The organism is Corynebacterium oculi (genome assembly GCF_001412105.1).
Taxonomy (GTDB): Bacteria; Actinomycetota; Actinomycetes; order Mycobacteriales; family Mycobacteriaceae; genus Corynebacterium; species Corynebacterium oculi.
In genome coordinates this window covers 1-56,398 of the sequence record NZ_LKST01000004.1, presented here as the reverse complement: position 1 = coordinate 56,398, position 56,398 = coordinate 1, and the positions used below count along the sequence as shown (strand labels likewise).

51 protein-coding genes, 5 tRNA genes and 1 pseudogene (1 of these 57 cut by a window edge) are annotated in these 56,398 nt (G+C 66.4%); 41 read left to right on the top strand and 16 right to left on the bottom strand.

Features of this window, described 5'->3' with window-relative positions:
* The 13 genes from Cocul_RS09985 to fepB form a co-directional block, all read left to right on the top strand.
* Positions 1-30: the final stretch of a S9 family peptidase gene (locus Cocul_RS09985; protein ID WP_055123148.1), read on the top strand. The gene continues 2,100 nt to the left of window position 1, outside the view; only the last 30 of its 2,130 coding nucleotides appear in the window; its start codon lies off the left edge, out of view; its stop codon occupies positions 28-30.
* Positions 31-183: 153 nt separating this feature from the next.
* Positions 184-1,656: a cation:dicarboxylate symporter family transporter gene (locus Cocul_RS09980; RefSeq protein ID WP_055123147.1), complete on the top strand. Its 1,473-nt coding sequence runs from the start codon at positions 184-186 to the stop codon at positions 1,654-1,656.
* Between the two features lie 42 nt (positions 1,657-1,698).
* Entirely contained in the window at positions 1,699-2,412 is a 714-nt protein-coding gene (locus Cocul_RS09975) for a DUF2334 domain-containing protein (RefSeq protein WP_055123146.1), read from the top strand.
* Between the two features lie 68 nt (positions 2,413-2,480).
* Positions 2,481-2,726, top strand: a complete 246-nt coding sequence (gene purS / locus Cocul_RS09970; protein WP_055123416.1) for a phosphoribosylformylglycinamidine synthase subunit PurS — start codon at positions 2,481-2,483, stop codon at positions 2,724-2,726.
* On the top strand, positions 2,723-3,394 hold the full coding sequence (purQ, locus tag Cocul_RS09965; protein WP_055123145.1) for a phosphoribosylformylglycinamidine synthase subunit PurQ: 672 nt from the start codon (positions 2,723-2,725) through the stop codon (positions 3,392-3,394). The genes purS and purQ overlap by 4 nt, the downstream gene beginning before the upstream one ends.
* 11 nt (positions 3,395-3,405) lie before the next feature.
* The gene (purL, locus tag Cocul_RS09960; RefSeq protein WP_055123144.1) at positions 3,406-5,715 is read left to right on the top strand and encodes a phosphoribosylformylglycinamidine synthase subunit PurL; all 2,310 of its coding nucleotides are present in this window, start codon (positions 3,406-3,408) and stop codon (positions 5,713-5,715) included.
* Between the two features lie 288 nt (positions 5,716-6,003).
* Entirely contained in the window at positions 6,004-6,543 is a 540-nt protein-coding gene (locus Cocul_RS09955; RefSeq protein ID WP_055123143.1) for a hypothetical protein, read from the top strand.
* A 53-nt stretch (positions 6,544-6,596) separates the two neighbouring features.
* Entirely contained in the window at positions 6,597-6,896 is a 300-nt protein-coding gene (locus tag Cocul_RS12390) for a hypothetical protein (RefSeq protein ID WP_150114454.1), read from the top strand.
* A gap of 126 nt (positions 6,897-7,022) precedes the next feature.
* Positions 7,023-8,198, top strand: coding sequence for a hypothetical protein (locus tag Cocul_RS12385; protein ID WP_150114453.1), 1,176 nt, complete (start codon positions 7,023-7,025; stop codon positions 8,196-8,198).
* Between the two features lie 259 nt (positions 8,199-8,457).
* The gene (locus Cocul_RS09945; RefSeq protein WP_245622216.1) at positions 8,458-9,492 is read left to right on the top strand and encodes a FecCD family ABC transporter permease; all 1,035 of its coding nucleotides are present in this window, start codon (positions 8,458-8,460) and stop codon (positions 9,490-9,492) included.
* Positions 9,489-10,565 (top strand): FecCD family ABC transporter permease, encoded by a 1,077-nt coding sequence (locus Cocul_RS09940; RefSeq protein WP_055123140.1) that lies wholly within the window; start codon positions 9,489-9,491, stop codon positions 10,563-10,565. The genes Cocul_RS09945 and Cocul_RS09940 overlap by 4 nt, the downstream gene beginning before the upstream one ends.
* Complete coding sequence (locus Cocul_RS09935) at positions 10,565-11,344, top strand: ABC transporter ATP-binding protein (RefSeq protein WP_055123139.1); 780 nt, start codon at positions 10,565-10,567, stop codon at positions 11,342-11,344. The genes Cocul_RS09940 and Cocul_RS09935 overlap by 1 nt, the downstream gene beginning before the upstream one ends.
* A 178-nt stretch (positions 11,345-11,522) precedes the next feature.
* Positions 11,523-12,566, top strand: coding sequence for a Fe2+-enterobactin ABC transporter substrate-binding protein (gene fepB / locus Cocul_RS09930; protein ID WP_055123138.1), 1,044 nt, complete (start codon positions 11,523-11,525; stop codon positions 12,564-12,566).
* An 89-nt stretch (positions 12,567-12,655) separates the two neighbouring features.
* On the opposite strand, the gene Cocul_RS09925 is transcribed toward fepB, so the two are convergent.
* Entirely contained in the window at positions 12,656-13,267 is a 612-nt protein-coding gene (locus Cocul_RS09925) for a GNAT family N-acetyltransferase (protein WP_055123137.1), read from the bottom strand.
* A gap of 81 nt (positions 13,268-13,348) precedes the next feature.
* Here Cocul_RS09925 and Cocul_RS09920 point away from each other — a divergent pair, with 81 nt between their 5' ends.
* From Cocul_RS09920 to Cocul_RS09905, 4 genes are read left to right on the top strand one after another with little or no spacing between them, the layout of a single operon-like run.
* Complete coding sequence (locus Cocul_RS09920) at positions 13,349-14,917, top strand: amino acid adenylation domain-containing protein (RefSeq protein ID WP_055123136.1); 1,569 nt, start codon at positions 13,349-13,351, stop codon at positions 14,915-14,917.
* A gap of 32 nt (positions 14,918-14,949) precedes the next feature.
* Positions 14,950-21,591, top strand: a complete 6,642-nt coding sequence (locus Cocul_RS09915; protein WP_055123135.1) for a condensation domain-containing protein — start codon at positions 14,950-14,952, stop codon at positions 21,589-21,591.
* On the top strand, positions 21,591-22,832 hold the full coding sequence (locus Cocul_RS09910; protein ID WP_055123134.1) for a SidA/IucD/PvdA family monooxygenase: 1,242 nt from the start codon (positions 21,591-21,593) through the stop codon (positions 22,830-22,832). Before Cocul_RS09915 ends, Cocul_RS09910 begins: the two co-directional genes overlap by 1 nt.
* A gap of 2 nt (positions 22,833-22,834) precedes the next feature.
* A complete protein-coding gene (locus Cocul_RS09905) occupies positions 22,835-24,517 on the top strand; it encodes an SIP domain-containing protein (RefSeq protein ID WP_055123133.1) in 1,683 nt (560 codons plus the stop codon).
* On the opposite strand, the gene Cocul_RS09900 is transcribed toward Cocul_RS09905, so the two are convergent.
* Positions 24,506-24,958 (bottom strand): Lrp/AsnC family transcriptional regulator, encoded by a 453-nt coding sequence (locus tag Cocul_RS09900; protein ID WP_055123132.1) that lies wholly within the window; start codon positions 24,956-24,958, stop codon positions 24,506-24,508. The two genes, Cocul_RS09905 and Cocul_RS09900, sit on opposite strands and share 12 nt — an antisense overlap.
* A 97-nt stretch (positions 24,959-25,055) precedes the next feature.
* Between Cocul_RS09900 and Cocul_RS09895 the strand changes: the two genes are divergently transcribed.
* Complete coding sequence (locus Cocul_RS09895) at positions 25,056-25,688, top strand: LysE family translocator (RefSeq protein ID WP_055123131.1); 633 nt, start codon at positions 25,056-25,058, stop codon at positions 25,686-25,688.
* A gap of 87 nt (positions 25,689-25,775) precedes the next feature.
* Positions 25,776-25,979, top strand: coding sequence for a hypothetical protein (locus Cocul_RS09890; RefSeq protein WP_055123130.1), 204 nt, complete (start codon positions 25,776-25,778; stop codon positions 25,977-25,979).
* Between the two features lie 398 nt (positions 25,980-26,377).
* Here Cocul_RS09890 and Cocul_RS09885 read toward each other — a convergent pair.
* From Cocul_RS09885 to Cocul_RS09870, 4 genes and pseudogenes are all read right to left on the bottom strand, one after another.
* Positions 26,378-27,089 (bottom strand): annotated as a pseudogene (locus Cocul_RS09885) (ABC transporter ATP-binding protein).
* A 96-nt stretch (positions 27,090-27,185) separates the two neighbouring features.
* On the bottom strand, positions 27,186-28,232 hold the full coding sequence (locus Cocul_RS09880) for a FecCD family ABC transporter permease (RefSeq protein ID WP_055123129.1): 1,047 nt from the start codon (positions 28,230-28,232) through the stop codon (positions 27,186-27,188).
* A gap of 10 nt (positions 28,233-28,242) precedes the next feature.
* The gene (locus Cocul_RS09875; protein WP_055123128.1) at positions 28,243-29,268 is read right to left on the bottom strand and encodes a FecCD family ABC transporter permease; all 1,026 of its coding nucleotides are present in this window, start codon (positions 29,266-29,268) and stop codon (positions 28,243-28,245) included.
* Positions 29,269-29,492: 224 nt separating this feature from the next.
* On the bottom strand, positions 29,493-30,488 hold the full coding sequence (locus tag Cocul_RS09870; RefSeq protein WP_055123415.1) for an acyl-CoA thioesterase: 996 nt from the start codon (positions 30,486-30,488) through the stop codon (positions 29,493-29,495).
* Positions 30,489-30,605: 117 nt separating this feature from the next.
* On the opposite strand from Cocul_RS09870, the gene Cocul_RS09865 reads away from it, so the two are divergent.
* Genes Cocul_RS09865 through purM form a run of 3 tightly spaced genes read left to right on the top strand, consistent with a single transcriptional unit; the run spans position 30,606 to position 33,647 of the window.
* A complete protein-coding gene (locus tag Cocul_RS09865; RefSeq protein ID WP_055123127.1) occupies positions 30,606-30,995 on the top strand; it encodes a sterol carrier family protein in 390 nt (129 codons plus the stop codon).
* Positions 30,996-31,006: 11 nt separating this feature from the next.
* Positions 31,007-32,533, top strand: coding sequence for an amidophosphoribosyltransferase (gene purF / locus Cocul_RS09860; protein WP_055123126.1), 1,527 nt, complete (start codon positions 31,007-31,009; stop codon positions 32,531-32,533).
* 43 nt (positions 32,534-32,576) lie between these two features.
* The gene (purM, locus tag Cocul_RS09855; protein WP_055123125.1) at positions 32,577-33,647 is read left to right on the top strand and encodes a phosphoribosylformylglycinamidine cyclo-ligase; all 1,071 of its coding nucleotides are present in this window, start codon (positions 32,577-32,579) and stop codon (positions 33,645-33,647) included.
* Positions 33,648-33,753: 106 nt separating this feature from the next.
* On the opposite strand, the gene Cocul_RS09850 is transcribed toward purM, so the two are convergent.
* Positions 33,754-33,963, bottom strand: a complete 210-nt coding sequence (locus tag Cocul_RS09850; protein WP_055123124.1) for a DUF3073 domain-containing protein — start codon at positions 33,961-33,963, stop codon at positions 33,754-33,756.
* Between the two features lie 161 nt (positions 33,964-34,124).
* Positions 34,125-35,192 (bottom strand): CAF17-like 4Fe-4S cluster assembly/insertion protein YgfZ, encoded by a 1,068-nt coding sequence (ygfZ, locus tag Cocul_RS09845; protein ID WP_245622214.1) that lies wholly within the window; start codon positions 35,190-35,192, stop codon positions 34,125-34,127.
* Between the two features lie 40 nt (positions 35,193-35,232).
* Here ygfZ and Cocul_RS09840 point away from each other — a divergent pair, with 40 nt between their 5' ends.
* Positions 35,233-36,144, top strand: a complete 912-nt coding sequence (locus Cocul_RS09840) for an aminodeoxychorismate lyase (protein WP_055123122.1) — start codon at positions 35,233-35,235, stop codon at positions 36,142-36,144.
* Here the strand turns inward: Cocul_RS09840 and Cocul_RS09835 are convergent.
* Positions 36,125-36,841: a heme-binding beta-barrel domain-containing protein gene (locus Cocul_RS09835; RefSeq protein WP_082422282.1), complete on the bottom strand. Its 717-nt coding sequence runs from the start codon at positions 36,839-36,841 to the stop codon at positions 36,125-36,127. The genes Cocul_RS09840 and Cocul_RS09835 overlap by 20 nt on opposite strands.
* 49 nt (positions 36,842-36,890) lie before the next feature.
* Between Cocul_RS09835 and Cocul_RS09830 the strand changes: the two genes are divergently transcribed.
* Both Cocul_RS09830 and Cocul_RS09825 read left to right on the top strand, forming a co-directional pair.
* Positions 36,891-37,925 (top strand): diacylglycerol/lipid kinase family protein, encoded by a 1,035-nt coding sequence (locus Cocul_RS09830; protein WP_055123413.1) that lies wholly within the window; start codon positions 36,891-36,893, stop codon positions 37,923-37,925.
* Between the two features lie 145 nt (positions 37,926-38,070).
* Positions 38,071-39,081 (top strand): carboxylesterase family protein, encoded by a 1,011-nt coding sequence (locus Cocul_RS09825; RefSeq protein ID WP_055123121.1) that lies wholly within the window; start codon positions 38,071-38,073, stop codon positions 39,079-39,081.
* 29 nt (positions 39,082-39,110) lie between these two features.
* Here the strand turns inward: Cocul_RS09825 and Cocul_RS09820 are convergent, their stop codons facing one another.
* The gene (locus Cocul_RS09820) at positions 39,111-39,911 is read right to left on the bottom strand and encodes an LmeA family phospholipid-binding protein (RefSeq protein WP_055123120.1); all 801 of its coding nucleotides are present in this window, start codon (positions 39,909-39,911) and stop codon (positions 39,111-39,113) included.
* A 32-nt stretch (positions 39,912-39,943) separates the two neighbouring features.
* On the opposite strand from Cocul_RS09820, the gene mshD reads away from it, so the two are divergent.
* From mshD to Cocul_RS09790, 6 genes are all read left to right on the top strand, one after another.
* The gene (gene mshD, locus Cocul_RS09815; protein WP_055123119.1) at positions 39,944-40,825 is read left to right on the top strand and encodes a mycothiol synthase; all 882 of its coding nucleotides are present in this window, start codon (positions 39,944-39,946) and stop codon (positions 40,823-40,825) included.
* Between the two features lie 150 nt (positions 40,826-40,975).
* A complete protein-coding gene (pstS, locus tag Cocul_RS09810) occupies positions 40,976-42,082 on the top strand; it encodes a phosphate ABC transporter substrate-binding protein PstS (RefSeq protein WP_245622212.1) in 1,107 nt (368 codons plus the stop codon).
* Positions 42,083-42,111: 29 nt separating this feature from the next.
* Entirely contained in the window at positions 42,112-43,110 is a 999-nt protein-coding gene (gene pstC, locus Cocul_RS09805) for a phosphate ABC transporter permease subunit PstC (protein WP_055123117.1), read from the top strand.
* Between the two features lie 15 nt (positions 43,111-43,125).
* Positions 43,126-44,031: a phosphate ABC transporter permease PstA gene (pstA, locus tag Cocul_RS09800; RefSeq protein WP_055123116.1), complete on the top strand. Its 906-nt coding sequence runs from the start codon at positions 43,126-43,128 to the stop codon at positions 44,029-44,031.
* An 18-nt stretch (positions 44,032-44,049) separates the two neighbouring features.
* Entirely contained in the window at positions 44,050-44,823 is a 774-nt protein-coding gene (gene pstB, locus Cocul_RS09795; protein WP_055123115.1) for a phosphate ABC transporter ATP-binding protein PstB, read from the top strand.
* 86 nt (positions 44,824-44,909) lie between these two features.
* A complete protein-coding gene (locus Cocul_RS09790) occupies positions 44,910-45,347 on the top strand; it encodes a hypothetical protein (RefSeq protein WP_055123114.1) in 438 nt (145 codons plus the stop codon).
* Here Cocul_RS09790 and phoU read toward each other — a convergent pair.
* Positions 45,329-46,003, bottom strand: coding sequence for a phosphate signaling complex protein PhoU (gene phoU, locus Cocul_RS09785; protein ID WP_055123113.1), 675 nt, complete (start codon positions 46,001-46,003; stop codon positions 45,329-45,331). The genes Cocul_RS09790 and phoU overlap by 19 nt on opposite strands.
* 23 nt (positions 46,004-46,026) lie before the next feature.
* Positions 46,027-47,172 (bottom strand): tRNA dihydrouridine synthase DusB, encoded by a 1,146-nt coding sequence (gene dusB / locus Cocul_RS09780; protein WP_055123412.1) that lies wholly within the window; start codon positions 47,170-47,172, stop codon positions 46,027-46,029.
* Positions 47,173-47,355: 183 nt separating this feature from the next.
* Between dusB and scpC the strand changes: the two genes are divergently transcribed.
* Together scpC and Cocul_RS09770 are read left to right on the top strand one after the other, a co-directional pair.
* Positions 47,356-48,861 carry a succinyl-CoA:acetate CoA-transferase ScpC gene (gene scpC / locus Cocul_RS09775; protein WP_055123112.1) on the top strand — a complete coding sequence of 502 codons (1,506 nt, stop codon included), beginning with the start codon at positions 47,356-47,358 and terminating at the stop codon, positions 48,859-48,861.
* A 106-nt stretch (positions 48,862-48,967) separates the two neighbouring features.
* Positions 48,968-49,040: transfer RNA gene (locus Cocul_RS09770), tRNA-Lys, on the top strand.
* 42 nt (positions 49,041-49,082) lie between these two features.
* Here the strand turns inward: Cocul_RS09770 and Cocul_RS09765 are convergent.
* Positions 49,083-49,553 (bottom strand): hypothetical protein, encoded by a 471-nt coding sequence (locus Cocul_RS09765; protein WP_150114451.1) that lies wholly within the window; start codon positions 49,551-49,553, stop codon positions 49,083-49,085.
* A 162-nt stretch (positions 49,554-49,715) separates the two neighbouring features.
* On the opposite strand from Cocul_RS09765, the gene Cocul_RS09755 reads away from it, so the two are divergent.
* Positions 49,716-50,951: a threonine/serine exporter family protein gene (locus tag Cocul_RS09755; RefSeq protein ID WP_055123411.1), complete on the top strand. Its 1,236-nt coding sequence runs from the start codon at positions 49,716-49,718 to the stop codon at positions 50,949-50,951.
* Here Cocul_RS09755 and Cocul_RS09750 read toward each other — a convergent pair.
* Complete coding sequence (locus Cocul_RS09750; protein WP_055123109.1) at positions 50,948-51,235, bottom strand: metal-sensitive transcriptional regulator; 288 nt, start codon at positions 51,233-51,235, stop codon at positions 50,948-50,950. The two genes, Cocul_RS09755 and Cocul_RS09750, sit on opposite strands and share 4 nt — an antisense overlap.
* Positions 51,236-51,310: 75 nt before the next feature.
* Here Cocul_RS09750 and Cocul_RS09745 point away from each other — a divergent pair.
* The 5 genes from Cocul_RS09745 to Cocul_RS09725 all read left to right on the top strand — a co-directional run bounded on the left by Cocul_RS09745 (position 51,311) and on the right by Cocul_RS09725 (position 52,165).
* Positions 51,311-51,383 (top strand) — tRNA-Glu (locus Cocul_RS09745).
* 30 nt (positions 51,384-51,413) lie between these two features.
* Positions 51,414-51,490, top strand: a tRNA-Asp gene (locus tag Cocul_RS09740).
* Between the two features lie 153 nt (positions 51,491-51,643).
* Positions 51,644-51,720 (top strand) — tRNA-Asp (locus tag Cocul_RS09735).
* A 24-nt stretch (positions 51,721-51,744) separates the two neighbouring features.
* Positions 51,745-51,817 (top strand) — tRNA-Phe (locus Cocul_RS09730).
* A 66-nt stretch (positions 51,818-51,883) separates the two neighbouring features.
* Positions 51,884-52,165, top strand: coding sequence for a GNAT family N-acetyltransferase (locus tag Cocul_RS09725; RefSeq protein ID WP_055123108.1), 282 nt, complete (start codon positions 51,884-51,886; stop codon positions 52,163-52,165).
* A 6-nt stretch (positions 52,166-52,171) separates the two neighbouring features.
* Here the strand turns inward: Cocul_RS09725 and epsC are convergent, their stop codons facing one another.
* The gene (gene epsC, locus Cocul_RS09720; protein WP_055123107.1) at positions 52,172-52,741 is read right to left on the bottom strand and encodes a serine O-acetyltransferase EpsC; all 570 of its coding nucleotides are present in this window, start codon (positions 52,739-52,741) and stop codon (positions 52,172-52,174) included.
* Between the two features lie 88 nt (positions 52,742-52,829).
* Positions 52,830-53,765: a cysteine synthase A gene (cysK, locus tag Cocul_RS09715; RefSeq protein WP_055123106.1), complete on the bottom strand. Its 936-nt coding sequence runs from the start codon at positions 53,763-53,765 to the stop codon at positions 52,830-52,832.
* A 329-nt stretch (positions 53,766-54,094) separates the two neighbouring features.
* On the opposite strand from cysK, the gene ramA reads away from it, so the two are divergent.
* Together ramA and murA are read left to right on the top strand one after the other, a co-directional pair.
* On the top strand, positions 54,095-54,937 hold the full coding sequence (gene ramA, locus Cocul_RS09710; RefSeq protein ID WP_055123105.1) for an acetate metabolism transcriptional regulator RamA: 843 nt from the start codon (positions 54,095-54,097) through the stop codon (positions 54,935-54,937).
* A 66-nt stretch (positions 54,938-55,003) separates the two neighbouring features.
* The gene (gene murA / locus Cocul_RS09705; RefSeq protein ID WP_055123104.1) at positions 55,004-56,260 is read left to right on the top strand and encodes a UDP-N-acetylglucosamine 1-carboxyvinyltransferase; all 1,257 of its coding nucleotides are present in this window, start codon (positions 55,004-55,006) and stop codon (positions 56,258-56,260) included.
* The last annotated feature ends 138 nt before the right edge of the window (positions 56,261-56,398 follow it).

Genomic DNA, 56,398 nt, shown 5'->3' with positions numbered 1-56,398 from the left:
GTGAATAAGGCCACGGGGCGGGAGTCATAGCGGCGCATAACTGCAAGGAGACGGGGCACTCACCCGAAAGTGGGGGTGATACCCGCTACCCCCATTCCCGGTGAGTGAATTGGGGCATGGGTGGGGTGGGGGCGATAATGCGGGTGACGTGTTCTACCCCCGGATGCTGAATCGAGAAAGCTGATGTCTCCTAGCTCCACCGGCGCGTACGATGCCGCGCCGAAGATTGCCGAGCCCAAAAAGCCGCGCAAGGATCGCACCCACTGGCTCTACATCGCCGTGATTATCGCCATCGTGGCGGGCATCGCTTTGGGCTTGGTGGCCCCAGAGGTGGCCGTGAACTTCAAGGTGCTGGGCACCATGTTCGTGGATCTCATCAAGATGATCGTGCCCCCGGTGATCTTCTGCACCATCGTGCTGGGCATCGGCTCGGTGCGCGCGGCGGCCTCGGTGGGCCGCGCCGGAGGCATGGCCCTGGCGTACTTCCTCACCATGTCCACCTTCGCGCTCTTCATCGGCCTGGTGGTGGGCAATATCTTGGAGCCGGGCGACGGCCTCCACGTGCAAGAGCATGAGGTGAGCGACACGGTACAAAAGGCCCTCGACACGAACGAGGAGGCTGGCGGGGCGATGCACTTTATCCAGAGCATCATCCCGGATTCCTTCTTCTCCGCGTTCACGGGTTCCTATAACTCCCCCGGGCATACCGTCTCCATCTTGCAGGTGCTTTTCATCGCCCTGCTGGTGGGCTTCGCGGTGCAGTCCTTGGGGCGCAAGGGCGAGCCGATCCTGAGCTTCGTGGCCAGTTTGCAAACGCTGGTGTTCCGCATCCTGAGTTGGATTCTGTGGCTGGCTCCCATCGCGGCCTTCGGCGCGATCGCCGCCGTGGTGGGCGGCACGGGCTTTAGCGCGGTGATCCAGCTGGGTTACCTCATCCTGGCCTTCTACATCACCTGCTTCCTCTTCGTGTTCGTGGTGCTGGGCCTGGTGCTCAAGGTCTTTACCGGCATCTCTATCTTCCAGTTGGTCAAGTACCTGGGCCGGGAGTTCCTGCTGATCTTTGCCACCTCCTCCTCTGAGTCCGCGCTGCCCAACCTCATGCGCAAGATGGAGCACGTGGGCGTGGATAAGTCCACGGTGGGCATCGTGGTGCCCACCGGATACTCCTTCAACCTGGACGGCACGGCGATCTACCTCACCATGGCGGCCATCTTTATCTCGGACGCGATGGACATGCCCATGAGCATCGGAGAGCAGGTGGGGCTGCTGCTCTTCATGATTATCGCGGCCAAGGGCGCGGCCGGGGTGTCCGGCGCGGGCATCGCCACCCTGGCGGCGGGCCTGCAATCGTATAAGCCGGCGCTGTTGGGCGGCGTGGATCTGATCCTGGGCATTGACAAGTTCATGTCCGAGGCCCGCGCCCTGACCAACTTTGCCGGTAACTCCGTGGCCACCCTGCTGGTGGGCACCTGGACGGGCACCCTGGATAAGGATCGCGCCCAGCGCGTGCTGGTGGGGGAGCTGCCGTACGTGCCCTCGGAGGACGATGACGAGCACGGCGATTTCCGCCGCGACCCCTCCGTGACCAACCCCGCCCAGGATCGCGTGCAGCCCACCCCGCAGGTCAACCTGGACGATTACCCCCAGCACAAGTAATCCGCCGCGCGCCCGGCGCGGCGCTGTGCGATAATCGCGGGCATGAGCGCGCAACTCCTGGTGTCTATCTCCAGTATCTTCGAGGAAACCAGGCGGGCGGCGCAATCCGTGGTGGAGGAACTCGACGGGCAGGGGGTGCCCGTTTCCCTCCTCATCGCGCCGCATATCGACGGCACCTGGCGGCTTTCCCGCGACGCCGCCACCCTGGCCTGGGTGAACGAACGCATCGAGGGCGGCACGGAGTGGATCCTCAACGGCTTTGACCAGGCGGTGCAGGGGCGCCGCGCGGAGTTCGCGCAGTTGGAGGAGCACGAGGCGCGGCTGCGGCTGCGCGGGGCCACCCGTCAGCTGGAAAAACTGGGCCTGACCACCCCGATCTTCGCCCCGCCGCGCTGGCGGCTATCCCCCGGCACGCTCGCGGTGCTGCCGGAGTTCGGCTTTCACACCGTGGGCTCCACCAAGGGGGTGTACGTGGGGGGCGCGGGGGCGGCGTCGATAAGCGCGGAGCAGCAGTGGGAGTTTGTGCGTTCACGCAACCTCTCGGTGGGCGAGGGCTTTGGCGCGCCGGGCTGGTGGCGGCGCAACGTGATCGCGGCGGCGCGCCGGGGAGCGGAGCGCGGCAAGGTGGTGCGGCTTTCGGCCTCTGCCCGTAATCTGTGTGAGCCCAAGGTGGCGCGGGACTTCGTTGGCGCGGTGCGCGCGGCCCTGGATCAGGGGGCGGTGCCGGTGACCTACGGCCGGGTACGCGGGAAGTAGGAAAGCCCGCCGCGCACAGGTACTCTGTGGGCGTAATTGAAGAACGTGCGAGATATAGGGGAATGACCGTGGCCCGTGTAGTAGTTCATGTGATGCCCAAGGCGGAGATCCTTGACCCCCAGGGGCAGGCCGTGGTGCGTGCGCTGGGGCGCCTGGGCGTATCCGGCGTGAGCGATGTGCGCCAGGGAAAGCGCTTTGAGATCGAGGCGGATGACACCGTGACCCGCGAGGACATTCAGCGGATGGCTGAGGTGCTGCTGGCCAACACCGTGATCGAGGACTTCGAGATCGTCGATGTGGAGGAGGCCAAGTGACGGCACGCATCGGGGTGATTACTTTCCCCGGCACGCTTGACGACGTCGATGCCGCCCGCGCCGTGCGCTACGCCGGGGCCGAGGCTGTCAGCCTGTGGCACGCAGACGAGGATCTGCGCGGCGTGGACGCCGTGGTGGTTCCCGGTGGCTTCTCCTATGGCGATTACCTGCGCAGCGGGGCCATCTCCGCGCTGGCTCCGGTGATGCGCGCGGTGATCGAGGCCGCGCGCGGCGGCATGCCGGTGCTGGGTATTTGCAATGGCTTCCAGATCCTCAACGAGGCCCGCCTGCTGCCCGGCGCGCTCACCCGGAACCAGGGCCTGCATTTCCACTGCACGGATACCTACCTGGCGGTGGAGAACACCGATACCGCGTGGACGAGCACTCTGGAGCAGGGGCAGAAGATCTTCATTCCCGCCAAGCACGGCGAGGGCCGCTTCCAGGCGGACGCCCGCACCATCGAGGAGTTGGAGGGCGAGGGCCGCGTGGTGTTCCGCTACACGGACAATTACAACGGTTCCCTCAACGCCATCGCCGGGATCACCGATCCCACCGGGCGGATCGTGGGGCTGATGCCGCACCCCGAGCACGCCATTGACCCGCTCACCGGCCCGTCCACGGACGGGTTGGAGTTGTTCCTATCCGCCGTCGGCTCGATTGCCGCGTGAAGGGAGAAGCCATGACCGCTCTGAACGTTCTCAACGACACCGTGGCCAAGGCCACGGCCGAGCCGGATACCGCGCAGCCCTACGCCGAGCTGGGCCTCAAGGATGACGAGTACGCACGGATCAAGGAGATCCTGGGCCGCCGCCCCACGGACGCGGAACTGACCATGTACTCCGTGATGTGGTCCGAGCACTGCTCCTACAAGTCCTCCAAGGTGCACCTGCGCTACTTTGGCGAGACCACCACGGAGGAGATGAACTCCAAGATCCTGGCCGGCATCGGGGAGAACGCCGGCGTGGTGGACGTGGGCGACGGCAACGCCGTGACCTTCCGCGTGGAGTCCCACAACCACCCCTCCTACGTGGAGCCGCACCAGGGCGCCGCCACCGGCGTGGGCGGCATCGTGCGCGACATCATGGCCATGGGCGCGCGCCCCATCGCGGTGATGGATCAGCTGCGCTTTGGGCCTGCCGACGCCCCGGATACCCAGCGCGTGCTGTCCGGCGTGGTGGAGGGAATCTCGCACTACGGCAACTCGCTCGGTTTGCCCAACATCGGCGGCGAGACCGTCTTTGACCCCACCTACGCGGGTAATCCCCTGGTCAACGCCCTGTGCGTGGGCACCCTCAAGGTGGAGGATCTGAAGCTGGCCTTTGCCTCCGGCAAGGGCAACAAGGTCATGCTCTTTGGCTCCCGCACGGGCCTGGACGGCATCGGCGGCGTGTCCGTCCTGGCCTCCGATACCTTCGAGGACGGCGCGGAGCGCAAACTCCCGGCTGTGCAAGTGGGCGATCCCTTCGCGGAGAAGGTGCTCATCGAGTGCTGCCTGGATCTCTACCGCGCCGGCGTGGTGGTGGGCATTCAGGATCTGGGTGGCGCGGGCCTGGCCTGCGCCACCTCGGAGCTGGCGGCCTCCGGCGACGGCGGCATGAGGGTGAACCTGGACGCCGTGCCGCTGCGGGCCAAGAACATGACCGCCGCGGAGATCCTGGCCTCCGAGTCCCAGGAGCGCATGTGCGCGGTGGTGGCCCCGGAGAACGTGGAGCGCTTCCGTGAGATCTGCGCGCACTGGGACGTCACCTGCGCGGAGATCGGCGAGGTCACCGAGGGTGATCACCTGGTGATCAGCCACGGCGGGGAGATCGTGGTGGACGCCCCGGCGGCCACCATCGCGGACGAGGCCCCCGTGTATGAGCGCCCCTTTGCCCGCCCGCAGTGGCAGGATGCGGTGCAGGAGGAGGCCGCCGTGCCCGCCCCGAGCGACGTGGCCGCCACGCTGCGCCAGATGGTGTCCTCCCCGGCGCTGTGCTCCCGGGCGTACATCACCAACCAGTACGACCGCTACGTGCGGGGCAACACCGTCAAAGCGCAGAACTCCGACGCCGGCGTGCTGCGCATCGACGAGGAAACGGGCCGAGGCGTGGCCGTCTCCGCCGACGCCTCCGGGCGGTACACCTACCTCGACCCGAACACCGGCGCGCGCCTGGCCCTGGCCGAGGCGTACCGCAACGTGGCCGTCACGGGCGCCCGCCCGGTGGCGGTGACCAACTGCCTCAACTTCGGCTCCCCGGAAAACCCGGACGTGATGTGGCAGTTCCGCGAGGCCGTGCACGGCCTGGCCGATGGCTCCAAGGAACTGGGTATCCCGGTTTCCGGCGGCAACGTCTCCTTCTATAACCAGACCGGCGAGACCCCGATCCTGCCCACCCCGGTGGTGGGCGTGCTCGGCGTGATCGAGGACGTGCATCACGCCATCGGGCACGACCTTGGCACCGTGCCCGAGGACGAGGTGCTCTACGTGCTGGGCGCCACCGAGGCGGAGTTCGGGGGCTCCATCTACCAGCAGGTGACCACCGGCGAACTCAAGGGCATGCCCCCGCGCGTGGATCTGGCCAACGAGGAACGCCTGGCGGACTTCTTTGTGAGCAACACCCTGCTCACCGCCGCGCACGACGTCTCCGAGGGCGGCCTGGCGCAGTCCCTGGTGGAGATGGCGCTGCGTTCCGGGCGTGGCCTGGATCTGGATCTCTCCGGGGTGCACGCGGATCTGCACGTGGCGCTGTTCTCCGAGTCCGCCTCCCGCGCCGTGGTGGCCACCACGGGCGATCGCGCGGATTCCCTGGAGCGCCGCGCGGCCGAGGCTGGGGTGCCGTGCCTGCGTATCGGTGGCACCGCCGAGGGGCGCACGCTGCGCATCGGCGGCGTCGATAGTGCAGATAGCGCGGCCTTGGAGGTCTCCCTCGATGAGTTGCGCGAGGCCTGGGAGGCCACCTTGCCGGAGCTCTTCGGGCACGCCGTGGGGGCGAACTCCGTGGTGGAGTAGGGGAGGATCGGAAACCAAGATAGCTTGGTACGTTCTTTCATACTTTAGTGAGTGCTCATACTAGGCATGGGCACTCACTTCTTTTGTGGTGGGGCCATAGAAAAAGTCGGTATGGCTTGACACTTAGGGGGGGTAGTCTCCTTGATAAGGCCAGCGTAGAGCTAACTGGAATGGTTCGTATAAGTATCTGATCTTCAGCTACTCGAGGTGGAGTAACGATCAGAAATCGTGGTGTGAGTAGATCTTGCACTACTTGCTGAGTCTTTGGATTTAACTGGAAGGAAAGTTATGGATGCTTCTCAAGTTGCCAGCGAGAGTGACATCATTCTAGCTCCGGGGGAGAAAGGACTGTACGCTCGGAAATTCCGCCCGACTCTGACACTTTTCTGGCTCCGGACGACCATGGTTGTCACTAATAAAAGAATACTGATCCGGTATCCCAATACCGTATTTGGGATAATTCCGCTGGGCTTTGAGGAAATGGCAATGCCGGTGGGTTCTGTTGCTGGTGTTACTACCTCGCAAAAGGTTAAGTTCGGACAGCTTTTATTCTCTGGATTGCTGGCTTTGGTGTTCGTTCTTGTTGGATTTGGGCAGATCGCGGGCAACGTGGGACTCGGGTTCATCTTGATACTCCTTGGAGGATTTTTCACTGCAAGTGCGCTAAATGCTATATCCTCTTCTTTTGCAGTAACGAATAGCGGTGGCGGGAGGAATGAGTGCACGGTGTCCATCCTTGACAAGGATAAGTTGACTCAGTTTAAGAACAAGGTGAATGAAATTATATACTCTGCGTCTTCTGGCGGAACGAGCTGGGCTGAGGTTTGAGGCTAATTTTTATAGCCCTGGTTGAGTTAGGTCTATTGCCTTAAGGTGGAAATATGTTCATTTTTCCTTTATTCAAAAAACGGAAATTGGCTACGGCTCTACTAGTTCCGGTAGTGCTTGTTGAATCATGCTCTTCAGATTCAGGGGATCAGATACGAGAAGTTTCATCGGATTTCTCCGGTAAGGAACCAATCGCTTATGTGGGTGCCGTTTTGGACATGGACTCTTCAGTATTAGATGAGCGCTTGACTGAAGAGGGGATCCAAATTCCGCTGAAAGAATACTCTAACGATTACGATGAGAATAATGGAATTGCAAGTGGTGTATACGATCATTGCAATTCTTCATCGTGACATCGCATAGTCAACCCTTCAGATGGAAATAACTATACCGTATCGTATGATCCAGCGGAAAATAGTCTAAAAGACTATGAGTCTCAATGTGCAGTCCAGAACATTGATGGAGAGCTTAAGCTCTCAGTGGTAGATGTTGTTGAAAAGAAGCCTAATGGTATTGAGAAAGGGGGGAACCGCGTTTTTCTTCGGAAGATCGATGCTGCTAACGATGAGGTGGAAAGTTCTATCTACTTTGATTTTCCAAAATCTAAATATGGGGATGGTGGTATAGTCTCTGTTGAGCCAGTAGCCTTTTCTGAAGAAGATATATTCTTTTTGCGGGAAGACTATTATAATGGTCGTGGAGGGGTTACTGTTGATGATACTCGATTCTATGATGTTCCCAGAGTTGGATCTGGCGAGAGTGTTGGTAACTATGGTGAAGATAGGCCTCAGCGTTCTATTCAGATGAAAAAAGTTTCACACCTGGGAGAATCTGGCGATAGTGCCGTTGAATATATTGGCGATGAACTTATCACTAATGTTGATTTCATTTCCGAGGGAAGTGAAATTGTTGCGCGGAAATATAGTGTATCTGAGTATGGTCATGCATTCAATTACGGTGGGGATCTTTATATCCCGAAGGTTGATTCCAGTTTTATTGATGTGAGGGATGATGAATCTAGTAAAGAATTCGGTGATCTTGCTGAATCTGAAGCGCATCTCATCAAGCTAGACGCCTTTGAGAATGTAAAATTTGGGGAAAGCGACTCGTTTTCTTCTAGCAGTCCCAACGCTAAGCTTCGATCTTATGGTGCTAGTAAGGATGGTAAATATTTTAGCAGTGGAGTTAGGTCGGGTGTGGGCGGAGCCCTTTTTGCTCCGACAGGCAAGGGTATGGTAGTTTTCGATCCCTTGAAGTACTCATTTGGAAAACTCGTGTCTGGAGACTCGTTTTCTCCCGATCGTGCAAAAATTCCGGAAAAAATTTGTACAGCATCTGATGGTGACCCGGTTAAATCGTGGTGCATGCGGGGGGTTGGAAAAGTGGCTCTTTCTAGGATGCAAGATAATCTATTAACAATAACCAACAGTTACGACGGGGAATACAGTGCTGATGATATTTTTGTGTATGACATAGACAGTGGAGAAGAAGTCTATAGCGTTGGTGAAGATGTTCTTAGTGGGCAAGGTATTGTTTGGGCTAGCGCTGCAGGGAAGTCGCTGTTCTTGTTGAGTGATGATGGTGCTGCGGAGATAGATCTTGAGAATGGGGGGGCAGAAAGAAGAGGAGCCAAAGGCCATTCCGGTCAAATTTGATTCCGGGTATTATATTTGGGCCAGCCCTCTTGAAGGGTATAACTGGAGAACCGAGGTACGATCCGGTAAAGACAGTGATAACCTGGTGAGCATTGCCAGGGTTATGCGTAAATCCTTTTGGCCGAATCTAGCGTATGGTGTTTCCCCGTTCAGACTCTATGGAATCTCTGAGCAGTCGTAGGAAACCTGGTTCAACTACGGCGGGGCTTAGGTTATACTCTCCTGAGTCCTTTTGTTCCTGCGTTATCTAGGAGCCGCCGTGGGTTCTCCTCGCACACGCGCCGTGGCCGTAGGGGTCGCGGTGCCGGTGCTCATCGCCGCACTGATCCTCTTGAGTCTGCTCACGGGCGCGCGTGCCCTGGGCTTTTCCGAGGTGTGGGAAGCCATCCCGGGGGGGTTGCGTTACGCCTCAAGCAAACAGCCGGGGGCTGATGACGTGGAGTTGGTGCTGGGTATCCAGCGCATTCCGCGTACCCTCCTGGCCCTGTTTGCGGGCCTGGCCCTGGGCGCGGCCGGAGCCCTTTTGCAGGGCTTTACCCGCAACCCGCTGGCCGATCCCGGCATCTTGGGCGTGGGAGCGGGCGCGGCGGCGGCCGTCGCGGTGGGCGTGAGCCTGGGCTGGCTCGATAGCGCCACGGGGTACGTGTGGCCCTCGATGCTGGGGGCGGTGGCGGTGACCGCCGTGCTCTTCTTGCTTGCTTCCTCCGGTCCCACGGCGGGCAGCCCGCTGGCCTTTGTGCTGGCGGGCACGGCGCTTTCCGCGCTGCTCATGGCGGTGGTCAACGCCCTGGTGATTACCAATGATCGGGTGCTAGACGTGCTGCGTACCTGGGCCACGGGCTCGGTGGCGGGGCGAGATTTTTCCACGGTCACGGTGGTGGCCCCTCTGGCGGCGGTGGCGCTCGTGGCCGCGATTGCCCTGGGGCCGGTGTTGAACCTGCTGAGCCTGGGGGAGGAGAGCGCTCATGCCTTGGGCGTTTCGGTGCGGCGCGCTCAGGCGGGGGGCGTGGTGGTGATCGCGGCGCTCACGGCCGCCGCGGTGGCCGCCGCCGGGCCGGTGGCCTTCATCGGCCTGGCCGCCCCACACATGGTGCGCAGCGTCACGGGGCCGGATTATCGCCTGGTGATTCCGCTCTCCGCCCTGGTGGGCGGGGTGTTGGCCCTGGGGGCGGATATTTTGGGCCGCGTGGTGGTGGCCCCCGGTGAGCTGCCGATGGGCATCGTGCTGGCGTTGTTTGGTGTGCCGGTGTTCGTGTGGCTGGTGCGGCGCGGCCGGATTGGGGGTGCGCTATGAAAAAGCAGGGAAGAGTATTCCGCCTGGGGCCGGTCTCCTGGCGGGTCAATCCGCGCCTGCTGGCGTGCATGCTGATCGCCGTGGTGCTCATGGCGGCGGGGGTGTGTTGGGCGGTGACCCAGGGGGAGTACCGGATGACGCTGGGCGAGGTGGTCTCGGTGTTTGCCGGGGGCGGCACCAAGATTCAGCAGACGGTGGTCTTTGACATGCGCCTGGGGCGTGCGGTGGTGGCCTGCGTGGTGGGCGCTGCCCTGGCGTACTCGGGAGCGCTCACGCAGTCGGTGGCGCGCAACCCTCTGGCCAGCCCGGATATTTTGGGTATTACCCAGGGGGCGTCGCTCGCGGCGGTGGTGGTCATCGTCTTTGCCGGGGCGGGCCAGGGCGGCGTGATCGAGGCCGGGGCCACCACGGTGCTGGGCACGGTGGGGCTGCCGGGGGCGGCGATCATCGGCGGCCTTCTTTCCGCAATCCTGATCTGGTTGCTGGCGGGGCCCGCGCGCAGTTCGATGTTGCAGGTGGTGCTCATCGGCGTGGGCGCGTCGATCTTCCTGTCCTCGTGTACCACGTGGTTGTTGGCGTACGCGGAGTTGGATCGGGCGGCCTCGGCGCGCATGTGGCTCACCGGCTCGCTTAACGGCAGGGATTGGAATCACGCCTGGGCGCCGCTGGCGGTGTTGCTCCTGGCCGTGGCGCTGGGCGGGTGGCTGGCCTTCCAGCTTTCCGCCTTGGTGTTGGGGGAGACCACCGCGCACGTGTTGGGGCACCGGGTGCAGGTGGCCCAGTTGGTGCAGTTGCTCACCGCCGTGGTGCTGGCGGCCGTGGGGGTCTCGGCAGCGGGCCCGGTGGGGTTCATCGCCTTTGTGTCCCCGCATCTGGCTCGCGCCCTGGCGCGCACGCCCACGCCGCCGCTGATCTTTTCGGCGCTGCTGGGCGGTACCCTGCTGTTGGGCGCGGACCTGCTGGCCAGGGTGGTGCTGCCCTGGGAGCTGCCGGTGGGTGTGGTGACGGCGTTCATCGGTGCGCCGTTCCTGCTGTACATGATCTTCCGTACTCGTCGAGAGGAAACCATCTGATGGGCCAGCCACTTTTTTCCGCGCGGGGCTTGCGCACCGGCTACGCGGAGCGCCAGGTGATTAAGGATCTGGACGTGGACATCGCGGAGGGGGAGGTCACCTGCCTGATCGGCCCCAATGGCTGCGGGAAGTCCACGCTGTTGAAGTCCATGTGCGGGTTGCTGGCTCACGGCGGTTCCCTGACCTTCCAGGGCAGGGAGATCGCGCAGTGGCCGAGGAAGGAGCGGGCGCGGGAGTTATCGCTCCTTCCGCAAACCCCGGTGGCCCCGCCGGGGTTGACGGTGGGCCAGCTCATTGCGCGCGGGCGGCACCCGTATCAGTCCTGGATGGCGCAGTGGTCGTGCCAGGATGATGCGGTGGTCACGCAGGCGATCGAGACCACGGGGTTGACGGATCTCACGGATCGGCCGCTTTCGGCGCTTTCTGGGGGGCAGCGCCAGCGGGTGTGGATCGCCATGACGATCGCGCAGGACACGCCCACCACGCTGTTGGACGAGCCCACCACGTACCTGGATCTGTCCACGTCCGTGGAGGTGCTGCGCCTGGTGCGGGATCTGCGCGATAAGAGCGGGCGCACGGCGGTGATGGTGTTGCACGATCTCAACCTGGCCGCGCGCTATTCGGATCGCCTGGTGTTGTTGTCTCGATCGGGGACGCTGGCGGCCGCCGGTGCGCCGGAGCAGGTGCTCACGGAGGGGAATCTGGCGGAGGTCTTTGGCCTGGACGCCGTGGTGGTGGAGGACCCGGTGAGCGGGGGGCCGCTGGTGGTGCCCCGCTAGGAGGTTTAGTGAGAAAGGTCATAGTTTCTGCGATTTTCTGTGAACCTAATATGATTTATTTCAGGTTTGGGTAGAGTAACCTTATGCTGGAAGACAGCATGGGCCATAAGGTTGACACCGCCTGGCGCCCGGCTGTTTTACCCTAATTGGTATCTCCATACTCTTTTGAGGAGAATCTATGACTTTCTCTGTGACCCGCCGCGTCGCGGCGGCCGCCGCTGCCCTCGCGCTGTCGGTAAGCCTCGTGGCTTGCTCCAATTCCAGCGAGGATTCGGATAACTCCGCCGCGAAGGGCTCGGAGAGCAGCTCTTCCGATTCCTCCTTCCCGCGCACCATCGAGACGCAGGATAAGGACAAGCACCCCACCGAGATCACCATCGAGGAGCAGCCGCAGCGCATCGTCTCCGCCTCCGTGAGCCTCACCGGCGCGCTGTTGGCCCTCGATGCCCCCGTGGTGGGCTCCGGCGGCGGCAACCCCAAGGCACCGATGTTTGCCGATGAGACCGGCTTCGGCCTCTCCTGGGACAAGCTGGCCCAGGAGAAGAACGTGGAGTCCCTGTTCACCATCGGCTCCGCCAGCGCCGAGGCGATCCTGGCGCAGAACCCGGACCTCGTGGTGATGTCCAACGTGGGCGCCGATACCGGCGCGGAGATCTACGATCAGCTCAAGGACGTGGTTCCCGTGCAGGTGATCGACTACTCCGGCCAGTCCTGGGAGGAGACCACCCGCGAGGTGGCCAAGGCCACGGGTCTGGAGGATAAGGCCGATGAGGTCATCTCCAAGTACGAGGACTCCGTGAAGGAGGCCAAGGACAAGATCAAGATCGAGGGGCCGGTGAACGTCATCGCCCTGGCCCCGGAGGGCGCGGTGAACTTCTTCACCGAGGAGTCCGCGCAGGGACGCATCTTCACCGACCTCGGCATCGAGCTGGCGGTGCCAGGCGATGACCTGGTGGGCGATTCCGCCCAGGGCTCGGCGCGCTCGGACGTCAAGGCCGTGAGCGCGGAGAACGTGCCGCTGGCCCTGGACGGCAAGACCGTGTTCGTGCTCAACATCGATCCGGGTACCCCGGCCGATGAGCAGGTGCGCACCAACGAGCAGCTGGCGGAGGCCACCGCCGTGGCCGAGGATCGCGTCTACGGCCTGGATGGTGAGTTCTTCCGCATCGACGCCATCGCCGCGCAGGATCTGGTCAAGCACCTGCAAGAGAACTTCTCCTAAGGGGAGAAACCGCGCCTAGCGCGAGGCAGGAAGCAAAGCGATAAGGAGGTGGCCCTGGGGAATCCCGGGGCCACCTCCTTGTGCGTTTGCTATGCTTGTACCTCGAAGATTCGCACCCGCCGATCGGGCCGGTGCTGGAATTCGCCCAGGTCTTTCCACCCGGACTTGCGCAGCATGGAGTGCACGCGGGCGTTGCGGTGATCTGGTTCCGCGATCACGCGCGTGGCCTGGGGGTTTGCGCGTAGCAGGGCGGTGGGGAGTTCGTTGAAGAAGGGGCGGAAGAAGCCGCGCCCGGTGAGTTCTTCCACCCCCACGGCGAAGTGCAGGCCCAGGTCGGTGGGGGCGCACTCGAAGCAGTAGCTGATGTCATCGCGGGCGGGGTAATAGACCTCCAGGTAGCCCACCTCGGTGGGGGTGTGATCGATCACGGAGAGGATCACCGGCAGGGAGTAGGTGCCGGAAAGGCGCGCGGTGAGGTCGGCCCGCCAGCGCTCCTCGCTCCACGCCTGCTCCCAGGTTTCGGCCAGGTGGGGGCGGTTCATCCAGTCCGCGATGAGTCCGGCGTCCGCGGGCGTGGCGGCACGGATCTGGTAGCGGCCGTCGAACTCGGGTAGCCGGGGCGGGGCCGGGGCGATGGCCTCCGGGGGGACGTCGGTACGCAGGCGATGCAGGACGCTTTCCGGCGCGGGGTGAGGGGTCATGGGTGCCGTCTCCTCCTATATTTGGTAAATCTATCCTTAGTAAACTTATCCGTCATACGTATATCTGTAAAAGGCACTTGCATGGATTCTTCCCCCGATCCCACCGCCACCCCCGCCAGGAGCACGGTGGCGGCACTCCTAGAGCGCGCCCTCGCGCGCACACCCGAGGCCCCGGCGGTGATCGTGGATCGGGGGGAAACGCTCACGTATTCCCAGGTGAGCGCGCTCAGCGGGGCGCTGGCCCGCAGGCTCGTCGCCGCCGGGATCGCGCCGGGGCGCCGCGTGGCCGTGGTGGCGGGGCGATCGGCCTGGCAGGTGATCGCCGCCGTGGCGGTGCTGCGCGCCGGGGGCGTGTACGTGCCGGTGGACCGCTCCTACCCCGCCGCGCGGATCGCGGAGCTGCTGGCCGACTGCGCGCCGGACGCCGTGCTGCACGAATCCTGCCCGGAGATAACCCAGATGGCCGCGATGGAAGCCCCGGCCGGGGTCCCCACCCTCGACCTGGGCGATCCCACGATCCGGGAGGACATCCACGCGGAGGCACGGGCGGGAAACACAGGGGTAACCTCGGCGCGCCCGATCACGGGGGAGGATCCGGTGTACATCATCTACACCTCCGGCACCACCGGCAAGCCCAAGGGCGCGATCAACCTGCACGCCGGGGTGGCCCTGCATCTGCGTTGGATGGGGGAGGTCTTTGGCGGCGAGGGGCACACGGTGTTGAACAAGGCCCCGATGGCCTTTGACGTGGGCGTGGCGGAGATGCTCAGCCCCCTCGTGGCGGGCGGGACGATGGTGATTCCGCCTCATGATTGGTGGCCGGGCGATTCCCGCGCTCTGCTGGGCATGATCCACCGCCACCGGGTCACGGTGCTCTCCATCGTGCCGAGCATGGTGCGCGCCATGCTTGAGGCCGGGGTGGAAGCGGGTGAGATGGACTCGTTGCGGCACCTGTTGCTCGGCGGGGAGGCCGTGCCCGCGGACCTGGTGGCGCGGTTGCGTGAGGGCACCCCCGCCCGGCTTCACGGGCTCTACGGCCCCTCGGAGGCTGCGATGGACGTGATGTGGGTGGAATATACCGAGGAGGTTCCGCTGCGCGGCGGCCAGGCCCTGCTGGGGAATGCTGAGCCGGAGGTCATCGTGGAGGTCTGCCGCCCGGAGAGCCGGGAGCAGGTGCCCCCGGGGGAGATCGGGGAACTCATCATCGGAGGCCCCCAGGTGGGCGGCGGGTACCTGCGCCGCCCCGAGGCCACCGCGGCGGCGTTCTTTAGCGGCCCGGACGGGCAGCGCCGTTACCGCACGGGTGACCTGGTGCGCTTTGACCCCGCCCTGGGCATGTACGAGTTCCGGGGTCGCCTGGGAGACCAGGTCAAGGTGCGCGGCAACCGCGTGGAGTTAGGCGAGGTGGAGGCCGCCCTGCGCGCGGCGCCGGGGGTGCGCGGTGCCGCCGCGCGCCTGGTGGGTGAGGAATTGTGGGGGTACGTCACCGGGGCGTCGCAAGGCAACCCGGTGGGGCTGCCCGCCGTGCGCGCGCACCTTGAGGGCGCGCTTCCGGCCTACGCCGTGCCCACCCACCTCGTGCCGCTTGATGCCCTGCCGCTGAGCGCCAACGGAAAACTCGACCGCCGCGCCCTGCCCACCCAGCGTTAATCGCCCTCAAACAGAAAGGTGCTGCCTCGTTGATGAGCACGCCCGATCCCACCACGCTGCCGCTCACTGGCGCGCAGCGAGGAATCTTTGACGCCCAGATGATCGACCCCCTCTCTCCCCTCTACGTGGTGGGCGAGGTTCTTGAACTAGAGGGAGAGATCCACACCGACGCCCTGTGCGCGGCCATCGAGGCCACCCAGCGGGAGGTGGAGACGCTGCGCATCCGCGTGCTCGCGCCCCAGGAGGGAGAGCAGCCGCGCCAGTACGTGAGCGAGGAGATCGCGCCGCCCGTGGTGCGGGACCTGCGCGATCATTCGCACCCGGAGCGCCTGGCGCAGGCGCGTATCGACGCCGCCAGGACCACCCTGGCCGAGCGCACGAGCGGCCTGCCGGAGGCACCGCTGTGCTATTACGAGGTGCTGCGGCTCGATCGGCGGCGCACCTGGGTGATTCAGCTCTACCACCACCTCATCGTCGATGGTTATTCCGCCACCCTGCTCACCCGCCGGATCGCAGAGCACTATACGGCGGCGATCACGGGCAAGCTCCCCAAGCGCTACCGGGGTGTGGGCCTGGCGCAGATCGTGGCGGAGGACGCCGCCTACGCAAAATCACCGGAGGCCGAGGAGGATCGGGAGTTCTTCCGTGGTCTGCTCGACCCGCTGCCCGATCTTGCCGCGCGCGAGCGCCTCAATGCCGCCACGGGCGGGGCCCAGACCTCGGGCACGGCCATCACCACCACCGTGCGCCTCTCGGCCGAGGACCAGGAGCGCTGCGCGGCCGCAGCAAAGGCGATGGGCAGCACCTGGGTCACCGCCCTGGTGGCGCTGTACGCCGCGCAGTTGTGGCACACCCAGGGCCGCCCAGGGGAGGACGTATGCCTGGCCATGCCGATGATGGCGCGCGCCTCCTCCGCCCAGCGGGCCACCCCGCACATGGCGGTCAACGTGCTGCCCCTGCTGGTGCCGGTGCGTGGGGGAGACACCGTGGCGCACCTGCTCGGCGCCACCGAGGAGCGCCTGCGTGCTCTGCGCGCACACCAGCGCTACCGGGGCGAGAACCTGCCCCGCGACCTGGGGGTTCCCGGGGCCGGTGCGCTGCTGCACGGCATGGGCGTGAACGCCAAGATCTTCCCCGTGAGCTTTGACTTCGCGGGAACACCCGGCGTACTGCGCAACGTGGCCGGCGGGCCGCCGGAGGACTTCGGCCTGGTGGTCATGCCCTCGGGCGACGGCGGGATTGACCTGGGCCTGGAGACCGATCCCGCGCGCGTCCCGGAGGCGGTGGCGCGGCGTCGGCTGAGCGAGTTGCGCGATCTCCTGGTGCGCTATGGACGCGGGGAGGCCGGGAACATCGACGCCCTCCTGGGGGCGGGCGCGAGCGAGGTGGAGCGTATCGACGCCCGCGCGGGTGTCCCCGAGCCCACGACGGGGGCGAACCTGCGGGGCCTCATCGACGCCCTCGCGGACACCGCCGAGCCCGCCCTGATCGCGCCGGGCGGTACCCTCAGCGGCGCGGAACTGCACCGTCGCGTGGTGGACACCGCCCGCCGCCTGCCCAAGGGCGGCAGCATCGCCATCGACCTCCCGCGCGATGCGGAGCTGGTGGTCACGGTGCTCGCGGCCCTGTATGCCGGCGTGCCGTTTAGTTACCTGGAGGCCGGGGCCCCCGATGCCCGCCGCGAGCACATCATCGGTGCGCTCGGGGCAGCGTGGGTGGCGGGCCGCGATCGGCTCCCGGAGCGCCCCTCGCCCCTGCCGGAACCACGGGCGGACGATCTGGCCTACGTGATCTTCACCTCCGGCAGCACGGGTGCGCCCAAGGGCGTGCAGATCACCAGGGGCAACCTGGAGGCGTTGTTGGCCGGGCACCTGAGCGGCCTGTATCGGCGCCCGCGCTCGGTGGTGGGGCATACCGCGAGCTTTGCCTTCGACGCCGCGCTCGACCAGTTGCTGTGGCTGCTGGCCGGGCACTGCGTGCGCCTGTACCCGGAGGAGATCGCCACGGACGCCGAGGCCGCGCTGAGCGCGCTGCGCCGGGATCGGGTGACGGTTTTTGATACCACCCCCTCCCTGGCCTCAGCCCTCATGGCGGCGGGCCTGGACGATCTGCCCGATCTTGAGGTGCTGGTGCTTGGCGGGGAGGCGCTACCCGCCGCGCTGTGGGATAGGCTCGCCGCCGGTGGCCTGCGGGCCATCAACGCCTACGGACCCACGGAGACGTGCATTGACGCGCTCATGGCCGAGGTCACCCCCGGCGCGCCGGTGATCGGCACACCCGTGGCGGGCATGAGGGCCTATGCCCTCGTGGAGAACCAACGCGGGGAGCCCGGGCGGGTGACGGCAGACTTTGAGCGTGGCCGCCTGTACCTGGCGGGCCCGCAGGTGGCGCGCGGCTACCTCGACCCCCAGGCCACCGAGGCCGCCTTTATCACCGCCACGGTGGACCCGCGCCGGGGCCCGGAGCGCCTGTATGACACGGGCGATGTGGTGCGCTGGGTGCCGGGGCGTGGATACGAGTACCTGGGGCGCGTGGACGATCAGGTGGAGATCAACGGCCGCCGCGTGGAGCTAGGTGAGGTGGAGGCCGCGCTGCTCTCCGCCGAGGGAGTAGCGGCGGCAGCGGTGACGGTGCAGGGCCGGGCCGGATTGCGGGGCTGGGTGGTGCCGGAAGCCGGGGCCAAACCCAGCCCGGAGGCCGTGCGCGCGCATGCGGCCGCCCGCCTGCCGGGTGCCGTGGTGCCGGGCCGGGTGGAGCTGCTGGCCGAGTTGCCCACCACCGTCTCCGGCAAGGTGGACCGCAAGCGGCTGCGGGCGCTGGCAGAGGATGAGGCTAAGACCCCGGCGGGGGATCGGCCCGCCGATTCCGCCCCGCGCAGCGAGGCGGAGAACGCCCTGTTGGCGGCCTGCGCGGACCAAACCGGCACCGCCATGCACGCGGGGGCGGACTTCATCGCCCAGGGCGGGGATTCCATCAGCGCCCTGACGGTGGCCACCCAGCTGCGCGGCCAGGGCTGGGAGATCGTGCCCAAGGAGCTGCTGGCGGGGGTTCCGTTGGGGCGGATCGCCTCCGGCATGACCCGGGAATCGCCGGAAGATCGCGAGGCCCGGGACTTCTTCCTGCCCGTGGGCGCGCTGCCGGAAAGCCCGGTGGCCGCCCGGCAGCGCGCCGCCGCCCCCACCCCCCAGGCGTGGGCGGGCTTCGCCCAGTACGCGGAGATCCCCGGCCCGCAGATCAGCCCGGAGACCCTGCGCGAGGTGGTGGGCCACCTGCTGCGTGCCCACGGCGCGCTGCGCATGATCCTGGACGGGGCTTCCGGGGAATACCTCGTTCCGCGCACGATCCTGGGCGGGATCGAGGAGTACGTGGGCGAACCCCCCGTGGAAAACCTGGCGGAGGTGGCCGCCCGCCCCGGCCTGCTGGCGCCCGAGGCCGGGCGCATGGTGCACGCGGTAGCCCTGCGCGGCGGGGGACTGGGCCTGGTGGTGCACCACAGCGCCGTCGATGCGCTCAGTTGGGCCACCCTGCGCGCGGAGGCGCGCCGGCTTCTGCGCGGCGGGAAACTCCCCGCCACTACCGACGCCTGGCGTGCCCACGCTCTGCGCTCCTCCCGGCGCGATCACCGCGCGGAGATTCCCCGATGGGCGCGGGTGCAGCGCGCCGGTGCCGTGAGCGTGGGGCAAACCCTGCCCGCCCGCGCCGAGGCGGTCTGCCGCAGCCTGGATATTCCCGCCGATGCCGCGCGGGCGCTGGCCGAGGAGCCGGAGGCCACCATGCTGGCCGCGCTGGCCCTCAGCGTCGGGGGATACATCGGGGTGGAGGGCCACGGCCGCGAGCGCGATGCCGCGACGGTGGGCTGGTTTACCATCGAGCACCCCCTGGCCGTGGAGGTTAACCACAGCGAGGATCCCCTCGCGGACGCCGCCGATGCCGTAGCCGCCGCCCGGCATGCTCGCCGCGCGATTCCCGGCGCGGGGGAGGGATACGGGTGGCTGGCCCACGGAGACCCGGCCGGTGCCCTGCACGGGATCGGGCTGCGCGAGCCCCAGGTGGTGCTCAACGTCATCCCCGCCACCGGGGAGTTTCGGGTGACCGATCACCCGCAGCGCAGGCTCACCGAGGCCCTGACGGTGAACGTCTTTCTGGCGGAATCCCGCATCGAGTACACCGCCGACCCCTCCCGCTTTGAGGTGACGGAGGTGCATACGGAGGTGCTGCGCCGGCTGCATCACCTGCTCGTGGCGCGCCGGGCGGGGGTGGGCGATGCCTCCCACCGCGCCCTGGAGCGCCGCTACGGCCCCATCGAGCGGGTGCTGCCGCTGAGCCCGCAGCAGGAGGGCCTGCTCTTCCACACCCTGAGCGCCGCCGCGGACCCTTATGCCCTGGCGATGAGCGTGGATCTGCGCGTAGCCGGTGTCATCGACATTCCTCGCCTGGGGCGCGCCTGGCGGGAGGTGCTGCGCCGGCACTCCGCCCTGCACGCGGGTTTCGATGCCATCACGGGGGAGAACCCCGTGCAGTTCATTCCGCGGGAGCGGCCCGAAACGTTCCGGGCGATTGACGTGCGCGGCGAGGAATCCTGGCCCGCCCTGGCCGATCACCTGCTGCGCCGCGAGTCCACCCGCCAGGTGTCCGTGGCGCACCCGCCCCTGGTGCGCGCCACGGCGATCTGGCACGAGGACGGCGGCCTGCGGTTGATCGTGGCCGGGCATCACCTGCTCACCGACGGCTGGTCCACGGGGATCATGATCCGCGAGCTGCTTGCCCTTTATCACGGGGAGGAGTTGCCCGCCGCGCCCCAGCCGGAGGTATTCCTCGATTGGCTGGCGCAGCGCCGGGAGGCGGATCGGGAGGCCTGGCGTGCCCATCTGAGCGGGGTGGAGCGCCCCACCCTGGTGGCCGAGCCCGCCTCCGCCCCCGGGGAAGCGCACGAGGAGGGGGAGCGTGCGATCCCCGTGGCCCTCACCCGGAAGCAGGAGGCCGGTTTGGTGGCGGCGGCGCGCGCCGCCGGGGCCACCCCGGCGGAGTTGTTGCAGGTGGCCTGGGCCTACGTGCTCGCGGAGATGACCGGGCAGGAGGCCGAGGTGCTGTGCGGCGTGACGGTCTCTGGGCGGCCCCCGGAGGTGCCGGAGACGGCGCAGATGATCGGCCTCTTTGCCGCCACGGTGCCCGCGCGGATTCGGCTCACTGGCGATCCCCTGGCGGATCTGCGGGAGCACCACGCGGCCCGCGCGGAGATGTCGGGGCACACGGCGGCCTCGGTGGCGGACATGGAGGCGGGGAGCCTCTTTGACACCATCGTGGTCTATGAGAACGCCCCCGCCCCGAACCCGGAGGGCGATCTGGTGGTGGCGGGCACGCAATCGCTGGGGCAGACGCACTATCCCATCACCGTGCTGGCGCAGCCGGGACGTGACTTTGACGTGGTGCTGGCGTATCGGCCCGCCCTGGTGGATTCCGGCCGCGCCGGGTGGGCGGCGCGCCGCCTGGGGGAGGCGCTGCGCTTCTTTCTGGGTGAGCCGCTGCCCCGTGGCGCGGAGCCGCCCGCGGCACAGGCCGCGCTACAGGGGGCCGCGGCTAAACCGGAACCCGGTGCCGCCCCGCTCGCAGCCACCCCTGCTGTTTCTCCTGCTCCCACTGTGGCCCTGATCGCCACGGAGATGGCGGAGGTGCTGGGCCGCGAGGTCTCCCCGGGCACGAACTTCACCGAGGCCGGAGGGCATTCCCTGCTGGCGGTGCGCCTGCTGGGCCGCCTTCAGCGCGCGGGCCTGGAACTGAGCATTGGCGATATTCTCGCCGGGGGCAGCCCGCGCGGGATCGCCGCGCGTCTCGGTGCGGGTGACTCCGCTGCGGCGGGGAGCGCGGAGGACGCCGGGGCGGCGTCGGCAAGCCCCCTGGTGGTGCGCACCATCGGGGCGCGCACGCTGTGGTGCATGCCCCCGGGCGATGGTATCCATACCCCCTGGGGGGAGCTGGCGGCGCGGATTCCGCTGCGGGTGCGCGCGGTGACCTGGGCCGGGGTGATGGAGCACTCCACCTTGGATCAAGCGGTGGCCGATGTGGTGGCGCTGATCCGCGCCGAGCAGCCACAGGGGCCGTATTACCTGGCGGGCTGGTCCTTTGGCGGGGTGCTGGCGCACGCGGTGGCGCACGCCCTGGGCGGCCCGGAGCAGGTGGCGTTCCTGGGGATTCTGGATTCTTACCCGGTGGGGGTAAGCCCGCAGGGCCTGCCCGAGCAGTCCGATCCCACCCCCCTGGTGGACGGCCTGCTTGATCTGCCGGATAACGCCGGGGTGTTGCGGGAACTGGTGGAAAAGAACCTGGTGGCCAGCGGCCGCCTCATGGCCCAGGCGGCTCCGGTTCCGTGGCGGGGCCCGGTGCACCTGGTGGTGGGCCTGCGCGGGGACGCCGGTGGGCCCCAGGGCTGGGACCCGGAGGCCGCGTGGGAGCGGGCAGGGGCCCGGGTGGAGACCCTGGAGGTGGACGAGGATCACTTTGGCCTCGTGCGCCCCGAGGGGTGGGCCGTGGTGGCGCCCTTCCTTGCGGAATCGCTCGCGCGGGCTGAGGAAGCGGCGTTCGCCACGGCGGGTGCAGCGCACAGCGAGCACAGTAAGCACAGCAACACGTCAAGCAATCAGGAAACCAATCAAGAAACCAAGCAGGAGGAGCATTAATGACGGTGGATCTACTCGTGGTGGGCGCGGGCCCCAAGGGCGTGGCGGTGGCGGCCAAGGCCGCCGTGCTGCGCGAACTCGGCTGCCCCGCGCCCTCGGTGCGGCTGGTGGACCCGTTGGGGGTGGGCGGGCACTGGCGGGCGCGCGGCGGGTGGACGGATGGCCGTCACGGCCTGGGCACCCCGCCGGAGAAGGACGTGGGATTCCCCTACCGCACCCGCGTGGCGGGGGCGCGCTCGGGGGAGGTGGACGAGGCGCTGGCCCGGCACGGCTGGGCGGCCTTCCTGATTGATCGCGGGGAGTTCGCCGCCTGGATTGATCGCGGCCGTCCCGCCCCGCTGCACGAGCAGTGGGCGGATTATCTGCAATGGGTGGTGGATCGCCTGGGCATCTCGGTGCTATCGGCCGAGGTCACCAGCGCGCGCCTGGCAGAGGACTGGGAGGTGGATACCACCGCTGGCCGTTTGACCGCGCGCGGCCTCATGGTCACGGGGCCGGGGTCGAGCGCGCGTCGGATAGCGCGGGTGCCGGGGGTGTGCTCCCTGGCGGACTTTTGGGGGCAGCGCCCCGCCGAGGGGGCCTCGGTGGCGGTGATCGGCTCCGGTGAGTCCTCGGCCAGCGTGGTGGATCAGCTCCTGGATACCCGGGTGGGGGAGATTACCGTGATCTCGCCCAGCGCGGCAATTTTCACCCGAGGCGAGGGGCAGTTTGAAAACCGCCTGTACACCGATCCCCACCGCTGGCAGGAGTTAGACGAGCCCGCCCGGCGCGACCTGCTGGGGCGCACGGATCGCAGCGTGTATTCCGTGCGGATTCAGCAGCGCGTGGGGTGCGATGGGCGCGTGGAGCACCGTCGCGGCACGGTGCGTGCGGTGGAGGAATCAGAGGGCGCGCTGCGGGTGCGGTACCGGCGCACCGAGGCCGGGGGTATCGCCCACGAGGGCAGCGTGCTCGCGGATCTGGTGGTGGACGCGCGCGGTAATTCCCCGCTGTGGTTCGGTGCGTACCTGGAACCCGGCACCCGCGAGCGCCTGGCCCGGGAGGCGGGTGCTGCCGACTGGCGGGCGGTGCGCGCCCAGGACATTGAGGAGCGTATCGACGCCACCCTGCGCTTCGAGGGGTTAAACGGCAGGCTCTTCCTGCCCACCCTGGCGGGGTATCGGCAGGGGCCGGGCTTTGCCAACCTTAGTTGCCTGGGCGAACTCTCCGATAGAATCGTCTCCGGCGTGAAAGGACTATAAAAGTGGGCAAGAATAGCAGGGATCGCGATATTTACCCCATCTCCGTGCGCGAGCTAGAGGTGGTGGAGGTGGAGCAGATCAACTCCGGCATGAGGCGCGTGGTGTTTGGCGGGGAGCAACTGGCCGCGCACGCCTACGCCGGGTTTGAGGTTCCGGGGCTGGTCAGCGACGGCTTCGACGATGACGTGCGGTTGATCTTCCCCGATCCCGCTACCGGCGCGCGGCCCCGCCCCGAGCCCGACGAGCGCGGTGTTGTGCAGTGGACGGCGGAGGTCAAGGACCTCTTCCGCACCTATACGGTGCGCCGCTGGGAGCCGGAGGCCGGGCGGTTGACCGTGGACTTTGCCCACCACGCGGCGGGGCTTGCCGACGAATGGGCGCGCGCCGCCCAGGTGGGCGATCGCCTGTGGGTGTCAGGCCCGAAGAACTGCCTGCGCCTGCCCACCCACACCGACTGGCTGCTGCTGGTGGGCGATGAAACCGCCCTGCCCGCGATGAGCCGCTGCCTGGAGGAACTACCCGCCGGGCACCGCTGCTTGGCCATCGTGGAGGTGGCGCGGCGCGAGCACATTCAGGAGTTGCCCGGCGCGGCGGAGGTGGACGTGCGCTGGGTGGTGCGCGCCGAGGGCGGCAGCCTGGCCGACGCCGTGGCCCAGGCGCAGTTCTTGCCGGGCACGCCCTACGCCTGGGTGGCTGGGGAGGCGGGCAGCCTCCGCCAGATCCGCCGCGACCTCAAAGAGCGCGGCGTGGCCCCGGAAAACCTGGAAGTTACCGGCTACTGGCGACGCCGCGCCGTAGCCCAGGACGAGGAGAAGGCCAACACCGGCTACGCGCTGTTTACCCAGCTTGCCGCGCTACTGGACCCGGTGCCGGGCTTCGCCGTGCGCGCGGCCATGCGGGCGGGGGTGTTCGCGGCGATCGCGGATCGCCCCGACGCCGGGGCGACCGACCTTTCCCAGGCCACCGGCATCGCCCCCGACGCCCTGGTCAGGCTGCTGCGATACCTGGAATCCCTGGGGCTGATCGAGTGCGCCGGGCAGGGGTACGCGCTCACGGCGCTCTCCCGGGAACTGGCGGACGAGGAATCACACATCTTCGAGCACCTGGCCGGGGTGTCCGCCCACCGCACCCTGGCGGTGGCGGGCATCGAGGAGGTGCTGCGCACGGGCGCGCCCCGCCCGGTGCTATACGACGCCGCCGAGTGGGAGGAGGAAGCCGAGGAATCCGCGCAGTGGGTGGCCCCGGCTCTGGTGGAGGCGGTTACCGCCGGTGGTTCTGCGGAGGCTCCCGTGGTGGTGTGCGGGCCGGGGGCGCGCGTGTACGCCGAGGAGTTCACCCGGCGCGGCACCCCGGCACAGGCGGTGGCATGGGCTTCCCTCACTGAGGGGCAGGCGGGGCTGGTGATCCTGGTGGATCCCTTCGGCCAGGCCACCGTGGCGGAGGTGGCCGAGCGGCTGCGTATTCTCGGTTCTCTGGGTGCCCGGGTGGCGCTGCTGACCCGGCTTACCCCCGAGGGGGAGGACAGCGAGCATGACTTCGCTGAGGACATCGTGCGCCTGTGCCTGGACGGCACCCGCGTGCCCACCAGGGGCGACGTGGAGCGCGCGGCCGCCGAGGGGGGACTGCGGGTGGCGCGGACGGTTCGCGTGGGCTGGTCCTCCACCCTGCTGTGGCTAGAGCGGTAGCGGGCGATGCTCCACGAGGGTGCGCATCACCATCGTGGAGGTAATCTTGTTCAATCCCGGCCGGCTGCCCAGGTGATTATCGCGCAGCCGTTGGTAATCCTCTAGGTCTCGGGCCACCACGCGCAGCAGGTAATCGGGATCGCCAAACAGCCGCTCAGCGCTGAGCACCTGGTCAATGGTCACTACCTCCTTTTCAAAGGCCTCGATGGTGGCTCGATTCTCCCGCTCCAGGGTGACAAAGGCGATCACCTGGAGGGAAAAGCCCACGGCGGCGGGATCCACGTCCGCGTGATAGCCGCGAATCGCCCCGGAGGATTCTAAGGAGCGCAGCCTGCGCAGGCAGGTGGAGGCCGCCGCCCCCGTGCGCGCGGCCAGCCCGGCGGCGGTGGTGCGCGCATTGTCTTGCAGGGCAGAAAGAATCGTGCGAGAAAGTCCGTCCATGTGCAAGAATTATGCACTCTTGGGTTCCTTCTTGCCAGGTAGCGATGGAATCTACGCACCTTTGGTTTCTTTGCTGCGTTCTAGGACCCTCGTGTGCATGGATATTGCGCTGCTGATGAGCTTCTGGGGACTCTCCATCCTGATGACCTGCATTCCGGGGCCGGACTGGGGCCTCATCCTGCGCCACGTGATCGGCTCGGAGTCCCGCGCGGCAGTTAACCAGGCCGTGGCGGGAATCGGGGCCGGATACGTGCTCATGAGCGCCGTGGTGGCCGCCGGAGTAGGGGTGATAGTCACCCAACACCCAGCGGTACTGACCGCGATCAGCCTGGGCGGAGCCGCGCTACTGATATACCTGGGTGCCACGCTGCTCTGGGGTCTGCGTCCCGCCGCGCGGGTGGCGGCTGGGGCGCAGGGGCAAGCGCAGGGTAATAAGGCCTCCTCGCCCGTGTGGGAGGGCATGGGCGTGAGCCTGCTCAATCCCAAGGCCCTCATGTTCTTTGTGGCCATGCTGCCGCAGTTCGTGAACACCCAGGCCGCGTGGTCCGTGAGCACGCAGATGTTCACCCTGGGCATGGCGTTTACCGTGAGTGTGGTAGTGGTGTACACCTGCCTGAGTCTGGCCGCGCGCCGAGTGCTGCGGGCCAGTAACCGCGCCGTCGTGGTCATGCAGGGCGCGGGTGGGGTGGCCATGCTGGTGCTAGCGGCGGTGATGGTGGGGAGGTGGTGATTGGTCTGTGATGTGTGTGATGGAGTGGACATTTGGCTAAGGTGGGCGGTATTGACCCTTATCCGTTTATTCCCGAAAGGTTTGTGTATGTCGGCCAATCTCCGTAAGTCCGCCGTGGAGGCGCTGCTGTTCTCCCTCATAGCAACCGTGGTGATGAACTGGCCGGTGACCGACTGGGCGGAGAGTGGTTATCGGTTGCTGGGGGTGGCCACCGTCTTTATTGGCACGTCCCTCATCTTATTTGCCATGTTTGTGGGCGTGAGGTTCCTTGCAGCAAGGCGGAGGGCTTAGTCTTATTCGGCTAGGGGCGGTGCCACTCCCCGTGAACCATTGCTGTGGGGCCGGGGCTGATCTAGAAGGGTGTTATTCTCCGCGCCTGGAGGTAAAAACGCGAAGAGTAGGGATTCTCGGGTGGGACTACCAGAGGTCGATCAACCAGCTAATCCCATCGCGGATGTAACCCGCGATGACGCTGCTGTAGAGGCCGCTACTCTCGCGGCGGCTCCTTTTGTTCGACAGGGCCATGATTCCCACCTCCCTTCTTTTAGAGAGGACGTACCCTTAGCACAGGGCACCGCCCCCACTCGTGGCAGGGACATGTGCCACGGAAGGGATCAAATGTTCGAAGAAATGAAGGTTCCCCCGAACAGCGCTCATTTTATTTTGTGGATAGGTCTATTTGCCGCGCTCTACCCCCTCGGATCCACCGGCACCACCGAGGGCGTCCCCGTCACTGGATCGGGAACCACCAGGCAGCGTAGTCCAAATACTTCCTCCATGAGGGCGGGGGTGAGCACGTCCATCGGTGTTCCCACGGTCACGATCTCTCCTGCCTTCATCACCACCAGCCGATCCGCGTAGCGGGCGGCCTGGTTGAGGTCGTGTAGCACGGTGACGATAGTCTTGCCCTCCTCGTGCAGCCCGCGCAGCAGTTCCATGAGGTCGTATTGGTGGGCGATGTCCAGGAAGGTGGTGGGTTCGTCGAGGAGCATGATCGGGGTGGCCTGGGCCAGGAGCATGGCGATCCACACCCGTTGGCGCTGCCCGCCGGAGAGTTCGTCTACGAGCCGGTCGGAGAGGTCGAGGGTGCTGGTGGCTTCCAGGGCCGGGTGTACGGCTTCTTTGTCTCTCGCGCCACTGTTGAAAGAGGTTTTGGTAGGGGGCGCGCCCGCGCGCCACGAGGTCGGCCACGCGGATTCCCTCGGGTGCAAGCGAGGTTTGGGGCAGGAGGCCTAGTTCCCGGGCTACGTGTTTGGCGGGGAGGGAGTGGATGTTTTTGCCGTCGAGGGTGATTTCCCCGGAGGCGGGGGCGAGCACGCGGGCTAGGGCGCGCAGCAGGGTGGACTTTCCGCAGCCGTTGGGGCCGATGATGGCGGTGAAGGTGCCGTGGGGAATCTCCACGCTGAGTTCCGTGGAGATGGTGCGGTGATCGTAACCGATGGTGGCGCGGTGGGCGCGCAGGCGGGCGGAGGGGGTCATGGCGGGGCCTTTCTTGGGTTAGCGCTGGGTGCGGGCTTGGCGGATCAGGAGCCAGATCATGTACACCCCGCCCAGGCACACGGTGATGAGACCCACGGGTATGGGGCGGTATATCTGGGAGATCACCAGGGAGAGGAGGTACGCGCTGGAGAGCAGCGCGGCCCCCATCGCGCCAGAGGCGGCGAGGCTCACGCCCGCGCTGCGGGTGAGGCGGCGGGCGAGTTGCGGGGCGGTCAGGGCGATGAATCCGATGGGCCCGGCCGCCGCCGTGACCACCGCGGTGGTGCTTACCCCGAGCGCCATGAGCGTGATCTTGCTGCGTTGCACGGGTGTGCCGTGGGTGGCGGCGGTGTCGTCGCCAAGCTCCAGGGAGCGCAGCGCGGGGGCCAGGAGCATGGAGCCCACCAGTACCGCCGCGCCGAGTATGAGCGCGGGAATGAGCCCCGGCCAGGTCACGCGGTTGAGGGAGCCTGCGGCCCAGAATCCCACCATCATGGCGTCCTCCACGCGGGCGCGGGTGATGAGGTAGGAGTTCAGGGAGCCCAGCCCGGCGGAGACCGCGATGCCCACGATGATGAGCCGGAAGCTCTGAACGCCCCGCTGCCACGCCAGGAGGTACACCGCCAGGGCGGTGAGGATGCCGCCGCCGATGGCCGCCGCGGAGAGTGACCAATAGTTGCTCGTGCCCACCACCAGCACCGTGACCGTCACGGCGGTATAAGCCCCGGCGTCAAAGCCGATCACGTCCGGGGAGCCCAGGGGGTTGCGGGTGAGCGACTGAAAAATCGCCCCACCCACGCCCAGCAGCGCCCCGAAGGACAGTGCGGCGATGGCCACGGGCATGCGCCATTCCAGCACGATCACCCGCTGAATCCGGGTGCCCTCCCCGGCGAGCACCCGCAGAACCTCCGCCGGGCCCAGCGGGAAGGAACCCATGCCCATGCTGATGATGCTGAACGCCGCCGCCACCAGCACCAGGATCAGGCATACCACCAGTAGGCGCAGCGGTATGCGCCGGGAGAAGCGCGCGGTGCCCCACTTCCGTTGGGCATAACCGAAGTCGATGGGGGAGTGCTCATAGCCCGCTCACCTTCCTGCGCCGCACCAGGGCGATGAGCACGGGCGCGCCCAGCAGGGCGGTGATGATCCCGGCCTCGATCTCCCCGGGGCGCGCTATCACGCGGCCCACCGTGTCCGCCGCGAGCACCAGCACCGGGGCGGCAAGAATGCTGTAGGCGATGATCCACCGCTGATCCGGCCCCACGAACCACCGCACCACGTGCGGCACCATCAGCCCCACAAAGCCGATGCCCCCGGTCAGGGCCGTGGCCGAGCCCGCTAACAGGGTCAGGGCCAGGATACTCAACACTCGGGTACGCCCCACCTTGGTGCCCAGGGAGGCGGCGAGGTCATCGCCCAGGGCGATCGAGTTCAGCGCCGGGGAGAGCGCGAGCGCCAGCACCAGGCCCGCAGCCACGAAGGGCAGGACGCTCAGGGCATCGCTGAGCGACGCCCCCGCCACCGAGCCCACGCCCCAGTGCCGGATCGCGTCGAAGGTATCGGGGTTAATCAGCGTGAGAAAGCGCGAGAGACCCGTGAGTACGGCCCCCAGCGCCACGCCCGCCAGCACGAGAGTGCCGGGGTGAGCCGTGCCGCCCCGGCCGCTGGCCGCGCCGATCGCGTACACCAGCCCGGTGGTCAGCGCGGCCCCCAGGAAGGCAAACCATATGTACCCCGAGGCGCTGCTGAGCCCCAGCGCGCTCACCCCCACCGTGACAGTAAAGGCCGCGCCGGCGTTCACGCCCAGGATCCCGGGATCGGCCAGGGGATTACGGGTGATCGCCTGGATCAGCGCCCCGGATACCCCAAACCCCGCACCCGCGATGACCGCCACGAGGGTTCGAGGCCAGCGCTGTTCCCACACGATCACCTCGGCCTGCTGCGCCTCGGCCCCGGTGCCGTGGTGGCGCAGGGCATCCCACACCACGGAATAGGGGAGGGGATGAGAGCCGTGAGCCAGGCTGGCGATGCAGGCGAGGAGGAGGCCGACGAGGATCAGCACGAGGCCGAGGAGGCGGCTGCGCGGGGGAGGAGCGGGCATGGTGAGGAGCCTAGCGTGATGAGGCTAGGCAGGGCTAAGTATTTTTTCCTGCCGCCGTGTGACGGGTGGGACTATCGGGAACCCTACCCGGCAGAAAAAGTGAGCTCCCCGCCGCAGGGTATCGTGAGGCGCCGCCGCGGTGCTCAAGAGAATCACAGGAGTCACGCAGCGGCGAGGAAAAAGCCGAAAAATCGCCCCCGCCCCTGACGTCGAAAAGCGGAACGCTAGTCCACGTGCTGCGCGCGCGGCGGGGTGATAAGCGGCTTGGGGGAGTACTCGGCGCGCAGATTGCGCAGAATGGTGGCGTGCTCGGCCAGACGCTGATCTTCCTCGGTCACCGGGGTGAATTGTCGGCTGGGCAGCGCGTGCCCGTCCATGTCCTTGGCGATGTAGGTGACGGTGGCGTGAATGGCGGTTTCGAGCTCCGCGCGGCCCCGGTGGGCGTCGCCGGCGCGCACGTGAATGGACATCTGCATGCTGCGCTCGTCGGTACGCAGCATGCGCGCGTCCACCTCGATGAGGTCTCCGATGGAGATGGGCTGGTAGAAGCGGATTCCCCCGGCGTAGACGGCCACGGTGTGCTCCCCGGACCACTCCATGGTGCAGGCGGTACCGGCCTCGTCGATCCACTCCATCGCGGTGCCGCCGTGCACCTTTCCACCCCAGTTCACGTCGGTGGGCTTGGCCAGGAAGCGGGTGATGAGGCGGGGGGCGTCGGAAGGGCCATCGTAGCTTTGTTTTTCCATCTCGGCCTCGATGGCGCTGCGCAGGGCGATGCGGGAGCGGGCGGCCTCCTGCACCCGGTGCTCCTCCTCGGAGGTGGGCACGAAGGTGGGCACGGGGGTGGACTTTCCGGTGCCGGGGCTCTTGGCCACGAAGATCACCAGGCAGTCGCAGGCGCGGGTGAATACGCCCTCGCGGGGGTCGGCGGAAAAGACCTCGTTGATGATGTGCATGGAGGTACGCCCGGTCATGGCGATGCGGGAGCGTACCTCCACGATGTGCCCGGAAGGAATGGGGCGGGTGAAGTGAATGTGCCCCACGTAGGCGGTCACGCAGTATGTGCCGCTCCACTGGGTAGCGCAGGCGTAGGCGGCCTTGTCGATCCACTCCAGGACGCGCCCGCCGGAGATACCGTGAGAGTCCGCAAAGAGGACGTCCGTGGGTGCCGCCATGAAGCGGAGGGTGACGGAGGGGGATTTAGTGGCAGGGATGGTCATGGATTCAGCATTCTCCGTGGGTTTTATCTCCGTAATAGACCCCACCACCATACCGTGCCCGGTGCCTGGGTATAAGAGGCAGGGATAAGCCAGGCACCGCGTAGATATACTGCCGGGGTGGCTAAGAAGGTTGATCCCCTCGCCGCGCGCCGCGCGGTGGAGGCAGTGCAGCGGTGGGTGCGCGACCCCGAGGGGGCTAATAAGCCCCCGCGCGCGGAGGTGGCGGCGGCGGTGCGCCAGTCCGCCCGCCTGTTGGAGCAGAGCGCGCCGGGGCATTCGGTGGAGGTGCGGGTGCCGCCTTTTGTGGCGGTGCAGTGCATCGAGGGGCCCAGGCATACGCGCGGCACCCCGCCCAACGTGGTGGAGATGAACGCGCTGACGTGGCTGCGATTGGTGCTGGGTGAGGTGGATTACCGGCAGGCCTGCGCGGAGCACGCGGTGGAGGCGTCGGGGGCCCGGGCGGGCGAGGTGGCCCGCTGGTTGCCGTTGTTTAGGCTGGGTGGCTGAGGGTAGCTATGATGTTGCCCGTGGCACTTAGGAACACGCATTGTCCTCCCGTCCCTGTCTCGCCTCCCGTGAACCTCGATGATCGCGGGGAGACCGCACCGCGAGAGGAATGTGGTGTATTCGGGGTGTGGGCACCGGGGGAGGAAGTGGCCAAGCTCACCTACTTTGGGCTTTTTGCCTTGCAACATCGCGGCCAGGAGGCCGCGGGTATCGCGGTGGGCGATGGAGATCGCATCATCGTGTACAAGGACATGGGCCTGGTGTCCCAGATCTTCGATGAGATGCTGCTGGATTCCTTCGAGGGGGACGTGGCCATCGGCCACACCCGCTATTCCACGGCCGGCGGCACGGACTGGAATAACGTGCAGCCGATGTTCCGTACCTCCGCCAACGGCACGGACATCGCCCTGGGGCACAACGGCAACCTGGTGAACTTCATGGAGCTGCGCGACGAGGCCACCGAGCGCGGCGTGCTCGACGCCGCCAGCGCCTCCGACACGAACGTGCTCACCGCCCTGCTTGCCGACGCCGTGCGCGGCGATACCACCGTGCTCGATGCGGCGCGGGAGCTGCTGCCGCGCGTCCACGGGGCGTTTTGTCTTACCTTCACCGATGGGCAGACCCTGTACGCCGCCCGCGACCCCTACGGGGTGCGCCCCCTGGCCCTGGGCCGCCTGGAGCGCGGCTGGGTGGTGGCCAGCGAGACCTGTGCCCTAGACATCGTGGGGGCCTCCTTTGTCCGGGAGATCGAGCCGGGCGAGATGGTGGCTATCGACGCCACGGGTATCCACAGCGAGCGCTTCGCCCAGCCCCGCCACAAGGGGTGCGTGTTCGAGTACGTGTACCTGGCCCGCCCGGATACCGTGATTAGGGATCGCTCGGTCAACGCCGTGCGCATCGAGATCGGCCGCCGCCTGGCCAGGGAGTTCCCGGCGGAGGGGGATCTGGTGATGCCGGTGCCGGAGTCCGGCACCCCGGCGGCGGTGGGCTACGCCCGGGAGTCCGGCATTCCCTTCGGGCAGGGGTTGGTGAAGAACTCGTATGTGGGCCGCACCTTTATCCAGCCCTCGCAGACGCTGCGTCAGCTGGGTATCCGCCTCAAGCTCAATCCGCTGCGCGAGGTGATCGAGGGCAAGCGCCTGATCGTGGTGGATGATTCCATCGTGCGCGGGAACACCCAGCGCGCCCTGATCCGCATGCTGCGGGAGGCCGGTGCCGCCGAGGTGCACGTGCGCATTGCGTCCCCGCCGGTGAAGTGGCCCTGCTTTTATGGCATTGACTTTGCCAGCCCTGGGGAGTTGATCGCCAATTCCGGCGACAGCCAGAACGATAGAGACGTGGCGCAGTCCATCTGCACCGCCATTGGGGCGGACTCCCTGGGCTTTGTTTCCATCGAGCAGATGGTGGAGGCCACCGAGCAGCCCATGTCCGAGCTATGCACTGCCTGCTTCTCCGGGGAATACCCACTGGGCCTGCCCCAGGGCAATCCCAATGCGGATCTGGTGGCCCGCCTCCAGGCACCCCTTGCCCAGGCCTAGTCCACACCTAGTCCAACCACTGACGACCATGAAGGATGAGACGATGAGCCAGAATGAAACGCCCGGTGCCTCCTACGCCGCCGCCGGGGTGGACATTGAGGCCGGCGATCGCGCCGTGGAACTATTTGCGCCCCTGGCCAAGAAGGCCACCCGCCCCGAGGTGCGTGGCGGCCTGGGCGGCTTCGCCGGGCTGTTCGCCCTGGGCAAGTACCGCGAGCCGCTGCTGGCGGCGGGCTCGGACGGCGTGGGCACCAAGCTCGCCGTGGCGCAGGCGATGGGCAAGCATGACACCATCGGCATCGACCTGGTAGCGATGTGCGTGGATGACCTCGTGGTCTGCGGCGCTGAGCCGCTTTTTCTCCAGGATTACATTGCCATCGGCAAGGTGGTGCCCGAGCACGTGGCGCAGATCGTCTCCGGCATCGCGGAGGGGTGCGTGCAGGCCGGGTGCGCCCTGCTGGGCGGCGAGACCGCCGAACACCCCGGCCTGATGGAACCGGGAGAATACGATGTCTCCGCCACCGCCGTGGGCGTGGTGGAGGCCGATGAGCTTCTGGGCCCGGATCGGGTGCGCGCCGGTGACGTGATTATCGGCATGGCCTCCTCCGGCCTACACTCCAATGGCTATTCCCTGGCCCGCCACGTGCTGCTGGAGAAGGCCGGCCTGCCGCTGGACGGTCACGTGGAGGAGCTGGGCCGCACCCTGGGCGAGGAACTGCTGGAGCCCACCCGGATCTATACCCGGGAGTGCCTGGCCCTGGCCGCCGAGTGTGATATTCACACGTTCTGCCACGTCACCGGCGGCGGCCTGGCGGGGAACCTGGCCCGCGTGATCCCGGATCACCTGGTGGCTACCGTCTCGCGCGGCACCTGGACACCGGGGCAGATTTTCCGCACCATCGCCTCGCTGGGCAAGGTCTCTCAGGAGGAGATGGAAAAAACCTTCAACATGGGCGTGGGCATGGTGGCCGTGGTCGCGGAGAAGGATCGGGATCGCGCCCTGGCGATGCTCGCGGCCCGCCATATCCCGAGCTTTGAGATCGGCACGGTGCGCGACGCCGCCGAGGGCGAGGAGCAGCGCGTGGTGATGACGGGCAACCACCCCGGCTACTAAAGCCCCGGCCCCTCTGGGGTCACGCGGCACAGAAAGGGGCGGTATCGCTCTCCGGTGAGGGAGAGGGTACCGCCCCTTTCCGTGGTGGTGAGGGGGAGAGGAGGCCCTAGCGGTCCTTCTCCTCTTCATCCCAGTAGGCGTACTCCGCGTATGGATCCTCATAGTCCGTGTCGTCCTGCGCGGAGTCCTCGTAGGTACTGTGAGGAGCCTTGCCGGCTAGTTCACGCTGTAGGGACTCCAGATCCATATCTGGCGTGCTGTATTTCAACCGGCGTGCAACCTTGGTCTGCTTTGCCTTCGCGCGACCGCGACCCATGGCGATGACCCCCTTGGAGTTTCCGGGCGATCCAGGGTATTCGGATGCCCCATCTGCTTTACGTATGTCTATATTCCTGTAAGACACAATAGCGGTTCCGCTCAAAAATTTCTGCACCGCCTCCGGTATGGCCGGTTTTCAGCAGGATAGGGCCATAAAACTCAACGCCCGCGCAGCCGATCCATTGCGGCGCGGCCGGCCTTGTCTCCCTCAAAAGCGGGCAGGGAGTCACGGTCTACGGCCAGCGCGGCATCGCCGGCCACCAGGTCGGGGCTGTCCAGGGCGGAGCGCTTGATGAGGCCCAGCGCGATGGGCCCTAGCTCGTGGTCATGCACCACGCTGCCCAGCCTCCCCACGCGCCTTCCCCGGGCGGTGATCTCCGTTCCCGGGGTGGGGAGCACCGGCGCGGAACCGTCGAGGTGCAGGCGAACCAAAAGGCGGGGGGAACGCCCGATGTTCTCCACCCTGGCCACCGTTTCTTGGCCCCGGTAGCAGCCCTTATCCAGGTGTACCGCGCCCAGGTGCCCGCCTCGCCCGATCCACCGGGGAACCTCGTGGGGGATGGCCTTGGCGTCGAGGTCTGCGCCCAGTTCCGGTTCGAGGGTATGCACGCGGTGAGCCGTCCATGCCATGAGACCTGCGGGGGCCAGCCCGCTCGAGCGCAGCGCCTCGGCTGCCGCCGCGAGGTGGGGGCGCTCCACGGCGAGGTCGATTCTCCCGCCCTCGACACGCCCCCAGGCAAGGTTCGGGGTGGCGTCGATCAGGTCGGGTTCGGCCCCCAGCACGCTGATGATGCCCAGGGGGGCCTCGGCGATCTCCACCTTGGACCAAAAGATCATTCTGGTGAGGAAGTCACGGAAGGACGCGGCCTGGGCGCGCGGCAGATCGAGGTAAAAGCCGGCCTCCGTGCGCATGACCCCGGCGTGGTGGAGCACGTGGCCCTGGGCATCGAGGTTGAGGGCATCGGCGTGGAAGCCCGTGGGGGCGTCGGCAAGCCCCTGGCTGAGCAGATTGTGCAGGAAATCCGCCGCGTCCTCCCCGCTGACCACAAGGACGGTGCGGTGCGAGCGGTCGATGAACCCCGCTCGCCGCTGCTCGGCCAGGGGATCGCCGTAGTGCCAGGCCACCCCAGGGCTGTCCACGCCACGGGCGAGGGGATCGGAGTCCTGCGCGGGCATGGCGCCGGGCAGGCTGAGCAGGGGGGAGACGTATGCGGTGGTATCAGACACAGGTAGATGGTAACCCCCGTCAGCGGGCATAATTCAAGGTATGGCTGGAACCACCGCGCCCATCATCTTTATCTTGGAGCCCTTCGGCGGCTCCCTGCGCAGGCACAACGCCTCCCTGCCCTCTCTCTTCTGGGATGACGCGGCGGTGACGCGCGGCGACGGCATCTTTGAGACGCTGCTGGTGCGCCGGGGGCGCGTGTGCAACGAGGAGCGCCACGCTCGGCGCTTCGAGGCCTCGGCGCGCGAGCTGGGCCTGCCCGCCCCCGACCTGGACTATTGGCGCGGTGCCACCCGCGAGGCCCTGGCCGCCTGGGTGGCCGAGCGCGGCGAGGACGCGGAGGGTAAGTGTGTGTGGACGTACACCCACGGCCGAGCCTCCACCGGCTACCCCTCGGCCTGGTTGACTATCACGGAGATCGGCCCCGAGCAGCGCGAACAGCGGGAACACGGCGTGCGCGTGCTCACCCTGCCGCGCGGCTTCACCGTGGATGAACAGGCCCGGGAGTGGATGGCCACGGGCGCAAAGACCCTCAATTACGCCGCCGCCATGTCCGCCCTGCGCTACGCGCGCGCCCGGGGCTGCGATGACGTGATTTACACCCACGGCGCCGGGGAGCAGGCCCGAGTGCTGGAGGGGGTGACCTCCACGGTGATCGCGGTGAAAAAGAACGGCAAGATGCGCACCCCCACCCCCGGGGGCACGGTTCTGCACGGCACCACCCAGGCCGCGCTTTTCGATGCCGCCCAGGCCGCCGGCTGGCGCTGCAAGGCGAAGGATCTCACGGTGGCCGATCTCCTCGCGGCGGAATCCGTGTGGCTGGTCAGTTCCGTGCGCCTGGCCGCCAGGGTGACCAGCCTCAATGGTGAAAAACTCCCGGCGCCCGCCAACGAGGCGGAGATTCGGGAGTTGATCGAGAAAGCGGTGGCGGGGATTAACCCACCACGCGGGTGAGTTCCGCGGACATTCGCGGGCGGAGTTCCCCGTCCACCACGCGCTCGTCCACCCAGCCCAGGTGATTATTGGGCATCAACCCGTAGAGCCGCTTGCCCGGACCCAGGGTGGCGGGGCCGGTTTCCGTCACCATCGTGGAGGCGGATTCTAATTCCCAAGCGCGCTCGTTTACCGGCGTGCCGTAGAGGATTTCCACCGCGCCGGTGGAATGGGTGCAGATGAACTCGATGTTGTCCTTGAGGTCAATGCGCACAAAGCCGGACTCGCGCTGATCCAGGTCGCCGGGCTGGCCTTCCTCGTCGATCTTCCAGATGCGGGACTCGTAGGTGAGGTAGTTCTCGCCGTCGTGGGCAAAGGTGATCTGCTGGCCAAAGGAGTACTGCCTGGCCTCGGCGGTATCCGCCTGCCCCTCGCCGCGCCACACGCCCACCAGGGGCAGGAGCGCCAGCAGGCCATCGTGGAGATTGGGGCCCAGGCGTAGGTTGGCGGTATCGGCTGTGACGGGTAGATCTTCCAGGGCGGGGATATTGCGCCCGGCGGTGTTCTTGGACTGCTCGGCGGCGAGGTTCACCGCGTCGCTGCCGCTGCGCGTGGCGGGCTGGGTGCCCTCGGTGGTGCCGGCAGCGCTATTCGTATCGTTTGTGGCGGAGGCGGCGGCGTCGCCGGGGGTATCGGGAACATGGTTGTGCTCGGTCATGCCCACCAGGGTACTGGGTACCCGGCCCGGGGCCGCTACACTGGGGCGGGTGCGTGCGCTGCTGATCTCTAACCCCAATGCCACCACCCAATCCGCTTTTACGCTGCGCCGCGTTGCCGCCGCGCTGCGCGAGGTGGAGGGGCTGCACCTACGGTGCGTGTTTACCCACTACGCGGGCCATGCCGCCGAGATGTGCCGGGGGCTGACCCGCCGGGATTATGACGTGGTCATTGCCGTGGGGGGTGATGGCACCGTCAACGAGATCATCAATGGCCTGCTCGGCCCCGTGGACTCCGCGCCCGCCGCCCACGAGGTTCCGGCGCTCGCGGTGGTGCCCACCGGCTCCGCCAACGTCTTTGCCCGCGCCCTGGGCTATCAGCCCTACCCCGAGCTCCTGGCCAGCCAATTGGCCCAGGCGCTGCGCGAGGATCACCGCCGCACCATCTGCCTGGGCACCTGGAATGAGGGCTGGTTTGCCGTCAACGCCGGATTCGGCATCGACGCCACCGTCATCGAGCGCGTGGAGCAAGTCCGCAGCCGAGGCTTCGCCGCCACCCCCCTGCGCTACCTCGTGGTCTCCACCGAGGCCTGGCTGCGCACCCAGGCCAAGCCGCCCAGCATCGAGGTGCGCGCCACCTCCGGGGCGGGGGAAGTGCTCAATCGGCACACCATGCCCCTTCTCTTTGCCTCCAACACAAACCCGTGGACGTTCCTCGGACCGCTGCCGGTGGTCACCAACCCGCGCAACTCCTTCGATCAGGGCCTGGGGCTCTTCGGACTCACCAGCATCCGAGGCCTGGGCGGGGTGGCGAGCATGCTGCACCTCATCGGGGTGGGGCACCAGCGCTGGTTCGAGCGCTGGATCAAGCGCCGCACCGTGCAGTTCGACGACGCCACCTCCGTGGAACTGATCTGCCCCGAACCCGAGCACTTCCAGGTGGACGGGGAATACGAGGGCGATTACACCTCCGTCACCCTGGGCTGCGTTCCCGACGCCGTGGAGGTCTTTGCCCCGCAGGGCAAGCCGCTCTCCGTGCGCCGCTCGGTGGGCCATGCGCTGCGGGACTTTGTGCGGGTGCGGTAGTGGTGCGGTGACGGCGGTGCGGATGAAAAATAAGGGCGGCAGAGGCAGTTGAGGCCAGAAAGATCCCCGGATCGGCCCGCCCCGCGAGGGCTCTGCGTTCTTTCTCGCCCGTATGACGCCGCTCATATATCGCTAGGATAGCGCCATGCCTCTTAATCGACGCTCCTTTTTCCATGTGATGGGTGTGGGTGCGGCGGGTGGCCTGCTCGCCGCGTGCGGTGATTCCACCTCGTCGTCCAGCTCCACCACCAGCCCTGCCGCCAGCGCCGCAGATGCCGCGCCCTCCACCACCTCGGGGGTGGCCGCCGAGGCCGCCTCGGTTCCCTCCCTGGAGGAACTGGTTGCCGAGGTCAAGGATTCCTTCACCCAGGCCACCTACCGGGATGAGCAGACCGGCCGGGAACTCGCCTATAACGTCTTTCTGCCGCGTGACTACGATCCGCAGGGTTCCTACCCCCTGGTGCACTTCATCGGTGATTCCAGCACGGTGTCTACCGATCCCACCACCCCGCTTGCGCAGTACGGGGCCCTGATCTGGGCGAGCGAGGTGACGCAGGCCCAGGAGAAATGCATCGTGGTGGTTCCGGCCTACACGGAGACGGTTCTTGATGACCACGATGGCTATACCACTACGGAGTGGGTAGACGTCACCGCCCGCTTCCTTCCCTGGTTGCAACAGGAGTACGCGGTTGATCCGCAGCGGATCTATGGCACGGGTCAGTCGATGGGCTGCATGATTCACCTCGTGCTGGGCGGCAAGAACCCGGATCTTTTCACCGCCTTCATGTTCGTGGATGGGCAGTGGGATCCCACGCAGCTGTCGGGCCTGGGGCAGGCTACCTTCCTCTACCACGTGGCCGGGGGAGACGATCGGGCCGTGGAGGGGCAGGAGGCCACCAAGACCATGCTCACGGAGGCCGGGGTGGATTACGCCGTGGCGGAGGAGGAGTGGGATGCCACCGCCGATCCGCAAACCCTGGAGCGGCAGACCGGGGCGCTTTTCGCCCAGGGGAAGAAGCGTAATTTCTCTTCCTTTGTCGCCGGCACGGTGTTGGAGGCTAACCCCACGGGCTTTGATATGGAGCACATGTCCTCCTTCGAGCCCGCGTATAAGCTCACCGGGGCCCGCCGCTGGCTTCTGGAGCAGCGGTCATAAAGAGGTCATAAAACAGCGCCCGGCCCGGGCTAACTCACCGGGTTGTCTCGCCCGTAGTCGGTGTCGTCGTAAGCCGAGTGCTCTGCGGCCTCCAGGGGGGAGAGATCGGAGAAGGCCACGGTGATGTTGCGGCGCTGCGCGGTGAAGTAGATGGAGCCGCCGGAGACGTGCACTCCCTCGGCCTGCCCGGCCAGGGGGAGGGATCGGGTGTCGAGTTCCCAGGTGAATGCCTGGGTGGCGTCCTCGGCGCGGCTGGGCGGGACGTCGCGCAGCTCCACGGGCACCATGCGGAAGGTGGGGCCGTTAAGGCGCAGGGTGGCAATGACGGTGACTGGTTGGTCGAAGCCGGGTGGGGTTCCGGTGAGTTGCACCTCCACGGCGGGGCCGCCGCCGGGGGAGATGTCATAGGGGTTGGAGATGTCCAGGTCGGTCATGCCGAGTTGTTCTCCCACGGCCACCCCGTCGAGTCCGAGTTGTCGGCTAAATACCTCGGCGGTGGCCCCCGTGAGGTCGCCGCTGAGCACCTGGTGGCGATCCGCCTCGATGGCGGTGAGTTCCGTGCGGGCGTTGACCAGCCCCAGCCCGGGGGTGTCCACGTCTAGGGCCTCCACGGAGAGCCGGGGGATCTCCCCGGTGAGCAGCGCTTGGGTGTAGGGCACCCCGCCGAGGTACACGCGGGGGTGTACCTCTAGGTTGGAGTTCTCCGCCACGGCGGTGGAGATGGCGCGTTCCGCGCGGATGGCCGCGGTGGAGTCCGCCGCCCAGGCCAGCGCCGCCACCGCGCCCAGGCCGGTGGCGGTCAGGGCAAGGATCTTCTTCCGGGCAACCACCTTGGCCAGTCTAGTGAGTACCCTGGGCGGGCATGGATATCCGCCTCCTTTCCCTTCCCGGTACCCCCCAGGCTCGCGCCGCGCACGCGCTGCTGGATCGCGCGCGCCGCGCCGACGGCATCGCCCCGTTCTCGGAGCAGTTTGTGCTGGGCCTGGACGATCCGCGCCTGGGCCACCGGCACGCCGTCGCCACGCAGGACGGTGAGGTGGTGGGCCTGCTGGCCCTGGGGGAGGAGGGGGAGCTGGTGGTCGATCCCGCGCACCGCAGGCGGGGGGTGGCCACCCGGCTTATCGACGCCCTCCCTCCCGCACCCCTGTGGGCGCACGGCGACCTGGAGGGGGCCCGGGGGTTGGCGGAGGCTCGGGATATGCGTGCCACGCGCCGCTTGCAGGTATTGGGGATCGAGGGGGAGGCGCTGGAGCGCGCGGCCCAGGCACCTAAGATTCCCGAGGGCTATGCGCTGAGCGACCTGGAGGATCTGAGCGCCAGGTGGGGCCGGGATCGAGTGCTGGAGCGGTGGCTGCGGGCCAATAATGAGGCCTTTGACTGGCACCCGGAGCAGGGCGGTTGGGATTGGGAACGCCTGGAACGCGCGATGGAGGTCTCCTGGTTCGATCCCCGAGGTGTGGTTTTCCTCACTCATGGCGAGGAACTGGCGGGCTTCCACTGGACAAAATGGCACGGGGGAGAAGAGGCGCTGGGGGAGGTCTACGTGGTGGGCCTGGCGGCGGGCTATCGGGGCCGTCATCTGGGGGACCCCCTGCTGCGTGCGGGGCTTTTCCGCCTGGCTCAACGGGGCGCGCGCCGGGTGATTTTATACGTGGAGTCGGATAATCGGGCGGCGCTTAAGGTCTATCACCGTTGGGGGTTCGAGGTGGTAGAGGAACATGTGGTGTACACCCAGGGTAGTTAGCCAAATGGTGGCGGGAAATTAACTTTTTGTTCACGTGGAATTAGTTTTTTAGACGCAATCGGGCTCTACCTTTTGTCTCTGAGCGCGCGAAGGGAACTTTCGTACCCTTCGCTGCCGTACCTCTCAATCACAGAGCTGAAAGGGTTTCCCGTGACCATGAATGTCAAGCGTCTTGCTGCTGTCGTGAGCCTCACCGCCGTTTCCTCCCTGGCCCTCGCGGCCTGCTCGGAGGAGACCGGCTCCGCCGACGGTGGTTCCATTGAGGGCCTCTCCAACGCCACCGGCCAGCTCGTGGCCGAGGGCGCCTCCTCTCAGCAGAAGGCGATGGATCACTTTGGCGTGCAGTACGGCACCCAGGTCAGCGGCGCGAGCCTGGCCTACAACGCCTCCGGTTCCGGCTCCGGCCGCCAGAACTTCGTGGGCGGCACCGTGGACTTTGCGGGCTCTGATTCCCCGCTGTCCGACGAGCAGGTGGATAAGGCCGCGGATCGCTGCGGCTCCGAGGCCTGGCACCTGCCCCTGGTGATCGGCCCGGTGGCCGTGGCCTACCACCTGGAGGGGGTAGACGAGCTGAACCTCTCCGTGTCCACGGTGGCCAAGATCTTCAAGGGGGAGATCACCAGCTGGAACGATGAGGCCATTGCCGCGGACAACGAGGGCGTGGATCTGCCGGACGAGAAGATTCAGGTGATCTACCGCTCCGACGAGTCCGGCACCACGGATAACTTCCAGAAGTTCCTCAGCGCCTCCGTTCCCGATGAGTGGGAGACCACCGGCCAGACCTTCCCCTCCGGCGTGGGGTCTGGCGCCAATGGTTCCTCCGGCGTGGCCTCCGAGGTGGATTCCATCAACGGCGCGATCACCTACGTGGAGTCCGGCTTCGTCGATGAGAAGAAGAACGCCAAGACCGCGAACATTGACTTCGGTTCCGGCCCCGTCACCCTGAACGCGGATTCCGTGGGCGTGGCCCTGGATAACCTCACCTTCACCGGCGAGGGCAACAACATGGTGGTGGATTCCAAGGCCCTCTTTGGCATGCAGGAGCAGGGCGCGTACCCGCTGGTGCTCACCACCTATGAGATCGTCTGCTCGGACTACACCAACTCCGGCGCCTCCGAGGGCACGGCGGATCGCGTCAAGGACTTCCTCACGGTGGCCCTGAACTCCCAGGACGATCAGTTGGAGTCCCTGGGCTACATTCCGGTCACCGGCACCCACCTCGATCGCCTGACCACGGCCGTTGAGGCCATCAAGTAAGCCCGTTTTCTCTTAAGGATCGCTGTTTCATGGCTACTCATCTTTCTGAGGCCCCGAGCGCGAAGCGCGCGAGCGAGGAGGCTCAGGCCGCGCCCAAGGTCAAGCGCGCCGGGGATCGGGTTTTTGAAACCCTTTCCACCACCTCCGCCACGCTGATCACGGTGCTTATCGCGGCCATCGGCCTGTTCCTCATCTGGCGCGCGGTGCCCTCGCTCTCGCGCAATGAGGGCGGCCTGTGGGGCTTCCTCACCTACTCCGGGGAGTGGCAGACGCAGGCCACCTCCACCATGCAGTTCGGTATCCCGAACCTGCTGGCGGTCACGGTCTTGGTCTCGGTGGTGGCGCTGGTCATCGCCATGCCGGTGGCCCTGGGCATCGCCATCTTCCTGTCCAACTACGCCCCCAAGGGCGCGGTCAAGCCGCTGGGATACCTGGTGGACATGCTGGCCGCGGTGCCCTCCATCGTGTACGGCCTGTGGGGCTGGCAGGTGCTCGGCCCCTGGCTCTCCGGGTTCTACACCTGGCTGGAGAGCTGGGCGGGAGGCTTCTTCCTGTTCTCCCTGTATGAGAACTCGCCCTCCTTTGTTACCGGCCGCAACCTCTTTACCGGCGGCATCGTGCTGGCCGTGATGATCCTGCCGATCATCGCCGCCACCACCCGCGAGGTCTTTGTGCAGACCCCCAAGGGCCAGATCGAGGCGGCGCTGGCGCTCGGCGCTACCCGCTGGGAGGTGGTGCGCATGACGGTGCTGCCCTTCGGCTTCTCCGGCTACGTCTCCGGCGCGATGCTGGGCCTGGGCCGCGCCCTGGGCGAGACGATGGCCCTGTACATGGTCATCTCGCCGTCCTCGGGCTTCAGGTTCTCGCTTTTCGACGGCGGCACGACCTTCGCCACCGCGATCGCCAACGCCGCCCCGGAGTTCAATAACAACATTTCCGCCGGCGCGTACATCGCCGCAGGCCTGGTGCTCTTCCTATTGACTTTCGTGGTGAACTCTATTGCTCGCGCCCTGGTGAGCAAGAAGTAGGAGGCTTGAAGGATTATGACTAACGCGAATATCACGGAAATCAAGAGCTCCGCTTTCACGGACATCTCCGCCGCGCGCAAGAGCACCAACACGGTGGCCACCACGCTGGTCTACGCCACGATGGGCCTGGCGATGATCCCCCTGGTGTGGGTGCTCTTCGTGCTCATCTCCCGGGGTCTCGGCCCGGTGCTGAGCGCGGACTGGTGGACGTCCTCGCAGTTCAAGATCATGTACACCCAGCCCGGTGGTGGCGCGCTGCACGCGATCATCGGCACGCTGGTGCAAACCGCCATCTGTTCCCTCATCTCCATTCCCATCGGCGTGTTTACCGCCGTGTACCTGGTGGAGTACGCCAACGGCAATCGCCTGGGCCGGATCACCACGTTCATGGTGGACATTCTCACCGGCGTGCCCTCCATCGTGGCCGCGCTGTTCGTGTACTCCATGTGGATCGTGCTCTTTGGCTTCGAGCGCTCCGGTATGGCGGTCTCCCTGGCGCTGGTGCTGCTCATGGTGCCGGTGATCGTGCGCAACACGGAGGAGATGCTGCGCATCGTTCCGCAGGATCTGCGCGAGGCCTCCTATGCCCTGGGCGTGCCCAAGTGGAAGACCATCGTGCGGATCGTGCTGCCCACCTCGCTCTCGGGCATCATCACCGGCATCATGCTGGCTATCGCGCGCGTGATGGGTGAGTCCGCCCCCGTGCTGATCCTGGTGGGTTCCACGCAGGTGATTAACTGGGATCCCTTCTCCGGGCCGCAGTCCTCCCTGCCGCTGATGATGGTGGATATGTACAAGGCTGGCACCGCGGACGCGGTGGTGGACAAGCTCTGGGGCGCGGCGTTCACGCTGGTGCTCATCATCGCGGTGCTCAATATCGCGGCGCGGTTCATTTCCGCCAAGTTCTCGGTTAAACGCTAAAAAATGAGGAGTCTTGAGATGTCAAAGCTTGAGCTGAGGGACGTCAACATCTACTACGGCGATTTTCACGCCGTGCAAAGCGTCAATCTTTCCGTTCCCGCGCAGTCGGTGACGGCGTTTATCGGCCCGTCTGGCTGCGGTAAGTCCACGGTGCTGCGCACCATCAACCGCATGCACGAGGTCACCCCGAACGCCTCCGTCAAGGGCAAGATCCTCCTGGACGGCGAGGATATTTACGGGGCCAAGGTGGACCCGGTGGCGGTGCGCAACACCATCGGCATGGTGTTCCAGAAGGCCAATCCCTTCCCCACCATGTCCATCGAGGACAACGTGGTGGCCGGGCTGAAGCTGGCGGGGGAGAAGAACAAGAAGAAGCTCAAGGAGGTGGCGGAGAAGTCCCTGCGCGGCGCGAACCTCTGGGAGGAGGTCAAGGATCGCCTGGATAAGCCGGGCGGCGGCCTTTCCGGCGGCCAGCAGCAGCGCCTGTGCATCGCCCGCGCGATCGCGGTGGAGCCCGAGGTGCTGCTCATGGACGAGCCCTGCTCCGCGCTCGACCCCATCTCCACGCTGGCGGTGGAGGACCTCATTCACGAGCTGAAGGAGAAGTTCACCATCGTGATCGTCACGCACAACATGCAGCAGGCGGCGCGCGTGTCCGATCAGACGGCCTTCTTCTCCCTGGAGGCCACCGGCAAGCCGGGCCGCCTGGTGGAGGCCGGGCCCACCCGCAAGATCTTTGAGAACCCGGAGCAGAAGGAAACCGAGGATTACATCGCGGGCCGCTTCGGGTAAACAATACCGCATAAGCGAGGGCACCGCCGGCAGGGGCGATAGCAGCACTGCCGGCGGTGCCCTTAATTATCTGTGGAGGAGGGGTAATGAGGGTGCGGCGCTTTTTGAAAATCTCTCTGATTGTTTTCTTGGTGTTTTGCTTTCTCTGCGCGGCGTCGCTAGCCGTTATCGTAATAAAGCACAAGTATCACAATCGTCCCCTGGAATCATTCCGCGAGGAATTACACTCCCAGGGGCAGGCGCGGGTCTCGGATCACTTTGACGCTGAGGAGTTCGTGTTTGCCTGCCCTTATACGGAGCCCGATACCATTAAGGCGGTGTACGGCTGGGACGCGGACTTCTCCGCCTCGCAGCATGACGGCGGCCCGATCAACCTCATCACGCGCAAAGGAGAGGATACCGCCGTCTACCAACTCAACCGGGGCACCGATGTAGACCTGTGTCGGGACGCGGAGCACAAGGTGTATCCCGCCCGGGCGATCATCGGCAAGGACGGAGACACCGCCTACATTCGGGAGGACTGAGCAGCCAGGTATTCGCTGCGGGTCATGCCCGTGCTGAGGTAGATCACGCGGGCGGCCACGCTCACGCAGTGATCCGCGTAGCGCTCGTAGTAGCGCCCAATCAGCGTGGCGTCCACGGCCTGGGTCACGCTGCCGTTCCAGTTCCCCTGGGTGAGCGCGGCCATGACGCTCTGGTGCAGGGCGTCCACGGAGTCGTCGTCCTTGCTCAGCGCCACGGCGGCCTGGGCGTCGGGGGCCAGGAGCAGGTCGCGGGTTTGGGCGGCCATCGCCGCCACCAGGCGGGCTAGTTCCGCAAAGTTCTCCTGGTGATCCTCGGGGATCACCGCCTGGGGGTGCCTGCGCCTGGCGGTGCTGGCGATGTGCATGGCCAGGGCCGCCATGCGGCGGCAGTCCTCCACGATGTAGATGGAGGAGATGACCTGGCGCAGGTCGCGGGCCACGGGGCCCTCCAGGGCCAGCAGTTCCACGGCGCGGGATTCGCAGCGCGAGGCGATCTCGGTGACCTGTTCTTCTAGGGAGAGCGCCTCCTCGGCGGCCTGGAGGGAGGTGTGCAGCAGGGCGTGGGAGGCTTTGGTCATCACCGCGTCTACGAGGTCGCACATCACCACGAGGTCGTGGGAAAAGGCATCCAGGTGCTCTCTATAGGCGGTACGCATGGGCACAGTATAGGAGGAAAACCTTAACCTCCGCTGTTGTCGATGTCCGCCCCCACCGGCACGGTTTCGTCCTCCGGGTCGTCCAACCAGCCGTCGGGAAGCGCCACCTTGGAGGAGGAACCCTGGCGGCCCCGCGCGCCGTCGGAATCCTTGGCGGTCTCGGGCGAGTCGGCCCAGGGGGCCAGTTCTGCGCGCAGCTCGGTCAGGCTGCTCACCTTGGCCAGCCTGCCGCGTAGTTCCCCGCCCACGGGGAAGCCGCGCAGGTACCAGCCCATGTGCTTGCGCATGTCGCGGCAGGCGCGCTCCTCGCCGTCGTGGGCGGCCAGGAGTTCCGCGTGGCGGGTGATGATCCGGGTGACCTCGCCCAGGGTGGGCTCGGCGGGCGGGGCCACCCCGCGCAGGGCGGCGGAGAGTTCAGCGAAGAGCCAGGGGCGGCCCAGGCAGCCCCGGCCCACCTCCACGCCGTCGCAGCCGGTGTGCTCCATCATGCGGCGGGCGTCCTCGGCGGCGAAAATATCCCCGTTGCCCAGCACCGCCACCCCGGAGCCGCGCATATGTTCCACCAGGCGGGCGATCTCGTCCCAGTCGGCCTGGCCGGAGTAACGCTGGGCGGCGGTGCGGGCGTGCAGCGTCACGGCGGCCGCGCCCTCCTCGGCGGCGATCCGCCCGGCGTCGAGGTGGGTGTGGTGGGCGTCGTCAATGCCGATGCGGAACTTCACCGTGACCGGCACGTTTGTGCCCTCGGTGGCGCGCACGGCGGCGGCCACGATGTTGCCGTAGAGGCGCCGCTTGTACGGCAGCGCGGAGCCGCCCCCGCGCCGGGTGACCTTGGGCACGGGGCAGCCAAAGTTCATGTCGATGTGATCCGCGAGGTTTTCCTCCACGATCATCCTGGCGGCCTCGTAGGTGTGCTGCGGATCGGTGGTATAAAGCTGGAGGCTGCGCGGGTTTTCCTCGGGGGCAAAGGCCGTCATGTGCATGGTCTTGGGGTTGCGCTCGATCAGGGCGCGCGCCGTAATCATCTCGCACACGTAGAGGGCCGCGGAGGTACCCGTGCGCTCTTGTTCGATCTCCCGGCACAGGGTACGGAAGGCCATGTTGGTTACGCCCGCCATGGGGGCCAGCACCACCGGGGAGTCGAGGCGGAGGTCTCCGATCTGCAAAGTCACAAGGGACATTGTGGCGTGAGGGTCACCGGGGCTCAAACCGGGGCTTATCGACGCCTCCATGGGCGCCAAGGAAGCGGCGCCGGGCGGATATATCGGCTACTGTGGGCCTGGTAACTCTTTGCCGTCGCGGGGCGGGGATCACGTTCCTGGGGCGGCGATAATCAGCACGTCAAGGAGGATAAGGTGTCCGAGAGGATTGCGAACGCCCAGCTGCGCGGCAAGGTCATGAGCGCGCAGGAGGCAGCGGAGTTCATCAATTACGGAGACAAGGTGGGAATGTCCGGCTTCACGGGGGCGGGGTATCCCAAGGTACTGCCCACCGCGATCGCCGAGCGGGCCAAGGAGGCCCACGCTCGCGGCGAGGACTATGCCATCGACGTGTTCACGGGCGCCTCCACCGCCTCCGACGCCGACGGCGTGCTGGCCGAGGCCGACGCCGTGAACTTCCGCACCCCCTACCAGTCCGACCCCGTGATGCGCGGCAAGATCAACTCCGCGCAGATGAAGTACGCGGACATTCACCTCTCGCACCTGGGCATGTTTGTGGAGCAGGGCTTCTTTGGCACCATGAACGCCGCCATCGTGGAGGCCGTGCGGATCACCGAAGACGGGGCCATCGTGCCCTCCTCCGCCGTGGGCAATAACGTGGAGTTCCTGGACGCGGCAGAGAAGATCATCATCGAGGTGAACTCCTGGCAATCCCGTGACCTGGAGGGCATGCACGATATCTACCGCATTCCCGCCCTGCCCAACCGCACCCCCATCCCCATTTCCTCCGCGGGGGATCGCATCGGCACCACCACCATTGACATTGACCCGAACAAGGTAGTGGCCGTGGTGGAGACTAACGCCCCCGACCGCAACGCCCCCTTCAAGCCCGCCGATGACATCTCCAAGCAGATCGCCGGTAACTTCCTGGACTTCCTGGAGGGAGAGGTGGCCGCCGGCCGCCTGGCCTATGACCAGTACGTGATGCAATCCGGCGTGGGCAACGTGCCCAACGCCGTGATGACGGGCCTGCTGGACTCCAAGTTCGAGAACATCCAGGCCTACACCGAGGTGATCCAGGACGGCATGGTGGACCTCATCGACGCCGGCAAGATGACCGTGGCCTCCGCCACCTCCTTCTCCCTCTCGCCCCAGTACGCGGAGAAGATGAACAATGAGGCCGCCCGCTACCGCGAGTCCATCATTTTGCGCCCCCAGCAGATCTCCAACCACCCCGAGGTGATCCGCCGCGTGGGCCTGATTGCTACCAACGGCATGATCGAGGCGGACATGTACGGCAACATCAACTCCACCAACGTTTCCGGCTCCCGGGTGATGAACGGCATCGGTGGTTCCGGGGACTTCACCCGTAACGCCTTCATCTCCTCCTTCATCTCCCCCTCGGTGGCCAAGGACGGCGCCATCTCCGCCATCGTGCCCTTTGCCTCCCACATCGACCACACCGAGCACGACGTCATGGTGGTCATTACCGAGTACGGCTACGCCGACCTGCGCGGCCTCGCCCCGCGCGACCGCGCCAAGAAGCTCATCTCCATCGCGCACCCGGATTACCGCCCGCAGCTGGAGGAATACTACGAGCGTGCCCTCCAGGGCAAGCACCTGCACACCCCGCACGACCTCGGCACCGCCTTCTCCTTCCACCTCAACCTGGAAAAGAACGGCACCATGCGGCTGAGCTAGGGGCAGTCTTTCGTGGGCGCGCCGGGAGCGGCGCCGCCCACGGCGACCCTCATTCGGGAAAGCGCGCGGCGTGGGTTACACTAGACCGCGTGCCCGATGAGGCACTGGGCCTTTAGCTCAGTTGGTAGAGCTACGGACTTTTAATCCGCAGGTCCCGGGTTCGAGCCCCGGAGGGCCCACAAACAAGCAGGTAGCAGGCATAAAGCCTGGGCCTGCTTTTCTTATTCCCGGTAGGAGAGAACCTTGACCTCCACCTCGCCGTAGCGGGCAAAGTTCTGTTTCTCCTTGCCCACGCTGATGGGTTGATCCGGGTTTAGTTCGAGGTACGACTCCTGGACGTCGTTGTTCCCCGGGCAGGCGTTGATCCGCGTGGGGGAGAAATACTCCAATACGGGTTCTTTCTCCTCGTCCTCGAAGATCACCCCGATGGCGGTTTCCGTTTCCCAGGCCATGTAGTTGTTGTCGATGCTGTAAATATCCCGGCTGTTGAACCCGAGGTTCTCCACGGCATTGCGGTTGGCGTATTGGCAGATGACGTGGGCCCTCTTCACCGGGGAGTCCATGATCTCGTTGAGGGTAGAGGACTCTCTTTCCTCCACGGCCCGGGATATGGTGTCCGGTTTTGGGGGAAGGAAAGCCAAGGCGATCAAAAAGACGGTGCCGATTACTTTGATTGAGAGGGGAGAGATCATTGACGCATATTTTAGCAGTGCTATTCCCGGCGAGTATCTCTTTTTCAGATTCGGCCTTTGATGATGTAGGGCACATCGGGCTCTCCGCGCTGGGGGTGGGGCCTAATATTGGTGGCGGAACAGAAGGAAAGGAAACCGCCAGTGTCCGGGGTGCCGCAGCGCATGGATCAGCATGAGATGGGGGTGCGCGCGGACGCGGTGCTGCGCCTGGGCATGATGCTCATGGGCGCGGGGGCCAGCGGGTACCGCGTGATCCGGGGCATGAAGCGCGCGGCGCGGGCACTGGGCTTTGTAGGCCTGGACGCGGTGGTGACGATCACCACGATCACCTGTACGTTTCACGAGGAATCGGAGTTTCGCACGGTGGTGGCCCACCAGCCGCACGTGGAGGTGGACGCCTCCCGGATCGAGGCCTTGGAGAGCCTGGCGCACCGGGTGCGCCCGCCGATGAGCGCGCAGGAATTGACTGCGGAACTAGACGCGATCGAGGCCGCGGTGCGCAAGCGGTGGGGGCCGTGGCTTTTGGCGGTGGCGGCGGCCTGCGCGTGCGCGGGCTGCGCGGCGCTCAACGGCTTTGGGCCGGTGGAGGTGGCCGTGGTGGCGGTCGCGGCGGCGGTGGGCCAGGCGGTGCGGGGGTGGCTGGGGCGCCGGGGCGTGCAGATGATCGCGGGGGTGGCCGCCGGGGGCGCGGCGGCCTGTGCATCGTATGCGGCGCTGGTACCGGTGGCGGGGGCGGCGGAGGCGGGCTTTGTGGCCTCCGTGTTGTTCCTGGTGCCGGGTTTCCCGCTCTTTTCCGCGCTGATTGATCTGGCTCGCTGCGATATTGCGGCCGGGGTGGCGCGGTTGACCTACGCGATGACGGTCATGGCCTCGGCGGCCTTCGCCGTCACGGCCACGAGCTGGGCGATGAGGCTCAGCCCTCAGGAGTGGGCGGGGCGTCACCCCGGTTACGGGGTGGTCATTCCGGCGAGCGCGGTGGGGATCGCGGGCTTTGCCCTGCTCTTTAATTCCTCGCGCAGGATGGCGCTGGCGGCGGCGTCGATAGGCACGGTGGGCAACGCGGTGCGCTGGGCGCTTATCGACGCCTCCCTCACCCCCTTCATCGCCACCTGCCTGGGCGCGCTGGTGGTGGGGTTGCTGGGGTTTGTGGTGGTGCGCCTGGCCCGGATTCCCCGGGTGACCACCACGGTTCCGGCGGTGGTGGTGATGATCCCGGGGCCCGCGATGTATCGCGCGCTGCATGGCATGGGGGTGGGTGATGTGGATGCGGTGGTATCTCATTCCGCCACGGCGGCGATGACGGTGCTGTCCATTGGGGCGGGGTTGGTGCTGGCGCGGTTGTGCACCGATCGGGATTGGGCGCTGGGGCGGCCCATCGATTTTTCGCGGTACCGTTAGGCCTTGACCATGCGCTGAATGGCCTTCATGGCCTCGTCGATTTTCTCGCTGCCGCCCTGTCCTTCCTCGATGGCGGAGGCCACGCAGTGATGGAGATGATCGGACATGAGGGCCACGGAGAGGTTGTGGAGGGCGGCGGTGGCGGCGCTGATCTGGGTTACCACGTCGATGCAGTAGGTATCCTCTTCGATCATGCGGTGCAGCCCCCGCACCTGCCCCTCGATGCGCTTGAGGCGGGTGAGGTAGGTGCTCTTGTCCTCGCTGTAGCCGTGCTGGGTGCTCATGGGTGGCTATTCTAACTGCGAATTTGGTGGTGCCGTGCGCCTCGCGTATATTTCAGGAAGCCGTGCAAACGGCACGCCCCCATCGTCTAGCGGCCTAGGACACCGCCCTTTCACGGCGGCGGCACGGGTTCGAATCCCGTTGGGGGTACGAGGTTTCACCTCGTATTGTTTTGCGCATGGCCCTGTGGCGCAGTTGGTTAGCGCGCCGCCCTGTCACGGCGGAGGTCGCGGGTTCAAGTCCCGTCAGGGTCGCCATAGTGGAACCCCCGGAAGGAAACTTCCGGGGGTTCTTTTGATTTCGCCCCTAAAAAGCCCTAAAAAGCGCCGTGGCCTGCTGATTTGATCGTTCTTTGATGGTCTGTGTAGAGTATCTTCTCGTGCAACGGGCACTCCCGGAGCGCAAAATATGGCCCTGTGGCGCAGTTGGTTAGCGCGCCGCCCTGTCACGGCGGAGGTCGCGGGTTCAAGTCCCGTCAGGGTCGCCAAGAGGTCACTGCTGTGGTTTCTTCGGCCAGATAGCTCAGTCGGTAGAGCACACGCCTGAAAAGTGTGGGGTCGCCAGTTCGATCCTGGCTCTGGCCACAAAATAGCGGTTCCGTTGCATAAAAACGGGCCCGCTTCTTTTGTTTTTGGACTAGACTCGGGCAGATGAGTAACTCAATCACCCATGATGCCCAGAATCACCGCTACGTTCTCTCCGTGGAGGGGGAAGAGGTGGGCTTTGCCGAGTACGCCCCGCAGGGGGAGGACGTACTGAACTTCAATCACACCGTGGTGCACGATGCTTTCCAGGGCAAGGGTCTGTCCAAGGTGCTGGTGCGCGGCGCGCTTGATGACGTCCGCCAGGAGGGAAAGAAGATCGTGGCCACCTGCTCGGCGGTGCAGCACTTTCTCAGCCGCAACCCCGAGTACGCCGAGCTGGAGGCCTAAAAGGCCTTAAATCACGTAAAAGTCCGGGTCCACGAGCTTGGTGCGCTCGTGGTCGCCCCGGGGGCGGTAGGTGGCGGGGATTCCCACGGCGATGTGGTGGGCGGGAACGTCCTTGGTCACCACGGCGTTGGCTCCCACGGCGCTGCCCTCGCCGATCGTGATCGGCCCCAGCACTTTGGCCCCGGCTCCGATGGTCACGTTGTCTCCCACCGTGGGGTGCCGCTTGGTCTGGGTGAGCACCTGCCCGCCCAGGGTGACCCCGTGGTAGAGCATCACGCCGTCACCGATCTCGGCGGTTTCCCCGATCACGATCCCCATGCCGTGATCGATGAAGAACCTCCGCCCGATGGTGGCGCCGGGGTGGATTTCCACGCCGGTGAGGAAGCGGGCGAACTGCGCGAGGATGCGCGCGGGCCCCTTTCTACCGCGCCGCCACAGGCGGTGGGCCACGCGGTGCATCCAGATGGCGTGGAGCCCGGAGTACACCACCGCGTTTTCTATGTCTCCGCGCGCGGCGGGATCGTGCTCCCGCGCGTTGGCGAGGTCCTCGCGCAGCATTGCCAGCAGCCCACTCATGCCTTGGTTTGTCCTTTCTGGAAGCGGATAGGGGTACACCCCGTTGCCCATCACAACGATACGGGCAACGGGGTGTATTCCGGGGTTTTTAACCGCGAATATCTTCGTACAGCACGGTGGACACGTAGCGCTCCCCAAAGTCCGCCACGACGGTGACGATGGTCTTGCCCTTGTTCTCCGGGCGGGAGGCCAGCTCCACCGCGGCCTTGATGTTCGCGCCGGTGGAGATGCCGCCGAGGATTCCCTCCTCCACGCCGAGCTTGCGAGCCCACGCGGTGGCGTCCTCGTTGCTCACGGTGAGCACGTCATCGAGTACCTTGCGGTCAAGCACCTCGGGGATGAAGTTCGCGCCGATGCCCTGGATCTTGTGGGGGCCGGCCTTGCCCTCGGTGAGCAGGGGAGAGGCGGTGGGCTCCACGGCGTACACCTGGGCCTCGGGGTTGCGTTCCTTGAGTACCTGCCCCACGCCGGTCACGGTGCCGCCGGTGCCAAAACCGGCCACGAAGATGTCCACCTTGCCCTCGGTATCGGCCCAGATTTCCTCGGCGGTGGTGGCGCGGTGGATCGCGGGGTTGGCGGGGTTGGCAAACTGGCGAGCGAGGATGGCGCCCTCGCGTTCGGCCACGATCTCGTTGGCCTTGTCCACGGCGCCCTGCATGCCGGCGGAGCCGGGGGTGAGCACGATCTCCGCGCCGTAGGCGCGCAGCATCACGCGGCGCTCGGCGGACATGGTCTCCGGCATGGTGAGTACCACGTTGTAGCCCTTGGCGGCCCCCACCAAGGCCAGGGCGATGCCGGTGTTGCCGGAGGTGGCTTCCACGATGGTGCCGCCGGGCTTGAGCTCGCCGGAGGCCTCGGCGGCGTCGATAATGGCCTTGCCGATGCGATCCTTGACGCTGTTGGCGGGGTTAAAGGATTCCACCTTCACCAGGATCTCGGCGTCGAGATCCTTGGTGAGGCTGTGCAGGCGCACCAGCGGGGTGCGGCCGATGGTCTCGGTGATGTTCTCATAGATCTGTGCCATGATGTGCTCCTTTACGGGCGTGGGCGGTGTATTTTCGCAGGCGGGCCTGGTGGACCGCGAGTGAGCACCACTGTACACCATTCCTATAGACAGATCTGTTCGCCAAGAGTGAACGGACATGCTTCCGGGCCACGATGATGCCCGGGTGGGTCCGCCTCCCCCAAGATTGGGGGCAATCCTTCGGCGGCTCCTCCTCCGTTCCGCGATGGGTTGGGCAGTTCCCTTTGCCCCCATTAGGGGGTTAGAATTGACAGATGATGTCCATTGCCCAACTCCTCGCGCGGTGGTGTGCTAGGCCCACGCGCGGGGCGTTCTAGGAGGAACTTGCCATGGATGCTCAGCGGATTCGGGATGACGAGGACGCCATCCGCGCTGCTTTGACCTCGCTGAAAACCGCCACCGGCATTCCGGTGACCCTTTTTGCCAGCATGACCACCGGGCGCAGGCTTCAGATCACGCACTGGGTGGGATTGCGCACCCCGGCCCTGCATAACCTCGTGATCGAGCCCGGGGTGGGGGTGGGTGGGCGCGTGGTCACCACCCGGCGCCCCGTGGGGGTAAGCGATTACACCCGCGCCAGCCTGATCTCCCACGAAAACGATAAGGCGATTCAGGACGAGGGCCTGTACTCCCTGGTGGCGGTGCCGGTGATCGTTCGCCGTGAGATTCGCGGCGTGCTCTACGTGGGCGTGCACAGCCCGGTGCGCCTGGGCGACAAGGTGATCGAGGAGGTCACCATGACGGCGCGCACCCTGGAGCAGGACTTTGCGGTCAACGAGGCCATGCGCACCGCCGCCTTTGCCAAGGCCGGTTCGCTCAAGATCGGGCGCGGGGGCAACGCCGCGGAATGGGAGCAGCTGCGCTCCACTCATTCCCGTCTGCGCATGCTGGCCAACCGGATCGCGGAGGATGACGTGCGCCGCGAGCTGGAGCTGGTATGCGATGAGATGATTAGCCCCGCCCCGGTGAAGCAGTCCACCAAGCTCTCCGCGCGGGAGCTGGACGTGCTTTCCTGCGTGGCCCTGGGCCACACCAACGTGGAGGCCGCCGAGGAGATGGGCATCGGCCCGGAAACCGTGAAGAGCTACCTGCGCTCGGTCATGCGCAAGCTCGGCGCGCACACCCGCTACGAGGCGGTCAATGCCGCCCGGAGGATCGGGGCGCTGCCCTGATCGGACGGAGGCGTCGATCAGCAGTGCGGTAGCCGGGCGCTGTGCTTCCCGCTAGGGTCAGAAGGCGTGAAAGATCGTTTTGTGGTGACAGGCGGTGCCCGCCTCGAAGGGGCCGTGAAGGTACGTGGCGCGAAGAACAGCGTGCTCAAACTCATGGCGGCGGCCTTGCTGGCGGAGGGAACCACCACGCTGCGCAACTGCCCGGAGATCCTGGACGTTCCGCTCATGCAGAAGGTGCTGGAAGGGCTGGGCTGCTACGTCACTATCGACGGCCCCGTGGTGCGCATCACCGCTCCCGCCCGGCCCGCCAGCGACGCCGACTTCGACGCCGTGCGGCAGTTCCGCGCCTCCGTCTGCGTGCTCGGGCCGCTCACCGCCCGCTGCGGGCGTGCCGTGGTGGCCCTGCCCGGGGGAGACGCGATCGGTTCCCGCCCCCTGGACATGCATCAGTCCGGCCTGGAACGCCTGGGCGCGCGCACCCGCATTCAGCACGGGGCCGTGGTGGCAGAGGCCGAGGCCCTGGTGGGCGCTCCCATCACTTTGGACTTTCCCTCCGTGGGTGCCACCGAGAACATCCTCACCGCCGCCGTGCTCGCCCAGGGGCGCACGGTGCTGGACAACGCCGCGCGGGAGCCGGAGATCATCGACCTCTGCGACATGCTGACCTCGATGGGCGCGCAGATTCAGGGGGCCGGTACCTCCACCATCACTATCGACGGCGTGGCGCGCCTGCACCCCACGGATCACGAGGTCATAGGGGATCGCATCGTGGCCGGAACCTGGGCCTATGCCGCCGCCATGACCCGGGGCGGCATCACCGTGGGCGGAATCGCCCCGCGCCACCTGCACCTGCCTCTAGAAAAGCTCAAGATGGCCGGCGCGGAGATCGAGACCTACGAGTCCGGTTTCCGCGTGCGCATGCCGCGCCGCCCCTCCGCCGTGGACTACCAGACGCTGCCCTTCCCCGGATTCCCCACGGACCTTCAACCGATGGCCATCGGCATCTCCGCCGTGGCCCAGGGAACCTCCGTTATCACGGAGAACGTTTTTGAATCCCGGTTCCGCTTTGTCGATGAGATGCTGCGCCTGGGGGCCGATGCCACCGTGGACGGTCATCACGTGGTGGTGCGCGGCATGGAGCACTTGTCCTCCACGGAGGTGTGGTCCTCCGACATTCGTGCCGGGGCGGGCCTGGTGCTGGCGGCCCTGGTCTCCGATGGGGAGACGGTGGTGCACGACGTGCATCACATTGACCGAGGCTATCCGAGCTTCGTGGAGAACCTTCGCTCCCTTGGCGCGCAGATAGAACGCGTAACCGCCTAAAAATATCCTTGTTGACCTGGTTGTTTGTGTGTTGGGTGGGGGGTGTGTAGGTTATGGGGGGTCGCCGCAACGGCCCTGGGGGATCACTAGTGTTGGTGGTTCTTCGTTTGGTTGGGTGTTGTGGTGGGTGTTGTGTGA

Excerpts from the sequence above, each read along its gene's own strand:
- Cocul_RS09900 (WP_055123132.1), bottom strand. The coding sequence starts at position 24,958 with ATGGACGGACTTTCTCGCACGATTCTTTCTGCCCTGCAAGACAATGCG.
- Cocul_RS09915 (WP_055123135.1), top strand. The coding sequence starts at position 14,950 with ATGAGCACGCCCGATCCCACCACGCTGCCGCTCACTGGCGCGCAGCGA.
- Cocul_RS09925 (WP_055123137.1), bottom strand. The coding sequence starts at position 13,267 with ATGACCCCTCACCCCGCGCCGGAAAGCGTCCTGCATCGCCTGCGTACC.
- pstA (WP_055123116.1), top strand. The coding sequence starts at position 43,126 with ATGACTAACGCGAATATCACGGAAATCAAGAGCTCCGCTTTCACGGAC.
- ramA (WP_055123105.1), top strand. The coding sequence starts at position 54,095 with ATGGATGCTCAGCGGATTCGGGATGACGAGGACGCCATCCGCGCTGCT.
- cysK (WP_055123106.1), bottom strand. The coding sequence starts at position 53,765 with ATGGCACAGATCTATGAGAACATCACCGAGACCATCGGCCGCACCCCG.
- purF (WP_055123126.1), top strand. The coding sequence starts at position 31,007 with ATGTTGCCCGTGGCACTTAGGAACACGCATTGTCCTCCCGTCCCTGTC.
- Cocul_RS09875 (WP_055123128.1), bottom strand. The coding sequence starts at position 29,268 with ATGCCCGCTCCTCCCCCGCGCAGCCGCCTCCTCGGCCTCGTGCTGATC.
- Cocul_RS09920 (WP_055123136.1), top strand. The coding sequence starts at position 13,349 with ATGGATTCTTCCCCCGATCCCACCGCCACCCCCGCCAGGAGCACGGTG.
- mshD (WP_055123119.1), top strand. The coding sequence starts at position 39,944 with ATGGATATCCGCCTCCTTTCCCTTCCCGGTACCCCCCAGGCTCGCGCC.
- purM (WP_055123125.1), top strand. The coding sequence starts at position 32,577 with ATGAGCCAGAATGAAACGCCCGGTGCCTCCTACGCCGCCGCCGGGGTG.
- Cocul_RS09940 (WP_055123140.1), top strand. The coding sequence starts at position 9,489 with ATGAAAAAGCAGGGAAGAGTATTCCGCCTGGGGCCGGTCTCCTGGCGG.
- Cocul_RS12390 (WP_150114454.1), top strand. The coding sequence starts at position 6,597 with ATGTTCATTTTTCCTTTATTCAAAAAACGGAAATTGGCTACGGCTCTA.
- Cocul_RS09975 (WP_055123146.1), top strand. The coding sequence starts at position 1,699 with ATGAGCGCGCAACTCCTGGTGTCTATCTCCAGTATCTTCGAGGAAACC.
- Cocul_RS09725 (WP_055123108.1), top strand. The coding sequence starts at position 51,884 with ATGAGTAACTCAATCACCCATGATGCCCAGAATCACCGCTACGTTCTC.
- Cocul_RS09895 (WP_055123131.1), top strand. The coding sequence starts at position 25,056 with ATGGATATTGCGCTGCTGATGAGCTTCTGGGGACTCTCCATCCTGATG.
- Cocul_RS09850 (WP_055123124.1), bottom strand. The coding sequence starts at position 33,963 with ATGGGTCGCGGTCGCGCGAAGGCAAAGCAGACCAAGGTTGCACGCCGG.
- phoU (WP_055123113.1), bottom strand. The coding sequence starts at position 46,003 with ATGCGTACCGCCTATAGAGAGCACCTGGATGCCTTTTCCCACGACCTC.
- fepB (WP_055123138.1), top strand. The coding sequence starts at position 11,523 with ATGACTTTCTCTGTGACCCGCCGCGTCGCGGCGGCCGCCGCTGCCCTC.
- Cocul_RS09910 (WP_055123134.1), top strand. The coding sequence starts at position 21,591 with ATGACGGTGGATCTACTCGTGGTGGGCGCGGGCCCCAAGGGCGTGGCG.
- purL (WP_055123144.1), top strand. The coding sequence starts at position 3,406 with ATGACCGCTCTGAACGTTCTCAACGACACCGTGGCCAAGGCCACGGCC.
- Cocul_RS09870 (WP_055123415.1), bottom strand. The coding sequence starts at position 30,488 with ATGACCATCCCTGCCACTAAATCCCCCTCCGTCACCCTCCGCTTCATG.
- Cocul_RS09955 (WP_055123143.1), top strand. The coding sequence starts at position 6,004 with ATGGATGCTTCTCAAGTTGCCAGCGAGAGTGACATCATTCTAGCTCCG.
- Cocul_RS09840 (WP_055123122.1), top strand. The coding sequence starts at position 35,233 with ATGGCTGGAACCACCGCGCCCATCATCTTTATCTTGGAGCCCTTCGGC.
- epsC (WP_055123107.1), bottom strand. The coding sequence starts at position 52,741 with ATGAGTGGGCTGCTGGCAATGCTGCGCGAGGACCTCGCCAACGCGCGG.
- Cocul_RS09835 (WP_082422282.1), bottom strand. The coding sequence starts at position 36,841 with ATGACCGAGCACAACCATGTTCCCGATACCCCCGGCGACGCCGCCGCC.
- Cocul_RS09890 (WP_055123130.1), top strand. The coding sequence starts at position 25,776 with ATGTCGGCCAATCTCCGTAAGTCCGCCGTGGAGGCGCTGCTGTTCTCC.
- Cocul_RS09980 (WP_055123147.1), top strand. The coding sequence starts at position 184 with ATGTCTCCTAGCTCCACCGGCGCGTACGATGCCGCGCCGAAGATTGCC.
- Cocul_RS09790 (WP_055123114.1), top strand. The coding sequence starts at position 44,910 with ATGAGGGTGCGGCGCTTTTTGAAAATCTCTCTGATTGTTTTCTTGGTG.
- Cocul_RS09755 (WP_055123411.1), top strand. The coding sequence starts at position 49,716 with ATGGATCAGCATGAGATGGGGGTGCGCGCGGACGCGGTGCTGCGCCTG.
- Cocul_RS09750 (WP_055123109.1), bottom strand. The coding sequence starts at position 51,235 with ATGAGCACCCAGCACGGCTACAGCGAGGACAAGAGCACCTACCTCACC.
- pstC (WP_055123117.1), top strand. The coding sequence starts at position 42,112 with ATGGCTACTCATCTTTCTGAGGCCCCGAGCGCGAAGCGCGCGAGCGAG.
- Cocul_RS09825 (WP_055123121.1), top strand. The coding sequence starts at position 38,071 with ATGCCTCTTAATCGACGCTCCTTTTTCCATGTGATGGGTGTGGGTGCG.
- Cocul_RS09765 (WP_150114451.1), bottom strand. The coding sequence starts at position 49,553 with ATGATCTCTCCCCTCTCAATCAAAGTAATCGGCACCGTCTTTTTGATC.
- pstB (WP_055123115.1), top strand. The coding sequence starts at position 44,050 with ATGTCAAAGCTTGAGCTGAGGGACGTCAACATCTACTACGGCGATTTT.
- Cocul_RS09935 (WP_055123139.1), top strand. The coding sequence starts at position 10,565 with ATGGGCCAGCCACTTTTTTCCGCGCGGGGCTTGCGCACCGGCTACGCG.